The following is a 49,268-nucleotide window of genomic DNA, read 5'->3' as shown; positions in this document are numbered from 1 at the left end:
AGAGAGTGATAAACTAAGCCATTACATATAAGAATTGAAAAACCAGGAGAATGAGTCAATATATCTCATCTTCTGGTTTTTTGGTTGTGTGGTTTAAGCGAAAAACAAAGTGTTTTTCAGTGGCCTCATTCAAACCCCACTTTTCTTATTTTATTAAAATTTTTTAGAATTTAGAAGATAACTCCTAAAGCAATTAAAATTAATATTGCAATGGCAATGATCCCGACTCCAGCTCCACCATAAATAGGAGCTACGGGAGCAACCGGAGCTACAGGTGCCATAGGTCTGCAACAACATCCACCGCCGTATCTAAACATAATATTCTCCTCCTTTCAAAATTGATTTAAATTAGAAAACAATACCCAAAGCGATTAACAGAAGAATAATTACAACAACGATTGCAATACCACAACCACAACCACCGAGACCTCCTGCTGCGCCCCCAACTACTCCATCATAAGCCATTTTTTGAATGCCCCCTTTCCTCATAAAGAATAAACAGCTAGAGAATATAGCTCATAAGAATATCATAAGAACTTTATAGGCCAACTGATCTAATTTTATTTAGAGCCATTAACGTGTAAGTTAAATAAGTTATTCTCTAGTGTCCTTACACTATATGAGACACGACTGAGAAATGGTACTATATGGAAAAAAGGATAATAACTGCTAAAATGTTAGGGGCATATACGTTTGGAGTTTTACTAGGATTTTATTAAGGAACTTAAATAGGCTGAGTAACTGGTATTAGTTTCTTTATCAATAAAAAAATGAATTTTTGATCCTAGAAAACATGTGTATAGCGTGATGGGATAAAGCTTTTGTTCGAGTCTTGCTTTTCATTATGGTTTTTGTTATCCTTTTCCATTGGGGGCATTTTGTTTTTTTCAGTTAGTAATAGGCAGGAATATATAGATTAATAGAGAAAGTAACTTAGGTTTGGGCTAACCTTTGAAATTGGAGATATTGAAGAAATGTGGAAGGTGATTTGTGTTGAAGGGTTTTATGAAATCGTTGTTTGAATGGGTCGTCATCGTTGCAATTGCTTTTGTTCTCTCTTTGGTGATCCGAAATTATTTGATTGATACCCGAATCGTCCCGACCGGCTCGATGCTGCCTACGATTCAGCTTCAGGATCGTTTAATCGTGGATCGGTTCTTTTATAAATGCGGTGATATCAAGCGCGGAGATGTTATTGTTTTTGAAGCTCCCGAGTCTATGATGAAGGATGAGGACCTCGTCAAAAGAGTCATCGGCTTGCCCGGAGAAAAGCTTGAAGTCAAAAATGGAAAAGTCTATATTAATGACAAGGTTCTAGATGAGCCTTATGTCGAATATCCCGCTGATTATGAATATGGGCCTGAAAACGTGCCGGAGGATTCCTATTTCATGATGGGGGATAACCGTCCTGCCAGTTACGATAGCCATCGTTGGGGCGCCTTGCCCAAGGAGAAGATATTGGGAAGGGTCTGGATCAGGTACTGGCCTTTAGACAGTATGGGACCCCTGACCAAATTGCCTGAAGATTATTTGAAGTAGGATCAAACCGCAAAAACGATAACGCCAATAATATGGATATGCGAGGGATGCCCGATGGATCCAGTCTTCCTTTATGTCATCAGCGCAGTCATGGTCGGGATCATTCTCGGATTTGGGACAGGATTCAGTATCCGTGGAGGCCAAGCCAGAGGACTACTGGAAAAAGCCCGGACGCTTGAACAGGAGAATGAAAGGCTGCATGCGGAACTGAATCAGGAATATGAAAGAAGAATGCAAAATTCCGCTGTCATTTCTGAACTGCGTACCCGGCTTGAGATGGAGCAGACAGCGTATGAAGAGAAATTAACGCTTCTCAGTCATGCAAGGGAGGAGCTCAGTAACGGCTTCAAGGCCTTATCCGCTGAAGCGCTTAAGAATAACAATCAGTCCTTTCTCGAATTGGCAAAAGTTGTGCTTGAGAAGACCCAGGTCCAGGCTTCGGCTGATCTGGAAAAAAGGCAGACTTCTATCGATGAACTCGTAAAGCCTTTGCGGGAGTCGCTCGACAAAGTTGATCTGAAGATTAACGAACTGGAACAAAAAAGAGCAGGGGCTTATGAAGGGCTGCTTAAGCAAGTCGAAAATATGGCGTTCGGGCAGGAAAAGCTACAGCGGGAGACCTTGAAGCTGACTTCTGCTTTGAAATCGCCGACTGTCAGAGGACGCTGGGGAGAAATCCAGCTGCAGCGGGTTGTAGAACTGGCCGGCATGGTGGAGTACTGTGATTTTTACCAGCAGGAGGAAGTCAGCGGGGAGTCCGGTAGGCAGCGCCCGGATATGATTATTAGGCTTCCGGGGAATAAAACGATCGTCGTCGATTCCAAGGCTCCGCTCGCGGATTATCTCGAAGCTGTGGAAGCACTCGATGAAGACCAGAAGAGAACAAAGTTGTCGGGCCATGCCCGGCAGGTCAAAAATCATATTACCAAACTTGCCGCGAAGTCTTACTGGAACCAGTTCGATTTTACGCCGGAATTTGTTGTCATGTTTCTGCCGGGTGAAACCTTTTTCAGTGCCGCGCTGCAGTCAGATCCGGAACTCATCGAATACGGCGCCGGGCAAAGGGTCATCCTGGCGACCCCGACAACGCTGATTGCGCTGCTTAAAGCCGTGGCTTACGGCTGGAGCCAGGAACAGATCAACGAAAATGCCCGCCATATCAGCGAGCTCGGTAAACAGCTCTATGACAGGATCAGCGTTTTGACCGAGCATTTGTTGGACATCCGCAAAGGACTCGCTCAGGCCACTCAGGCTTACAATCGGGCCGTTGGCTCCTATGAAAACCGGGTACTCGTGACCGCCAGGAAATTCAAAGAGCTCGGGGTTGCCGGAGATAATGAGATCGGTGAGATGGAGATCCTCGAGACCGGGCTTCGGGAGATTGCGGCAGGAGATAATTAATATTTTAGGAAAGTCTGAATGCCGGACTTCCCAGTCGAATGCTACGTGATTTTAAAAAGATGTATGATTGCATCTTTTTTTGATTCCAAGCAAAGAAATGTCTTCATGGGTCTTAAGAAAACTAAAAATCTTTACGATAATAATAAGGAAGTCTAATATCCATGGAGGGATGAAGATGAAGGTTTTAAGTTCAGCTGTTGATCTTTATTCGGACTACAAGCTGGAACAGCAAAAGACCGTCAATGAAAGGCTGAAAGCCTGGGTTGACGGACAGGGCACGGATGCAAACGATGAAACAGAGCCAACTGCGGATTCGCTGACACTTTCGGGTGACGCTTTGGCTAAATTACAGGAGAATCCCGCAGTGAGCAGCTCAGAAACAACTGCTGAGTCGGAAGATGAATTTTTTGAACTCAGCCCTAGGGAGAAAGAAATTATCTCCCTGTTAGAAAAATTCCTTTCCAAACTGTCCGGGAAAAAGGTAACGATTGACGTACCGGACAAACTAACTCTTTCAGGTCCGGGTAACAGTGATTTTGGTCACCTAATGGCAGCAAAGAATGACGGCAACAATAATGGGAACGGCAGTCAGAAGGTTGGCTGGGGCGTTAATTATCACTATGAAGAGTCCTATACAGAAAAAGAATCCATGAACTTTTCAGCCCAGGGCACAATTCTTACCGAAGATGGCAGTGAAATAAAATTTAAGCTGAATATCGCTACAAGCCGCGAGTATACAGCCTATCAGCGTATCGATATCAAAGCTGGAGATGCTTTGATCGATCCGTTAGTGATTAATTACGGTGCAGGCGGCGCAAGCCTGTCAGGATTTAAAACGGATTTTGACCTTAATGCCGACGGAACGCAGGATACAATGTCTTTCCTGGCTGAAGGCAGTGGGTTCCTTGCTTTGGATGAGAACAGCGATGGAGTCATCAATGACGGCAGCGAGCTCTTTGGACCGACAAGCGGAGATGGTTTCGGGGAGTTAGCCGAATATGATAACGATCAAAACGGCTGGATCGATGAAAACGATTCCATCTACAAAGAACTTAGCCTTTGGATTAAGGATGCCACCGGCAACGACCAGCTACTGGCCTTAAGTCAGGTTGGAATTGGCGCAATCTATTTAGGCAATGTCGATTCGCTATTTTCACTGAAAGATACGGATAATCATTTAGACGCTCAGATCAAGGAAACTGGCATATTTCTAAAAGAGAACGGAGAAGCAGGGGCGGTCCAGCACGTAGACTTTGCGGTATAGCGAGAGGATAAGCTAATACAAAGGGACGAATTTTTTATTCCCTCAATTAAATAATGGGGATAAAGATTCGTCCCTTTCATTTCGCGGTTGTCTTAACCTAAAGAGAGTTCAGAAATTGTTCCAGCTCTTCAATATTCGCTACAGAAAATGCACCGGTACAATACTCCTGGTATTTCCCCATCAGACAGTCGCCCTTGTCCCACTGGTCCTTGCTTAGGGGATTCAGCCAGTACAAGGCTGCGGCTTTTTCTTTGATCTGGGCCAGGACGTCGCTGCCGTCCAGCCTGTTCCGGTTGTTTTTGCCATCTCCTAAAATCAGCACCGTGGTTTTCTTCGGCAGGAAAGGCAGATAGCGGTCGGCAAACTGCAGCAGCACATTACCATAATGGGAGTAGCCTGTGCGGTTATAGCCGCTAACTTTGCGCAAATTGCTAAGTGAGCCTGTCCAGTCCTGCTCCTGGAAATAATCTGTCGCTTCCACGAGCTGATCAACGAACAGAAATGAACGGACGTTGGCATAGCGCTGCTGCGTCGCGAAGACAAACATCAGCATGAAGTAAATAAATTTGCTAACGGAATTGGACATGTCACAGAGCAGCCAGAGGTCGGGTTTCGATTGTTTTCGCTGCATTTTTATCAGGTTCAGCGGGATTCCGCAGGTTTTCAGGGAATGTTTGATGCTACGGTTCAGATTGATAGTGCCGCTTGGACCTACTTTGCGGCGCCTTCCTTTGCGGACGGCCAGTTTTCGGCCTATCTTCTGGATTTCCTGCGACATTTGAGTGATCTGCGCGTCGTCGCAGTCCAGAAACGAAACCGTTCGTGGATTTCGTTTTTTCATTTCCTGGATCAAATGCTCCGAACTCATATTTCTAGCCAGCTGGCGTTCAATTTCATCTTTGAGTAAATGGTTCCATTCTTCAAGGGCTGCCCGTGCCGCCAGGTATTCCGCTTCAGATAGTTCATTCTGTTGGTAAGCCTTTTCAATATGGCTGGCTGCTTCATTCCAACCGCTCTGGGTCCGGAAAGCAGCCAGGCCTTTTTCGCGATCCTCGATGCTGAGTTCAAGATTCAGGTTCAAGCCCTGCAGGACAGCATAAATCAGATCGATTTCATTGTTCAGCACGGCCTCAATCAAGAGCTCTAGCGGGACAGTTTTGCCGGCACTTCCTCCGTGGCCTTCTTCCTGGGAAAAGCGGCCCCGGCTTTTTAGAATGCCCAGATGGTCCGACGACATTTCCAAATCAGGGCCAAAATATAACTCGATCAGCCATAAAGCATAATCAGGGCCCCAAGGAGATTTGATCAGCGTCGTATTAATGAGGTGATAAAAAGTATATTTATCCATTTTATCAAGATCGAGCATTTTCAGCAGCCGGATGCAGTCAGATATTTCGCGTGAATTTACGTTAATGCCGGATTTTCTGAGCAGTCCGGCAATTTTAAGAATGAAGTATTCCATCAAACCAATCCTTTTGGTTCACTTTTTCCAGGACATGCTGGCAGTCATCCTGGTATTTGAAAAGGATGTTCAGCGCGCTGGAAGCGACTTCCGCCGTTAGTTCTTCGACCTGCAGCTGTTCCAGGATGTTGACCCAATCGATCACTTCGCTGATGCTGGGGTGTTTTTTGAGCTTCTCGAGCCGCAATTTGCGGATGAAAGTAACCGCCTGTTTGCCAAGGCTCTCCTTTAGATTCGGGAAGTGGATCTGAAGAATCTCAAGTTCTCTCTGCTCGTTCGGGTAATCAAGATGAAGGTACAGACATCTTCTTCTTAGCGCCTGGCTTAAGTTTCGCGTGCTGTTGCTGGTCAGCAGGACGGAAGGGATGCTCACAGCGGAAATCGTTCCAATCTCCGGTATTGAAATTTGCCAGTCCGACAGAATCTCCAGCAGAAAGCTTTCAAATTCCTCGTCGCTTTTATCGATTTCATCGATCAACAAAACGGAAGGGGTTTCGCCTGTTATGGCCTTCAACAGAGGCCTTTTCAGCAAAAACTCATTTGTATAAATATTCTCACTCGTATCAGACCACGCGTTGGTTCCCGGTCCTTTGGTCTGAATATAGAGAAGCTGTTTCTGGTAGTCCCATTCATAAAGAGCTTTGCCTTCATCGATGCCTTCATAGCACTGGAGGCGGATCAATTCTCGATTGAGGTACTGGCACCAGGCCTTGGCAAGCTCAGTTTTTCCGGCTCCGGCCGGACCTTCAATTAACAAGGGTTTATTTAGCAGCAAGGAATATTGCAGGATCATGGCGGTACTGTCATCGGCTATGTAGCCGTGTTGGCGTAATCCTTGCTTGATTTCATCTGCATTCATGGTATCCAGTTCCTTTCTCACTTAATATTATCATTATAATTTGAGTGTGAATTTTAGCAATGACTTTTTTAGCAATGGCTTCGATCATAAAAACTTGTTTTGGCTTTAGAAATTGATTATGATAGGAAAAGAAGATTTACAGTGAACTTGAAGAGGGTGAATTCGTGGAAAACATTGAAAATAAAACCATTGAGGAACTTGCCGAAGCCCGTCATTCAAAAAATACCTTTGAAGTACATGAGGGAGGTCTTTCTTTTGGTGAAAGGCTGGCGGATAAGCTTGCAGACTTCGCAGGCAGCTGGACCTTTATCATTATCTTTATTTCCGTCCTTTTATCCTGGATCGTGCTAAATACCATACTTCTATTCGGTCATGCATTTGACCAGTACCCTTTTATTCTGTTAAATCTTGTGCTATCCTGTATCGCTGCAATGCAAGCGCCGGTTATTATGATGAGTCAAAACAGGCAGGAGAATAGGGACCGACTAAGAGCAGAGCATGATTATGAGGTTAACCTGAAATCGGAGATCCTGATTGAGGAAGTACTGAAACGTTTAGATGTAATTGAAAAAAGACAGGAAGACATACTTCAGACGTTACAGCGGAAGTCGGAAATCACACAAAAAAATTCTGAAAATTGTACGAAATAAATCATCAGATTTAGCTGTTCTTTTGATTCGGGAACGAATACCGCGCTGCCAAATGGCAAGGAGCGGTATTATTTTTTACTTTGGATAAGCATAGCGATATCCGCTGGCACCGGAGCCTGGATTTGAAGAGGCTGCATATTTAAGGGATGCGTGAAACCATAGCTATAACAGTGCAGGGCTTGCCTTTGCATATATTTCATACTGCCGCTATACAAATCATCTCCCAAAAGGGGATGGCCGGCGGCCTGGGCATGCACTCTGATCTGGTGCGTCCGACCGGTGACCAGGGTGAATTCCATCAGGGTATAGCCCGGGTAATGCTGCAGCGTTCGAAACAGCGTCAGCGCCGACTGTCCGTCCGGATGAACTTCCCGGACAATCTTGCTGCCCGACTTAAGCCGTATCGGGAGGGGCCATTCACCCTGTTCCAAAGGGAAATTCCCTTCCACAATACCGAGATATTTCTTTTCAACTTTGTTTCTGATAGAAAGGGCGGCCAACTGCTGGTGGGCATAGCGGGATTTGGCGATCAGCACAACGCCGGACGTATTGCGATCGATCCGCGAGACTGGCCGGAAAGGCCTGGTTTCACCTTTGCTTTCCCAGTAACCGACCACCGCATTGGCGAGCGTTCCGGTCCGATACCTCGAGTTGGGGTGGATGACCTGGCCGGGCGGCTTGTTGACCGCGAGGAAGATTTCGTCTTCAAAGAGAATCTCAATAGGCAGCGTTTCTCCGGAGACCGTTGCCGGCTCTTCTTCCAGGATATTCACGACAAGGGTCTGTCCTGTTTTGCCGCGGGCAGTCAGATAGGTGAATTTGCCGTCAATCCAGACATTTTCGCCGACTTTCAGCTTTTGCAGCACCTTACGGGAAAAATGGAAGCGCCTTAGAAGTATGTCCTGGTATTTCCTGCCGTCATCTTCGGGCGTTAAAGTGTATGTGAATAATTTATTTGCATTCATGTTCTTCTCCTAATAGAATAAGCATTATCTGATAGACATATATTATGATTTAATAGAATAGTTTAGCAAGATGTTGCGTAAAGAAATAAAAAATATATTATAATAACTATAGTAAAAATTAACCAATATGGGTCAGGCAAAACGAACAAGCAGAAAAGAGGTAACTACAGCATGAATGATCAGAGAATAGACGTATTGGCCAAAAATTTAATCCATTATTCCATTGAGTTAAAGGAAGGCGAACATATCCTGATTGAGCTATCGGGGCTGGAAATTCCTTTAGCCCGGGCGCTGGTCAGAGAGGCTTATGAAGCCGGCGCGCAGCCTTTTCTTAATATTACGCATCATACCCTGCAGCGTGAAATATTAAAAGGGCTTTCAGTCGAACAGGCTCAAAGCCAAGCAAAGTGGGAAGTCGCCAGAATGAAGGACATGCAGGCTTATATCGGAATACGCTCGGGAGAAAATATTAACGAGCTGGCCGATGTCCCTGCGGATAAAATGCAAATCTACATGAGCCATTACTCGAAACCACTCCATTCCGAGCAAAGAGTCAAGCATACCCGCTGGTGTGTACTTCGCTATCCGAATCCGTCGATGGCGCAGCTTGCTGAGATGAGCACGGAAGCTTTTGAAGATTTTTACTTTAAAGTCTGCAATCTGGATTATTCCAAAATGTCCAGAGCGATGGATCCGCTGAAAGAACGGATGGAAAAGACCAACATGGTAAGGATCGCAGGGCCTGGAACGGATCTTTCTTTTTCAATCAAGGGGCTGCCAGCGATCAAGTGCGACGGCAAGATGAATATTCCTGACGGTGAGCTTTTCACAGCGCCGGTCCGAGATTCGGTCAACGGCATCATCACCTATAACACCCCGGCTGTTTATCAGGGATTTACGTATGAATCCATCGTACTGGAATTCAAAGACGGCAAAATTATCAAGGCTTCAGCCAACGATACCGAAAGAATTAATAAAATTCTCGATACCGATGAAGGTGCGAGGTATATCGGTGAGTTTTCGTTCGGCTTTAACCCGTACATTCAGAAGGCGATGAAAGATACATTGTTTGATGAGAAGATCGACGGAAGTTTTCATTTCACCCCAGGTTCGGCCTATGACGAATGCGACAATGGCAACCAGTCCGCAGTCCATTGGGATCTGGTATGCATCCAGAGACCGGAATACGGCGGCGGAGAGGTCTATTTTGACGGGGAACTGATCAGGAAAGACGGCAGGTTTATGCCAGCGGAGCTGCAGGTCCTGAATCCTGAAAACCTCAGATAACGTATCGAGTACAACATTCTTAAATTCTTTACTCAAGTAATTTCATACAATCCTGACCCCATATTAAGTCTGGGTGCCACAAGTTCCGGCGTCAAGCGGAGCATGGATGCGGAGCGCGGCAGTTTGACGGCCACGGATGGCCTAATGTCGCGATGCCATGGATGGCAAAGAGCGACTCGCCATGGAGGGTGCTATTTGCCGAAAGCGGAATTGTGGCCCCCAGACTCCCATTACAAAATACGAACCAACCATACAACAGGAGCAAGAGGAGAGAAAAGTAATGAAGATCCTGAGCAGTATAAAAATATCGGATGATCTTTTGGAAAGATTGCTGGCAATTCGACCGGGTGCTCAGATCGTTCAGGTGAGGGACTTTACAGAGCCAGACCCGGAAGCGGATGTACTGCTTACGTATGGCTGGGATATCAAAGAGGATACCATTAATCTGTATCCGAATCTCAAATGGATTCAAACCTTAAGCGCAGGGGTCGATATGCTGCCTCTGAACAGGCTTGTTTCGAGGGGCGTCATGCTGACGAATGTCAAAGGCGCCCATAAGATCCAGATGGCCGAGCACGTCATCTGGAGTATCCTGATGCTCTTAAGACAGGGCAATACATTTGTATCACAGCAGGAACAGAAGATATTCAGCGCAAAACCGAAGATTTCCGAAATGTACGGCAAATCGGTCTGCATCGTGGGGGCAGGTACCATTGGCAAAGAGATTGCCAAGCGGTGCGGGGCTTTTGGGATGACGGTTTATGGCGTATCACTTCATGGCGGTCAGGACCAGGCTTTTGAAAAGATCGTGCCTCTGGAGGAAATGCCCGGGATTCTGGCGGTCAGTGATGTTGTCGTTGTCGTCCTGCCGCTGACACCGGAAACGAAGGAACTTGTCAATGCAGACTTTATCCATCAGATGAAGGACAGAGCATTATTCATCAATGTGGCCAGAGGACAAGTCGTTGACGAGGATGCCCTGATCGAAGCACTTAAAAGTAAAAAGATAGCCGCGGCGGCGCTTGACGTATTCAGGAAAGAGCCGCTGCCGGAAGACAGCCCATTCTGGGAACTGGATAATGTCTTCCTTACGCCGCATATCGGCGGTAGGACGGTTCAAACCTCTGAACGCATGTGGGAAGTGTTTCAGACAAATCTGGCCAAATATCCTGACTCCGGTCAAATGATCAATATTGTAGACTATAGGGCAGGGTATTAAAAAAACACGTGCTTGAATATAGAACGCTTAACTAAGTAGGAGCTTAGAATATTGAAGCGCGAGAAACGGGCATAAAAGAGATCCGGAGGAGTCCTATGAATGACTTCCAGAAAAATGTTATCGAACGATTGTCCCGCCATACCCGCATCTGGATCGTAGGAGGAGCGGTACGTAACCAAGTCCTGGGACTGGAGTCTCCGGACATGGATTTGGTGTGCGGGCTGAGCCCTGAAGAAGTCCAAGATATCCTCCGTGAGCAAGGCTTCTCCGTTCAGATCATTGGCAGGCATTTCTCGACAGCCAGCATTTTTACGGAAGGTTCCAAAGTGGATGTCGTGCAGGCCGAAGAACTAGAGAAAGATGCCCAGCGCCGGGACTTTACCATTAATGCGATTTATCAGGATCCGGTGTCGGGGGAACTTTATGACCCGATGGAAGGCAGAAAGGATCTGGAAGCCAAAATTCTTAGAGCCTGCGGTAAGCCTGATGAACGGTTCCGGGAAGATCCTGTCCGTATTTTAAGGATGGTCAAATTCGCGGTGAAGTTCTCGTTGGAAATCGATCCCGATACCTGGGAGCAGGCAACGGACCATCTTTCTTTTCTGAGCAGCACATCCCGGGAAAGAATTACGGCGGAACTTGCCGGGATTCTTGTTTTGGCCGAGGCTGAAAAGGCCGTGCGGATGTTGGACAGAATCGGCTACTGGGATATGTATTTACCTGAGTTGGCCAGGCTGAAGGGTCTTGAACAGAATCAGTACCATTCCCTGGATGTCTGGGAACATACCATGGCCGTATTTCGGAATACCCCTGAAGATCTTTATCTGCGTCTGGCAGGCCTGTTTCATGATTCCGGCAAGTGGGAAGTAGCTAGCCGGGAATGCCATGTATCCGGGACGCTAAAGTTTGCCGACCAGAACTACTTGCTTGAGGGATTTAAAATCGTTGGGACAAGAGGACCCCGGGAACTGGAATATAAGCTGAAGTCTTTAATTGGAAAAAAGATTCGGATCCTTGGAGCAAGACTGGACCAATACCCGGAAATTGTGCAGTTTAAAAAGGTCATAGACGGTGAACCGGCTAATTTTGGTCTTATCTACGTCGAAAACGGCAAACGACATTTCCTGACACATGAAGCGGCAAGCGCCAGGCTTCTGGCCGATGTCCTTAAACGCTATACATTTTCAATGTTTTTTGACGGGATCGGCAAAAAACAGGAACAGAACCTTATAAAACTTGTTGAGAATCATATGCAGGCAACACTCGTATTCATGCCGGAGTTCAGAGGAGAAATTGCCAAGCGGCCTTTCAAGAACAGAGTGGCGGAGCTCGTTTGGAAAGTCTGTTGGGACGGCAGAAACTTTGAATTAAAGAACATCCATGATTTCTTGATTTTATGGAAAGCAGATTATCAGGCCGGAAAACTTCATACCACTACTCAGAACAATATTTTTGAAAGAATTTTTGCCGAATTGATTGCGGTGGCTTTGTGGCAGAAAGAAAACCTGATGCAGCTTGACTGGAAACTATTCCGGCAGTATGCGATGCAGCAGGGATTAAGCGGCTCGAGTCTCGGAACCTTTAAGGATCTTGTCCGCAAAAGAGCCATGGAAGAGATGAAGCCGGAATTAAATCATGCTTTTCTAAAAAAAGTATATTGGGAGTTTAAAAATCTGTAAAAGCAAGTTATAATGATTATAAATAAATTATTGTTACAAAAGGGAGCGTGGAGATATGAAATGGCGCTGTGTTGTTTGCGGCTACATACATGAAGGAGATAATCCTCCGGAAGCCTGTCCGGTCTGCGGTGTCGATTCCAGCAACTTTGTCAGGGTGGAGGAGGAACCGAAGCAGGACGAAAACAGCAAGGACGATTCCGTCAAGAATGCCGAAGCTGCCATGACGAGTCCTGCTCAGACCGGATTAAGTCCCGAGGAGAAGATTGTTAAAGCGGTACAGTCCATTTCCTACGGTTTGTTTATTATTACGGCGGCCGCTAACGGCAAAGACAACGGGCAGGCAGCCAATACCTGTTTCCAGATTACTTCCGATCCCGTGCAGATTGCGATTGGTATTAATAAGAAAAACTTCACGCATGAACTGATCATGCAAAGCGGCAAGTTCGGCATATCCGTTCTGGACCAGAACGGACATGACCTCGTTAGAAGATTTGGCTACAGGTCAGGCAGGGAGTTCGATAAATTTGACGGAATCAAAGCGCACCGCGGATCGTCCGGCATTTTGCTGCTTGATGAAGTGCTGACCACCGTGGAGGCAGAAGTCGCGAATTCGATGGATACCGGCACGCATACCTTGTTTTTGGGCAGAGTCACAGCAGCCGAAGTCCGTGGCAGCGGTGAGCCGATGACATATGCTTATTTCAGAAAGACGAAGTAAGGGTGCCGTCAAGCCTTCCGCTGTGATTCTTCGGTATGAGATAATTCCCGGATTCTAAGAAACCTTACACGTGTAAGGTTTCTTTTTGCAGGGAAATAATACTCCTTTAGGGGTGGCTGTTTTTGTAAATAAAATAAATATCAAATAATTACTTTAAATGATATACAGTGAGACAAGACTATATCAGATTTTGTAAGCCTCCGTAATGGTGTAAGTGGACTGCACCCCATTTGTTTTCAGTATACCATGCTGTCTAACAAATGGGGTACCAGTGCACAACAAGGGGAGGTTAACGTAAACCATGGAGGCGGATTGTCAGAGAATTGGCAGAATAGTCTGAGTGTCACCAAAAGGATATCATTAAGGCCGTGTCTGAGGATACGATTAAAAATTGCCGTTTTTGGGATTTGACTACACTAGTGTAATTAATCTTAAAACAGCCGAATTTTTAAACAGAGGCTGAGATTGAAAAGAAACCTTACACGTGTAAGGTTTCTTCGATCAGCGAATCAAATAGGTAATGTCACTCTGGTTCAACTTATTCTTTTCTTAACAAACCGGGCCATTCTTGTTAAGGCTTCCTGCAGCTGCTGCGTTGAATACGCATAGGAACAGCGGACATGTCCTTCGCCGGCCGGGCCGAAAGCCGTACCCGGAACGACGGCGACTTTTTCTTCCTTCAGCAGCTGTTCAGCAAATTCTTCGGAGTTTAATCCGGTAGCTGTGATGTCGGGGAAGACATAGAAAGCGCCTAAGGGTTCAAAGCAGGTAAGGCCCATTTCTCTGAGACCGTGGACCATAATTCGGCGGCGGCGGTCATATTCCATCACCATTTCCTGTTTGGCCGTTTCTCCGGATTTCAGTCCTTCCAGAGCAGCAATCTGCGCCATAATCGGGGCGCACATAATTGTGTACTGATGGATTTTCAGCATGGCCTGGATCAGGTCAGGATGGCCGGCAACATAGCCGATCCGCCAGCCTGTCATCGCATAGGCCTTCGAGAAGCCGCTGACATGAAGCGTGCGGTTCCACATGTACGGTAAAGTTGCAAAGGGTGTATGTTCTCCGCCGTAGTTAAGGTCCGAATAAATCTCATCGGAAATGATGATCAGATCGTTTTCAGACGCAAACCGGGCAATCGGCAGCAGCTCTTCTCTGGTCATGACTGCGCCGGTGGGGTTATTTGGATAAGACAGAACCAAAATCTTGCAGTTTGGTGTATAAGCCATCTGAAGGTCTTCAACCTGCAGACGAAAATCGTGTTCTGCGCTTGTTGTAACATAATGAACCTCTGCGCCGCTGATTTCCGCACAGGCGGCATAAGCCACAAAGGAAGGATCCGGAATCAGCACACCGTCGCCCGGCACGATCAAAGCGCGCATCGCCAGATCAATCGCCTCGCTGGCGCCGACGGTGATAAGGATTTCCTGATCAGCATTATAATTTAAGCCTTGATGTTTGGCCATATATTTGGATAATTCTCTGCGAAGCTCGACCAGACCCGCGTTGCTGGTATACATAGTCTGACCCTGTTCAAGAGAAAAAATAGCGGCTTCTGTCATGACCCAGGGAGTCGCAAAATCCGGCTCTCCGACACCGAGGGAGATTACGCCTTCCACGGTGGCGGCCAGGTCAAAAAACTTTCGTATTCCTGATGGCTTCAGATTTAAAGCCAGTGGTGATAAGTATTGCTTCATGGCGTTATCATGAGACGCTGCGGTCTCTCTTCCTCTCCGTGAAATTCTATGCCATCCTGCTTATACCTGCGCAGAATAAAGCGAGTCGAAGTTGACTGAATCACATCCAGCGGGGATAGTTTATCGGAAACAAACTGGGCGATTTCATGCATATTATGGCCTTCGATAATTAAACACAGGTCAAAATCTCCCGACATCAGATAGACTGATTTGATCTCACTGAATTTTTGGAACCGCTGGGCAATTTTATCGTAGCCATTGCCGCGCTGGGGCAGGACTTTGACATCGATTAATGCAGTAACCCTGTCTTCTTCCAGCTGGTCGTAATTGATCAGTACACCGTATTTGGCAATGACCTTATCATCTTCCCACTGCTTGATCTTCTTTTTAATATAATCCGCTGTCAGGCCAGTCTGAACCGCTAAGTCTTCCGCAGTCAGACGACAGTCCTGGGACAGGATATGAAGGAGGCGCCGATCATCTTCGGACAACATTCTCGAAAACTCCTTTCTGCGCTTCTGAATTGATATTATTAGATTATAATAGCATAAGAAGACAGCAGATAACAACCTCATCCTAATGATTTTTCTAATTTTCTTACCTCTTTTTTGTAAGATATGTTAAAATATAGCTGTATTCCACGAGACAAATCATAGAAGTTGCACTTCGGACAATACACGAAGTTATGGAAGCAGACCAAGAGGGGAAATTTGTCCATATCTGATTTCTGTCAGAGTTACAGGAGGGACTGCCAATGCAGTGGTGTGATCTGTTTAATGTAAATCACGAACCATCTTTTGAAGATATTAAGCAATTTATTGGTAAAGGTGAACCGCTTTGGTCGGAGCTGCTTTCCTATATTGAAAAAGCCTACCAGGTGAAGCCAAAAACGACTTATAGCAAATGTTCCGCCCAGCCAGGCTGGAATGTTAAATATCAAAAGGGCAGTAAATCGTTATGTACGCTTTATCCGATGGAGGGGTATTTTATTACGCTAGTCGTAGTTGGAGCCAAAGAGGAAGAAGAGACAGAAATGGCGTTGGGTACATTTACGCCATTCGTGCAAGGCCTGTATCTCAAAACAGCTTTTTCCTGTGGCGGACGTTGGTTAATGATCAAAGTAGATGACAAGTTAGTCCTTGATGATGTAAAGAGCCTAATTGCCATAAGGGTAAAGCCCAAAAGGTGTTAGCGGAAGGGCATTAGGTCATTACCCGGGGTCAAATTGACTATATTATCCCATGTATTAATTTTTAACAGGTTTAGAGCACCTGTTATTTTTATGGAAAGTTAACTTTACATTCTATCTAGAATATGTTATATATATGGAAAGTAAACTTTCCATAAGCGTTAGGAGTGAGTCTATGAATAACAGATTAGAAGAAATACGCAGGCAGCGAGGAATAAAGCAGGAAGAGCTTGCCGCGGCTTTGGAAGTATCTCGACAAACCATAGGTTCACTTGAAAATGGACGGTATAATCCATCCATCATCTTAGCATTCAAAATTGCACGCTTCTTTGGGATGAATGTTGAAGAAATATTTATTTATGAGGGGGAAGAATAAATATGACAAAGAATATGAAAGCAATTGGCTTTTCCATTTTAGGAATATTATTAATTGTAATAGGGTTCGTTTTGATAAAGGCCATTCATGAACCACAAAGAAGTATGCAAGTCTTGCCATACGTCTGTGTTGGTATTGGATGCGGACTATTTGGTCACCATTTAGGAAAAATCATTAGCAGTATGGCGCTGAAAAATTATCCGGATGAGGTTAGGAAAATAGAAATTGAGCAAAATGATGAAAGAAATCTAACAATTACCAATAAGGCCAAAGCTAAGGCTTATGATAAAATGATCTATGTATATGGCGCGATAATCCTGGCATTTGGTTTAATGCAGATTGATTTGATGGCGATTATCATATTGGTTATTTCATATTTATTTGTAATATTCTCAGGTATCTATTACAGATCAAAATATGAAAAAGAAATGTGAAACGATCATCATTGTATGAAAAGGGAGCTCAATGAAAAAGCAAAAAAGATTACTTCTAACGATTCTTTGTCTAACCGTGCTAGTTTTACTTGGTTACAGCTCACTGAACGGCAGCTCACCGGCTTTTACGGATCAGTTGCGGCAGACAGCGACTGTGGTCGAAGATCAAAAAGGTACGCTGCCGTCAAATCCGGATTCCTCCAATACCGGCTCAGGTGCGGATATTGCTTCAGTCTCAGGCACCCTTCAAGTCCATTTCATTGATGTCGGGCAGGCGGATTGTATTCTAATCAAAACCCCTTCGGGAAAAACCATGCTGATCGATGCAGGGAATAATGAAGATGCAGAAACGGTTACCTCGTACATAGAAAAACAAAAAATAAGTAAACTGGATATTGTCGTTGGCACCCATCCTCATGAGGACCATATCGGGGGTCTTGATGCCGTAATCGATACCTTTAAAATCGGGCAAGTTATCATGCCGGGCAAAACCCATACGACTAAAACGTTCAAGGATGTACTTAGCGCGGTGAAAAATAAAGGCCTCAAAATAACATCGGCGAAAACAGGTGCTAATCTGGACTTAGGGGACGGTATGACTGCCGTTGTACTCGCTCCGAACGGTTCAGATTATGAAGATCTGAACAATTACAGCGCTGTGATCAGGATAGCATTCGGCAGCACTTCTTTTTTATTCACCGGTGATGCCGGAGAAGTGTCAGAGTCAGAAATGCTGCGGAATGTGAGCATGTATGCTCTGAAGTCGACAGTCCTAAAAGTTGGGCATCATGGCAGCGGCGATGCGACATCCGAGCCCTTTCTGGATCTGGTAGACCCCGAATATGCAATGATTTGCGTCGGGAAAGAAAATGATTATGATCATCCTGCACAGGAAACACTGGATAAGCTGAAGAATAGGGGCGTCAAGGTATTCAGGACAGACCTGGATGGGACGATTGTTGCGGTATCCGACGGATCAGAAGTGACATTTCATACGCTGGCGATTACATCAAAATAATGAGACTAATGGGTTTGATTATCCAAAAAGGTGGCATCAAAATGAACGGTGTTATTGATCGTTTCGAAGGCAGCGTCGCCGTGGTGGAGTTTGACGGCAACAACAGAAAGAATATTAACCTCACTGATCTTCCTGCGGAGATTAAGGAAGGCGATGTCGTCGTATTTAATGATGGTAAATGGCAGCTTGATCAGAATCAAACAGCCAGACTGAAAGCGGAAATTGATATACTGGCCCGTGATGTGTTTGAGTAGTTGTCTGATCGTTGTCTAATCGTTGTTGGGATAATGGTAAAAAAACAGGAAATCCTACATTCTTGACTGGACAGGATTTCGAAAAAGCGTTAAATTGATAGTTGATTATTTTGGGGTTAACCTTTAGGAGGAAGAATGAACAAAGTATTCGCCGCAATAGACATCGCAGCAAATGCCCATAAGAGTCAGTTCAGGAAAGGGACCAATACGCCCTATATTACACACCCGTATGCAGTTGGGATGATCCTGCAGAAAGAAGGATGTGCGGAAGACATTGTTGTTGCTGGCATCCTGCATGATACCGTTGAGGATACCATCATTAATCTGGAATATCTCCGCAATAAATTTGGCAACAAGGTTGCCCTGATCGTAGAAGGGTGTTCAGAACCGGATAAATCGCTGCCGTGGGAAGAACGCAAAGAACATACCATTGAATACCTGAAAACGGCGATACCGGTGATCAAGGCCGTAGCCTGCGCCGACAAGCTGCATAATGTTCTGACGATGCTGGAAGACTATCAAAAAGAAGGCGAGAAGCTTTGGACGCGGTTTAACCGGGGCAGAGAGAAGCAGGAATGGTATTACCGTAATCTCGTGCAAAGCTTTATGCATCCTCCGGTGGATGATGATTTTAAGAAGCTTTATCTTACATTTGCTAAAGCCGTCAGCGATCTTTTCGATCCCAAACCGGACAATATATCTTTTATTTGAACAAGATTAGTATTTAAACAAGAAGAGTATCAAGAAAGAGTATTGGATCCAGATAAAAACCCGAAGTTCAAGGAGTTATGATTCCTTGGCCTTCGGGCTTTCTATCGCATGTAATAAGTAATAAGATCACAGTGTCATGGCTAATTTTCCCCCTGCTTTCTCTTCCTGAGCAGCATCTTTTGGCCATTCAAGGATTCAGAGCTCCACAAGCAGGACAGCTTTTCAAAAACTTATTTGCCGGCTTCTTTGGTATAGTTCAGTAAGCCTCCGGCTAGGATGATTCCAATCTGGCGTTCAGTCAGGTTATGGCTGACCCTGATGGAAGCATTTCTTCCGCTTAACAAGATATCAAATTCTACGGAGTTTGATAGGGCTTCAGTCAGATTTGTAAAGATAAGCTTGCTGTCGTCCTTAATCAGGTCATAGTCACTCTCATTGACAAAAGTAAGCGGCAGGATGCCAAAATTAATTAAATTAGCTTTATGAATCCGGGCAAAGCTCTTGGCCAGGACAACTCTGACGCCGAGGTACATCGGAACCAATGCGGCATGTTCGCGGCTGGAGCCCTGACCGTAGTTCTGTCCGGCCACAATAATGCTTTGACCAAGCTGTCTGGCTCTAGCAGAGAATCCGGCATCAATCTTGCTATAAACATATTCGGAAAGAGCAGGAATATTGGATCTGAGCGGCAGTATTTTGGCGCCTGCAGGCATGATATCGTCTGTGGTAATATTGTCATTCAGCTTGATTACGACGGGAAGTTCCAGATCCGGCGTAAGCTTCGGAGCAATCGGCAGTGCTTTAATATTTGGGCCGCGCACGATGGCGGTGTCCGGAGAACCGGGAGGAATAATCAGTGAATCATCGACCCGGAAATTTTCCGGCATCGGGATTTCAACAGTGGGGCCCAGCGTGCGGGGATCGGTAAAGTAACCTGTCAGCGCACTGGCAGCAGCGACTTCCGGGCTGACCAGATACACGCCAGCGTCCGCAGTTCCGCTGCGTCCTTCAAAGTTGCGGTTAAAGGTCCTTAAGGAGACGGCGCCGGAAGAAGGGGACTGTCCCATGCCGATGCAGGGCCCGCAGGCGGATTCCAATATTCTGGCTCCGGAATCAAGAAGAGCGGTCAGCGCGCCGTTATTGGCCAGCATAGTCAGAACTTGACGGGAGCCCGGAGCGATCACCAGGCTGACGCTCGGATCGACCACTTTGCCTTTTAAGATGGCGGCGGCGGTCATCAGATCGCGGTAGGAAGAATTCGTACAGCTGCCGATCGCTACCTGGTTGACTTTGATATTCTTTAACGAGCTTACAGCGACGACGTTGTCAGGCATATGCGGCTGAGCTGCAAGCGGTTCCAAGGCAGAAAGGTCGATGCAGATTTCCTCATCGTATACCGCATCGGCGTCAGCTTCAAGCGGAATCCAGTCGTTTTCGCGGCCCTGGGCTTTCAGAAAGATCCGGGTCTGTTCATCGCTCGGGAAGACGGAGGTCGTTGCACCGAGCTCGGCACCCATGTTGGTGATGGTAGCTCTTTCGGGGACACTTAACGTAGAGACGCCAGAACCGGCATATTCAAAGATCTTGCCGACACCGCCTTTGACGGACAGGCGGCGCAGGACTTCCAGAATGACATCTTTGGCGGACACCCAAGGAGCTAATTTCCCGGTTAGATTGATTTTGACGACTTTCGGGTCAGGCAGATAGAATTCGCCGCCGCCCATGGCTACAGCAACATCGAGGCCGCCGGCACCCATGGCCAGCATGCCGATTCCGCCGCCGGTAGGGGTGTGACTGTCCGAACCTAACAGGGTTTTACCAGGTTTTCCGAAACGCTCCAGATGGACCTGGTGGCAGATCCCGTTGCCGGGACGCGAAAAATAAACACCAAAGCGGGAAGCGCAGCTTTGGAGAAAGGCGTGGTCGTCAGCATTTTCAAAACCGGTCTGCAGGGTGTTGTGATCGATGTAGCTGACGGATAATTCTGTTTTGACTCTTGGAATGCCAACGGCTTCAAACTGAAGATAAGCCATGGTTCCTGTGGCATCCTGAGTTAAAGTCTGATCTATCTTGATGCCGATTTCTCCTCCGGCCCCAAGTTCACCGGAGATGAGATGGGCGGATAATATTTTTTGTGTTAAATTTTGTTTCATATTTCTTACCCCTTTATTTAATTTATGATCCAACTTTATAATATAACAGAATGAGCCTGATTCATCCAGTATAACAAAAAAGTATACATAATATAGCAGATTTTTTTAAGGATATGGGTAGATTTTTTGCGGTGTGAATATTTCAACGTTCATTTTTCGTTGTTTTCGGGTTATAATATAGCTGTTGTGTTTATTTAATTGGATTTAAGAGCAGTTTTTGGAGAAAATGATGATGACGGACAGCAGGTTAAACATTGTACTAGTTGAACCCGAGATACCTCCCAATACTGGAAATATTGCCAGATTGTGCGCAGCGGTTCAGGCTGACTTGCATTTAGTGAAGCCGCTCGGCTTCAGTATTGACGATAAGCATTTAAAAAGGGCAGGACTCGATTACTGGCATCTCTTAAAGGTACATGTTTATGAAAATTTTAACGATTTCGAAACCCAGAACGCTGAAGGTCAGTTTTTTCTGGCCACGACCAAAGCGTCTAAGTTTTATACAGATGTGGAGTTTCCAGACCGCTGCTATCTGCTTTTTGGACGGGAAACGAAGGGGCTGGCACCGGAAATTCTACAGCGCTATCCGGACCGGCAGATCCGCCTGCCGATGAGAAAGGATGCGAGGTCCTTAAATCTGTCCAATTCAGTCGCGGTGATTGCGTATGAGGTTCTGCGTCAATGGGGCTTCCCAGGCCAGGTGTGACGGCCACGGATGGCCTAATGTCGCGTTGCCATGGATGGCAAGGAGCGACAAGGTTACGGATGGCCTAATGTCGCGATGCCATTTAACTCACCATATCCGGAGGTAGTATGCTTTCTTATTTATCAACATTTTTACTGGCAGTCCTATTTGCTTTGATTTTAACACCCATCTCCATTATCCTGGCCAGAGAATGGGGTGTGATGGATTATCCGGGCGAGCGGAGAATACATAAGACCCCGATTCCGCGTCTCGGCGGTGCTGCGATTTATCTGGCTTTTTGGCTGGCTGTTTTTCTGATGGTAGCCGTGAATAAAATGCTGATCGGACTTTTCCTCGGCAGCACAATTATTTTTGTGGTCGGCATCTATGATGATGTAAAAGGAATGAGGCCTCTGGTCAAACTGCTCTGGCAGATCCTAGCCGCGGTGATTCTGATCTTTTTTGGTATGGCAGTCCCGCATATTACACTGCCTCTATATGGAGTCGTCCAACTAGGCTTGATCGGCAATATCTTTGCCGTGCTATGGATTGTCGGTTTGGTCAATGCTGTGAATATATCCGACGGTATGGATGGCCTCGCTTCGGGTATTTGCTTTATTGCGGCGATCACATTATTCTGGTCCGCAACCATCCGTTCAGCCTATCCGGGGGCCGATCTTCTGATGCTGGCCCTGAGCGGCGTAACGCTGGGCTTTTTGTTCTATAACTTTAATCCTGCTAAAATCATTATGGGTGATTCCGGGAGCATGTTTCTCGGCTATATGATCGGATCAGTCTCCATTTGGGGTTTGCTGAAAACCGCTACAGTACTCGGTTTGGTTTTCCCGTTGCTGGTGCTCGGCATGCCTTTGATGGACATGCTGTTTGCGATCATCCGGAGGAAGTGGAAAGGACATTCGATCGTCCGGGCAGATAGGGGACACCTTCATCACCGGTTGCTCGATACTGGCCTGAACCAGCGCCAGGCAGTGTTTGTTCTATATGGAATCAGCCTTTGTTTCGGGCTGGCGGCAATTTTCTCCGCCTATGGACACTGGTACATCGCGGCGATTCTGGTGGTCATTGACCTCGGCATTATTTTGCGGATTATGTTCAGAAAGTTCCGCCTGCATAACTGGTACACGGTGACAAGACCGGTTTCTGCAGACATGGAAGATAAGAAGGACGTGGAGAAGGATGACGCGGGAATGCAGCAAAAAACGGAAGAGCAGAGTCAGGCAGAAACGCAGAATCCAGAAGAGCAGAATCAAGAAGAAAAGATCAAAATGAGGAATAAAGTATGAATATTATCTTTCACGGACATGCCTGTTTTGAAATCCAGTCTGACGCAGGTCGGCTGATGATAGATCCATATTTGCGGAAGAATCCGAAAGCAAAGGTCAAACCGGCTGATTTTAAAGCGCTCGATGCAATTCTGGTCACGCATGGTCATAGCGATCATTTGGGAGACGCAGTCGAACTGGCCAGGCTGACCGGGGCAGTCCTGATCTCTAATTTTGAACTATGCCGGTATGCGGAGACCTTTGGGGTGAGGATTCATCCGATGCATATCGGAGGCAAGCACGTCTTTCCATTTGGAACTGTAAAGCTGACTCAGGCCATTCATGGTTCCGGGATCGAGCAGGCTGACGGAACCTGTCTGTATGGTGGTTTGGCCTGCGGTTTTCTGCTTCAGCTCGAAGGCAAGCGGCTTTACCATGCCGGGGATACCGGTTTGTTCGGGGATATGAAGCTTATTGGCAGCCTGACAGAAATCGATCTGGCTATGCTGCCAATCGGGGATAATTTTGTGATGGGGCCGGAAGATGCGGCCGAAGCAGCTCAGATGCTCCAGGCCAAAGTCGTGGTTCCGATGCATTACAATACATTTGAGGAAGAACAGCAGGATGCCAAGGCCTTTCTCGCGCTGCTAAGCAGAAAAGCACCGGAGAGCAAGGGAATGATTCTTGAGCCGGGACAGTATATGAAGTTATAGAATCAAAAGGACATTAATGCAGTGCTAAATCATATCAAGAAAGCTGGAAGACAAAGAAAATTTATGATATAAAAACCGATATTGATCATAAGATTAGACAAATAGATGTGTTTTATAGAAAATCCTGTAACCCTTACAGGATATTTTTTGCTTTTCAGGGCAAAAATAGACTGTAAGGAGATGAAAACAGAATGAGAACCAAAGATTGCGCGAAAGAATGCATTTATGCTGTGGACGGCGTCTGCCGTCTGGAAAACAACCATGGGCTGAAAACCCCCGAATGCCCTAACCGGGACGGTTCACTGGCCGCAGTCTCCATACTCTGAACAGGAGTGTTAAAGCATGAGAGAAAACATCACCAAGAAAAACACAGGCAATACGAAAAAAAAGGATAACAGGAAGAAGAGACCAGACTTCATTGAGGAAATGAAAATGGAGATTGCTTCGGAACTTGGCATCATCCAGCAGGTCCAAAACGAGGGCTGGGATTCCCTGTCTCCGAGAATTTCCGGGAAAATAGGCGGAAAGTTGTCTCAGAGATTAAAACGGATTAATAAATAAAAACTACTATATAACAACAATTAGTTCAAAGCCTCACCATGTGATATAATTAATGAAAAAAACAGGTGAGGCGTTTTTATTTGACAAAGACAAAGCATCAGCAGATTCTTAATTTTATTGAGGATCTCGACATAGGGAGCAAGGTATCAGTCCGGTTTATTGCCAAAGAGCTTGATGTCAGCGAAGGGACTGCTTACCGCGCAATTAAAGAAGCGGAGAACAAAGGGTTTGTCCGTTCGATCCCGAAGGTTGGGACGCTGCGGATTGAAGGGGTCAAAGAAAAACAGATTGAAGATCTTACGCTTCAGGAAGTAGCCCAAATCGTGGAAGGGCTTGTTATCTGCGGAGAGAACAGGCTGACGGAATGTCCGAATAAGTTTATTATTGCGGCGATGGAACTGAAAGATTTAGCGCGTTATCTGGAAGAAGGCGCGCTTTGTATCGTCGGCAACAGGACAGATGCCCAGCTCCTTGCCTTGAAAAATAATGTTCCTTTGCTTATTTCCGGAGGCCCGGGACCTACGGAAGAGGTCGTGGCGCTGGCCAAGAGCCTGAATTCGGTGATTATCATTTCCCCGTATGACACCTTCGTAGTTACGACGATGATCAACCGGGCGCTTTTTGACAGGCTCATCGGCAAGGAACTATTGCTCATTGAAGATATCATGGTCAAGGATGCGAAGGTTCTGGAAGACAGTGCTACGATCGGAGACTGGTATAAGCTTTCGCAAAAGACCGGACACAGCCGCTTCCCGGTCATCGATAACCAGCACAACCTGCTCGGCACTGTGACCGCGGTCGATGTCGCCGGCGAAGGCGTCGAGGTCAAGATCACCAAAGTCATGAACAGGAATCCGCTGACCGTCGGAAGAGACGATCCGGTTACCCATATCTCCCGCAAAATGGTCTGGGAGGGCTGGGAGATTGCGCCCGTACTTGAAAACGGCAAGTTGATCGGAATCATAAGCTTGCAGGATGTACTCGAGGCTTTTCAGCAGATCCAAAAGCAGCCTCAGTTCGGCGAGACCGTGGATAATCTGGTTTTAAGCGGCTTTGGTTATGTGGAAGAGTCTGAATACCTGACCATTCGGGGCGAAATCACGCAGTTTATGGTAAATGAATTTGGTTCAGCCAGCTGCGGTGTTCTGGTAACCCTGATGAATACGGCGGGTTACATTGCGCTCCGAAAAAAATACCGCTTGGATGCGATCACGGAAAATTTCAGCTTTTATCAATTCCATCCGGTTCCGGCCGGAACAGTCGTCAGCATTTCGGCCAGACTGTTGCTAGTAACAAAAAAGAACTGCAATATTGAGATTGAAGTTTTCAATGATAACGGAGTCCTGGCTAAAGGGATGATGACAGCCCGGATGGGGGATAAAAGATAGGCTATGTTCACACATCTTCATGTTCATACCGAATACAGTCTTCTGGACGGCGCGGCCAGAATCAATGACCTTGTACATTCTGCTGCTGAGCTGGAAATGCCGGCGCTTGCGATCACTGATCACGGCGTGATGTACGGCGTGCTGGATTTTTATAAAGCCTGTGGCAAACAGGGAATCAAGCCTATCATCGGCTGTGAGATCTATATGGCTCCCGGAAAAAGAACGGAACGGGTCCTCGGCAAAGATGACAAGAACTATCATCTGGTTCTTCTTGCCGAAACGAACGAGGGCTATCAGAACCTGGTGAAAATTGTTTCGCAGGCCAACGTGGACGGTTTTTATTACAAACCTAGGGCCGACAAGGAGCTTTTACAGCAGCACAGTAAAGGTTTGATTGCATTGAGCGCCTGTCTGGGCGGGGAGATCCCGGAGTACCTGATGCAGGACAATCCGGCCAGAGCCAGAGCGGCCGCGATGGAGTATCTTGATATTTTCGGTCCGGAACACTTTTATCTGGAGTTGCAGGATCATGGCATCACCGATCAGAGAAAGGTCAACGCCGGCCTCTGGGACCTGCACCGGGAGACGCGGATTCCGCTGCTTGCGACCAACGATGTCCATTATATTCGGAAAGAAGATGCGTCGGTTCAGGATATCCTGCTGTGCATCCAGACCGGAAAGACGCTGGCTGACAGCTCCAGGATGAGCTTTGAGGGCAGGGAGTATTATCTGAAAAGCAAGCAGGAGATGAATTTGCTTTTTGGGGAGACGCCCGAGGTTTTACGCCAGACGAATGAGATTGCGGAGCGCTGCAACGTCAGCTTTTCGTTTGGCCAGCATTATCTGCCGGTCTACGAGGTTCCGGAAGGCTGCACCCTGGACGAGTACCTGCGGGAATTATGCTGGAAGGCGTTCCCGGTATTCTACCCGGAGGAAACGCCGGAACAGCGCGAGCGGCTGGAATATGAGCTTGGGATTATTACCCAGACTGGTTTTTCCGGGTATTTTTTGATTGTGTCCGATTTCTGCCGGTATGCCCGGGAGCATGATGTTGCAGTCGGTCCGGGGCGTGGTTCAGCAGCTGCGAGTATGGTTGCGTACTTGCTTGGCATCACCTCCGTGGAGCCACTGCGCCATGATCTTCTTTTTGAACGTTTTTTAAATCCGGAAAGGATATCCATGCCGGATATTGATATCGACTTTGACCCGGAAGGCCGGGAAAAAGTCATCAAATATGTAACAGAAAAGTATGGGGAAGAGAAGGTTTGCCAGATCATTACGTTTGGTACCATGGGTGCCAAGGGCGTGCTGAGGGATGTCGGAAGAGTCCTGAATATACCGCTCAGCAAAGTCGATAAAGTCGCCAAAGCGGTACCGTATGAATTGGGCATGACGCTGGAAAGAGCGCTGGCCGTTTCTCCTGAATTGCAGAAAATGGTTAGGGAAGAAGAGGAAATCAAAAAGTTGTATGAGATTTCCAAGTCCCTGGAGGGGATGCCGCGGCATGCTTCCACGCATGCTGCCGGCGTCGTGATTGCCAGGGACGAATTGACCAGTTACCTTCCACTTCAGAAAACCTCCGACGGGCTCTTGATGACGCAGTTTCCGATGAAAACGGTTGAGGAGATCGGACTGCTGAAGATGGATTTCCTGGGTCTGCGGAACCTGACGATCCTGACCAAAGCGCTTGCAAATATTGAACAGGCCCGCGATATCCGGCTTGACCTGAACCATTTGCCGCTCGACGACCAAGCGACGTATCAGCTGCTTTCCGAAGGGAACAGTACAGGTGTATTTCAGCTGGAAAGCGGTGGCATGCGGGCCATCTTAAAAGATTTGAAGCCCAATTGTTTTGAAGATATTATTGCGGTAAACGCGCTGTACCGGCCCGGTCCGATGGAACAGATTCCGGAGTTCGTGCGCCGGAAGCATGGCGGGCTGATCAAAGTCCTGCATTCAAAAATAGAAGAGATTTTAAGACCGACCTACGGGATTATCGTCTACCAGGAACAGGTCATGCAGATAGCTCAGAATCTTGGCGGATACTCTCTTGGACGAGCAGATCTTCTGCGCAGGGCCATGGGAAAAAAAGACAAGAAGATCATGGCCGAAGAAAAGCAGAATTTTATCTACGGCCTGCAGGACAGCGGCGGTGAATGGATTGTGCCGGGAGCGCTCCGTCTGGGTATAGGTGAAAAGGAAGCTGAAGAGATTTTTGATCTGATGGCCAAATTTGCCGAGTACGGATTCAATAAGGGGCATGCCACGGCTTATGCGATGATCTCATATCAGACAGCGTATCTGAAGGCGAATTATCCGCTCGAATACACTGCAGCGCTGCTGAGTTCCGTAATCGGCGCATCAGATAAAGTCACTTTTTACATTCAGGAAGCCAGGAGCAGCGGCATTGAGATTCTGCCGCCCGATGTCCAGTACAGTTACCGGGATTTTACCATAGAACACGGAGCGATACGTTTCGGGCTCGAGGCGATCCGCAATGTCGGGACACAGGTGGTTGACAGGATCATCGCCGAAAGAGCTAACGGCCCGTTTGCGTCGTTTTATGACTTTATTGTACGCATGGATGCTAAAGTTCTAAACAAACGAACCCTTGAAAGTCTGATTAAGGCCGGCGCGTTTCAGTCACTGTGCAGCCGCGCTCAGGCTATGAAAGTCCTGGATCAGGCCCTGGAGCTGGCCCAGAACCGGCAAAAGGACAACGAATCCGGCCAGATGTCTTTGTTTGATCTCGACCAGGACCTCGATGAAGGGTTGCGTATGCCTGAAATACCGGAATTCAGCGAGAGCGAGATCCTAAAGATGGAGAGGGAGTATATCGGTATTTATCTCACAGCCCATCCGCTTTATTCCGTGAATGACCTATTAAGGAAAATCACGAGTTCAGAAATTGCGGCCTGTCTCGAAAGTGCGGAAGAAAAAAAGGTCATTCTGGGTGGGATAATAAATTCTTATCGGCAAACAATAACGAAAAAAGGGGAAATGATGGCTACCTTCTTACTGGAGGATCTGACCGGAACGATTGAGGTTCTGGTATTCCCCAGATTGTTTCCGGAAGTTGTCAGGATGGACAACGACCATATTGTGGTTGTTCACGGTCGTTATTATGTGAATGAAGATGAAAAGAAAATATTTGCTGAAAAAGTTCTGCCGATCGAGGAATGCAGCGTCAAACCGGATAAATTGTTTCTGAAGATTCCAAGCAATCAGGATACGGAACTGACCGATAAGATCCTGGCAATCCTTGGGGCATTTCGCGGAACGCATCCTGTCTATTTCTTTTGCCAGGATAATAAGAAGACCTTTGAGATAAGTCCAAATTATTTTGTCAGGCCATCTGAAGAGCTTGACAGGGCGCTTATTGCGCTTTTGGGAAATGATCAGGTAAGATGGCAATAAAAATTTGTTGGAAGAGGCAGGATATTGTTACTTTGGGGCGAATCCCATAAATAGATTTTATGACGCTGAGATATTTTCTGAACTGAAGGAGATTTTTTGTGCGAACTGCGATATACCCGGGGACATTCGATCCAGTAACCAATGGGCACCTTGATATCCTGCATAGAGCTATTTACCTTTTTGACCGTGTCATTGTGGCGGTAGCTTCCGAAAGTAACAAACAGACGCTTTTTTCATTGGAAGAAAGGCAGGAACTGTTGAGATGCGAAACCAGCGATATGAAAAATGTTGAAGTCAAGTCTTTTGGCGGTCTGACTGTGGATTTTGCGCGTGAATGCGGAGCTGTTGCGCTGATCAGAGGCTTGCGGGCCATGACGGATTTCGAATACGAATTTCAGCTGGCTTTGATGAATAAAAAGCTGGCTCCCGACATCGAGACCGTCTTTTTAATGACAAAAAGCGAGTATTCGTTCATCAGTTCCAGCTCGATCAAATCGGCGGCAAGTCTGAAAGGAGATGTTTCAGGATTAGTTCCGCCAAATGTGGAGAAAGCAATGATTCAAAAGTATAATAAGATGGTCTAAATGCTTATTGGAGGATAGAATATGTGGACAGTCATTTATATAGCACCAAATAAAGCAGTCGCTGAAAAATATCAAAAAGCATTTGCAGACGAAGGTATTTTAGTCCAGCTAAAAGCAGTAGGTTCCCAAGAATCCGTCGACGTAAGCGTCGAAATACTCGTGCCGGAGTCGGAGGCTGAGGAAGCCAACGAGATCCTGACCGGTATTATGCGTTCATAATCCAAGTTGTCTTTATCGGAGTAAAAAATAATATGAAAATGGCCGTAAAAAAAGTGGCAATGTACTTGCGTTTTTGACGCTGATATTATAAAATAGCAAAAGTAAGGCGTGCCGAAGTGGCGGAATTGGCAGACGCGTCGGTCTCAAAAACCGATATCTGTGAGGATGTGCCGGTTCGACCCCGGCCTTCGGCACCATGAAATTTAAAGGCTTTTGGGCCTTTTTATTTTTTGCCCAAATGTATTGAAATTTATATTTGTACAGATTTTTTTAGGCAGATAACACAAGAAGAGGGCGATATTATTTCATCCTCTTCTTTGCATTATTATTTGGACTTTTGATCATCCCTATTTAGATGGAAAATCAGTGTAAAAGAAGGATTTTAGTATATGACTGTAAAATATATGCTAAATTAGCAAAAGATTCTTGTTAATGTATAAAACAAGGTATATAGGAGGAAAATCATGGATTTTATTGATGAATTGATATGAGGGGAAACGAACAAAGGCAACTGTTGATAAATTTAAGGAAATAGTAAAAAAATCATACAACCAATTTCTAAATGAGATAGTTAATGATCGGCTAAAAGCTGCGATGGGTGATTCAGAAAAGGTTGAACAAGAACCACAGGAGGCAGCAACTACTGTACAGAAGGATCAGGAATTAAAAAATAAAATAGAGACAACACAAGAAGAGTTAGAATATTATTATGCAGTAAAAAGTGTTTTGAATCCGGCAGTTAATTCATCAAGGATATTCTTTAGAGATACCGAATCATATTTTGGTATTCTATTGGATGATAATAAACTAAAGTGGATATGTAGATTAGGCTTAAATGCACAGCAGAAATATTTATACATTCCTGATGAGAATAAACACCCGATTCGAATTCAAATATCGGACGTTGATGATATCTATAACTATCAAACACAGCTGATAGAATCAGTAAAAAGATACCTATCGTAAGAGTATATATAGGAAGAGCATGATCAATCATGCTCAGATTACTGACGAACCCCATGATTAAAAATTAATGGGGTTCGTTTTTGTTTTATTTAAGCATACGAAAGAATATTCTTGTCAGAATAAAGTAAACACATTTAAAAGGCTCAGATTTTATTTCATGAGCCTTTACTATTTGTATAAATTAACATATATCATACATAATAGAATAATGTATTAAAGAAAAGTTTAATTAATTTGCTTGTATATATATGGAAAGTAGGTTAAAATAAATGTACAAGAAATATCGATTAGAACGGAGGGGAAGAGAGGTGGCGAGTGCAAAAACAGCAGTTCTTAATACGACAAAAAAATCTGGAAGATTTGATATTCTACGCGAATCACTATCTTTGTCCCTTGATAGAAAAACTGCAAGAGCTATACACAAGGCAAAGAAAGATGCGCAAAAAGAGGGGAATATGGTTTCTCTGCGTAGTTTGATAAAATAAATGTACGAAGTCGTACTTGTTAAGGATGTAGAAAAGTACCTGAAAAGTTGCCCCAGTAAAATGCGAGAGCGTTTTTTGAGGCAACTTTCTACTTTAGAGGAATCTCCAAGAACTCATGGTGACATGCTGGTTGGTGAATTTCATGGATTATACCGGATGAAACTTTTTTATAATGGGGTTCAGTATCGGGCGATTTATGATATTCAGGAAGAAAAAGTAAGAGTATTAGTGCTTTTTATTGGCAAGCGAGAACAGGTATATGAAAAAGCAAAACGAAAGAAAATTGCTAAAAAATAGTTAATGATATGGATAAAATAATAAATTTCTTGGACAGATTTCTATAGAAAAGCAAAAAAAGAGAGCCATAAACAGCCAAATGACTTTTAAAGAAATACAGCGTTATCAAGGGCAAAACAACATTGTACAACTTGGTAAAAATGCCTTGAACACACTCAAAAACCGATATCTGTGAGGATGTGCCGGTTCGACCCCGGCCTTCGGCACCAAGTAAACGCTTAAAATATAGAAGGCCTATGAACGGCGAAAGATATAACATCAAAGCCCCGAGGGAGTAAGATCCTTCGGGGCTTTCGCTGCCAAGACTGGATGATTTAGATACGACCGTTAAAGTATTCAAAGGTTTTCTTAACCATGCTACCTCCAACAGAGCCATTTTGTCTTGCGGAGGTGTCTGGACCTAAGTTAACATTAAGCTCGCTGGCAACGCTTTGTTTGTTAACCGGCAATTTATACTTAGCCATTAGATATTCCTCCTTTTTGTTTATTTATCTGTAGTATCTGCATATAGGAATAAAATACACAGGTAGTTTATTTTAATTCAGTAAATTTTTAACATTTAGACCAGGGAGTGTTCAAGGATTGTTCTCGGTCTGTTGTTTTGTTTTGGCTGCATCCCATGAGGGGGATTGTCGAAAGAAGCTTATTATTTTTTGCAAGTCGTATATATAATGAATTGTATATACCTGTATAAAATCAAGGATTTTAGCCAAATTTTGAGTTTTGGGGCAGGAAATGAAATCTTCATAGCGAAGTAATAAAACCGGAAAGGGGGGATTGAAATGGAAAATCAATTTGCTGAACTGTATCATGACTTTGAGATGTATCAACACTGCCAGCTTATCTTTTCAGAACAGGCTCCGGATGGCGTAAAAATCCAGCAAATCTCTTATGATACGTTTAAACCGATTAAAGATGATAACGGGATATTATACTTCCCAATGAACGAACTCGGTTTCGGGTATTTTATCACCAATAATTTTAATATTGTGAAAATGCCTTCCAAACAAAAAAAAGTAATGTATAGGATTGAAAAAGATGGAGAAGAATACTTTTCCATTTATTTATTTGGTCCAAAGAAGTAATTACGTGCCTTTCCGTAACCCTCACAATTACTTTAAGTTTTTTGAGTTCTATTGCCATAAAGAATTTAGAAAACTGCAAGTAAATTGGCAGGTTTTACATTGTTTCAGTGTAAAACGGTTACATACTAAAAGGTAGAACAAATTTGCAATCGACAATTTACGAATACGGGTGTTTATGATTCGGATCTGAGTCTAAACACCCGTATTTGCTGTTCATCGGACAATGATGGATTGAGGGACGATGGATGTAATCAAATGGTTCTTATGGTATTCTTAACATAGATGTCGGTATAAGGTAGTGAAGAAAGACGAAAAGGTTTCGAGCAGCGAAAGTACTGCCGGAGGTGGGAATTCAGCCGGTCAAAGCGGAAGCAGTTCTCAAATTAATTCTGAAGCGACAAAAGTGCTGCTGCGTACTGTTTACAGCCAATTAGGGACCGTCTATGCAAATGTAAAAACAGTGCAGGAAAAGCAAATTGTCGGATCCATGATGACGGTTGTCAATAATCTGATCCAAAATCCTTCCTCGCCTTATCGCGATCAAGCCGGCAGGGTCATCGCAGAATACAACAAGCTTACCGCGGAAGAAAAAAAAGTGATCTAAAGCTTGCGATGCTGACCTATATGGACACCGATATCGCTTTGAAATTAAAGGAGTTATTCGGATTATAAAAAAACAACGATGCAAGCATTAAATAAGCTGGAAATTGAGTATTAAATATGTATTGAAGTTGATATCAAACGTGAATTTGTGGTATTATTAATTTTAATTGTCTTATAATTCTTACTTTAGGAGGTCTCGTGTGCAGAGTGCAAGGGTTACCATTTTTGCCGGTCACTATGGCAGCGGCAAGACGAGTATTGCTGTAAACTACGCCTTGTGGCTGAAAAAAAGTCATCAGAAAGTCACCATTGCCGATCTGGATATTGTTAACCCTTATTTCAGAACGAAAGATAGCGCGCAGATGCTGAAAAGGTCAGGGATTAAGCTGATCTCCTCGGATTATGCGAATTCGAATGTTGATATTCCTGCTGTTCCGGGAGAAATCAATGCGATATTTGACGAACGCGATGCCTATGCGGTGATTGACGTTGGCGGAGACGACAGAGGCGCCTATGCTCTCGGCCGCTATTACGAACAGCTCCACCGTACAGATGCTGCTGCTTACATTGTTGTAAATATGTACCGGCCTTTGAGCCGCGATGCCGAAGCGACGATTAGCATTAAATACGAAATTGAAGCGGCAGCGCGAATCAAATTTTCCGGAATTATTAATAATTCCAACCTGGGTAATGCTACTACCGCCTCCGATGTCATGAATTCGCTTCCTTACGCAGAGCAAATCTCTGAAAGGACGGGACTGCCGGTTGTGATGACAACCGTGCAGAGAAGTCTGGCAGCGGAACTGGCAAGTAATATTCAAAATATATTTCCAATAGATTTGGAGGAGTATGAATGGCAAAAGTGACGAAACTAACAATCGAGGCAGACAGATGCAAAGGCTGCTCTCTTTGTGTAAACGCTTGTCCTAAGAAGTTGCTTAGACTTTCGCCCGAAACCCTTAACAGCAAAGGATTTCATTCTGCGGAAATGACCGATCAGCAAGCGTGCACTGCCTGTGGGTTCTGTGCGATTATGTGTCCCGATGTTTGTATTCAGATTGAAAAAGAGGTGAATTAAAGCAAATGGCGGAAAAAGTATTAATGAAGGGAAACGAAGCAATTGCCGAAGCAGCGATTATGGCCGGATGCCGTCATTTCTTCGGTTATCCGATAACGCCTCAGACCGAGGTTGCAGCGTATATGGCCAAACGTATGCCGAAAATGGGGGGAACCTATTTGCAGGCGGAAAGTGAAATCGCAGCCATTAACATGGTTTACGGAGCATCCTCAGCGGGAGTCCGTGCGATGACATCTTCATCAAGCCCGGGAATTTCCCTGAAAAGCGAAGGCTTATCCTATATGGCAGGAAGCGATCTGCCTGCAGTGCTGGTCAACATTCAGCGTGGCGGTCCTGGACTTGGCGGAATCCGTCCGTCCCAGTCCGACTATTTCCAGGCAACACGGTCTTCCGGTCACGGAGACTTTCATATGATTGTACTCGCACCGAATAACGTTCAGGAAATGTTCGACCTGACGGTAGAAGCTTTTGAACTGGCTGACCAGTACCGGATGACCGCGATGATTTTAGGCGACGGGATGCTCGGACAGGTGATGGAGCCTGTGGACATCAGCCGTGGCGAAGCGGCGTCAAACGTTACCAAGGATTGGGCGCTGACTGGAACAAAAGGTCAGAGAAAAAGAAATGTCATTAATTCGCTTTATCTCGAAGCCGAAGAGCTCGAGATGCTTAACTTGAAACGTTTTGAAAAATACGCGGATGTTGAGAAAATTGCCAGAACGGACAATTACCTGACCGAGGATGCGGAAGTAATTATCGTCGCTTATGGTATCTGCGCCAGAATAGCCCGAAATGCGATTAACGAAGCCCGTAAAAAAGGCATAAAAGCAGGGTTGATTCGTCCGGTTACTTTATGGCCGTTCCCGAAAAACCAGCTGAAAACCGCAGCGGAAAAAGCAAAGGCTTTTGTGGTGGTCGAAATGAGTATGGGTCAAATGATTCAGGATGTGGAGCTGAGCATCCGCTGCAGCCGCCCGGTGCATCTCTGCAGCCGTACCGGTGGGATGGTTCCGACTCCAGAAGCTGTCTTGGAAGCCATAGAAAACGCTGCGCAGGCGGAAAGGAGTTAATTATGGAAATCGTTTTTCAAAGACCGAAAGCACTTTCAGATGTATCCAGTCACTATTGCCCCGGCTGTACCCATGGGATTATTCACAGGCTGGTTGCAGAAGTTCTGGACGAACTTGATCTTACCGGAAAAACAGTCGGTGTCGCCCCTGTTGGCTGCGCTGTACTTGCTTATAACTATTTTGAATGTGATATGGCGCAGGCAGCGCACGGCCGGGCTCCGGCAGTTGCGACAGGCCTTAAGCGCGCCAATCCGGCCAATATCGTCTTTACGTACCAGGGTGATGGAGACCTTGCGGCCATTGGGACGGCTGAGACCATTCATGCAGCGGCCCGAGGTGAGAATATCACCATTATCTTTGTCAACAATGCTATTTACGGCATGACCGGCGGACAAATGGCCCCTACGACCATCCCTGGCCAGATCACCCAGACCTCTCCTTACGGAAGAGATCCAAAGTATGCAGGCTTCCCCCTGAAAGTCTGCGAAACGCTTTCCACGATTGACGGGACGGCCTACGCCGAGCGCGTATCTGTCGATAGTGTTAAAAATGTGATCAACGCCAAGAAGGCGATCAAAAAGGCTTTCGAATATCAAATCGCCGGGAAAGGCTTTACGATTGTCGAGGTTCTGTCGACCTGCTCGACCAACTGGGGGCTTGAGCCTGTTGAGGCGCTCACCTGGCTGCGCGAGAACCTGATTCCTTACTACCCGCTGGGTGTCTATAAGGATAAGGAGGTTTTCTAATGAGCACGACACTTGAACTTATGATTGCAGGGTTTGGCGGACAGGGTGTGCTGTTTGCCGGCAAAATTCTCGTCTATGCCGGGCTGCTCACGGGCAAGGAAGTCAGCTGGCTTCCGTCCTATGGGCCGGAAATGCGCGGCGGCACAGCTAATATCAACGTGATTGTTAGCGATACACCGATCGGATCACCGATTATTACCTATCCCGGGATGTTGGTTGCGATGAACCAGCCGTCCCTCGAAAAATTTGAAAGTGATGTCCAGAAAAACGGGACAATCATCATTGATTCCTCCCTGATCCCGATTCAGGTACAGCGTCCCGATGTTCAGACCTTTTATATACCGGCCACGAAGCTGGCTGAAGACGCTGGTCTGAAAGGACTCGCGAATATGGTCATGGTTGGGAAAATTGCCAAAGAAGCCGGCATTTTTGATTTGGAGATGCTGAATAAAGCAGTATCCAAGTCGATTCCGGAGAGGAAGAAAGATCTTCTGGCATCCAATATCAAAGCGATAGAAATCGGGTATAAATTTAACTAAAGTCGTAGCGTCTTAACTTAAGTAGTAGCGTTTTGACTTAAGTATTTTAAAAAAGTCTTGTAAAAGTATTGCCGTATTGTATTACAGCATAGTATTATAATACTATTGAAACATAGTGTTATAGTATAGTAGTATGATTCGGCAATTATTTTAGTATAGCAGGAAGGTTCTAAACGCTTTCTGCTATACATAAGTGCAGCTAAGGCTGTAGCCTTAGCCAAGGCTTGGCTTCAGCCAAGTTTACTTAAAACAGGAAAATTATAAGGAGGTGCCATTAACTTGACTGATCAACTAAAGGATATGGGCGCACGTTTATTGATGCTGCGCGAGTCAACGGGCTTCACGCCGGAAAGGATTGCTGAGATACTCGATGTTCCGGTTGCGGATTATCTTCAATATGAAACAGGGGAAAAAGATTTTTCGTTTAGTTTTCTGTACAATGTTGCAGGTATTTTAGGGGTTGACGTACTGGATATCATCAGCGGTGAGTCACCGAAGCTATCCACCTGTTGCGTGGTCAGAGCCGGCGGCGGGTATGAGATCAACCGCCGAAAAGCTTACGATTACAAGCACCTGGCCTTCACCTTCCGCAATAAGAAAGCTGAACCGTTTATGGTGACAGTAGAACCGAACAATGCAATACCGGAACGTCATTCCCATGACGGGCAAGAATTCAATTACCTGGTTTCAGGATCCATGGACTTTTTTATCGGTGAGATGGTTTACGAACTCGGTGAGGGTGACAGCGTTTACTTCGATTCGTCCGTTCCCCACGCGATGAAGGCCCATGGCGATGCTCCGGCAAAATTCCTGGCCATCGTCATGAAATAAAGGAGGACGCGCACATGATCATGTATGAGAAGTATATTGGCAGACACCGGGACGACTATGTCACGCTGGAAGATTTATATAAGAATTTTAAGGTGACCTGTCCGGATGATTTTAACTTTGCCTACGATGTCCTTGATAAACTGGCTGAGGAGAAACCCGATCAGCTGGCGATGCTCTGGGTAAGCAATAATGGTGAAGAAAAAAGAATTACGTTTGCTGAAATGAAACGCTGGTCTGATAAGACGGCGAATTATTTTAAGTCACTTGGCATTAAAAAAGGAGATCTTGTCCTACTGGTTTTAAAAAGAAGCTATTTGTTCTGGTATGCGATGATGGCCCTGCATAAAATTGGCGCAGTGGCCGTTCAAGCAACGAACCTGCTGACGGCTAAAGATTATATCTATCGCTGCCAGGCGGCAGGTATCAAGATGGCCGTGATTACCGCAGACGGTGATTGTACCCGGCATTTTGACGAGGCTGCTCCAGAATGTAAAACGGTTCAGATGAAAGCGGTGACCAAACATAAGGATGCAGGAGAGGGCTGGCTCGATTTTGAAGCCGGGATTGAAGCTGCGTCTGACAAATGGGAACGCCCTACCGGCGAAGAAGCGACCAAAGTCACGGATATGCTGATTATGGCCTTTTCCTCCGGAACGACCGGCTATCCCAAGATGGTCTCGCATGATCATGCTTATCCCTTAGGACATATTATGACGGGCATTTTTTGGCACAGAGTAGAGCCTGGCGGCCTTCATTTCACAATTTCCGACACTGGCTGGCTGAAATCCCTCTGGGGCAAAATGTATGGCCAGTGGTTAGGTGAATCAGCGGTTTTTACTTATGACTTTGATACATTCAACGGTGCGGATATTTTGCAGAAACTGGAGAAATACCAGATAACCACTTTCTGTGCACCGCCGACCATGTACCGCTTTATGCTGCGGGAAGATGTCAAGAGCTACAATTTGTTGGCGCTGAAACACTGCTGCACCGCAGGAGAGGCCTTAAATCCGGAAGTGTTCAATCAATGGCGGCAGGCTACCGGATTGCGTATCTTTGAAGGCTTTGGGCAGTCGGAGACAACCGTCTGCTGCTCAATCCTGTACCCATGGGTGCAGCCGCGACCCGGTTCGATGGGGATGCCTACACCCGGTTATCAGATGGTTGTTGCGGATGAAGACGGCAAAGAGGTTGACCCTGGTGTGACCGGGGAAATCTGCATCAAAGCTCCGGATTACGCGACCAAGACGAAAGGTCTTTTCATGGGCTATTACCGGGACGAAGTGAATACGCAGCGTTCCTGGCATGACGGCCTGTATCATACCGGTGATCTGGCCTACCGTGATGAGCTTGGTTTCTTGTGGTATATCGGCAGGAATGACGACATTATTAAATCATCCGGTTACCGCATCGGGCCTTTTGAAGTCGAGTCGGCGCTCGCAGAGCATCCTGCTGTTCTGGAATCAGCGGTAACGGGTGTTCCGGATCCTATCAGAGGATTTAATGTCAAGGCGACGATCGTACTGAACAAAGGTTACGAACCTTCGGAAGACATGATTAAGGAATTGCAGGATCATGTCAAAAAGGTAACCGCACCCTATAAATATCCGAGGGTAATTGAGTTTGTGACCGAGCTTCCCAAAACCATCAGCGGCAAAATCCGCAGGGTTGAAATCAGGGAAAAGGATTCGCGGTCCGAATAAACGTACAGGATAATTGACATAAGAAAGAGGATGCAGTTTTTGCTGTGTCCTCTTTCTATTTCCACTATGTGCCTGATCCTATATATTTCGGCTGATTACTCTAAGTTATTGTGGACTTATATATCACTGTTTGCAGTTATTGTATAAAAATAGGACTAATGGCCTATATAATATTTGGGTCCGTTGTCATATCCTAAATTTAAATATAATGTTTAATAATGGAAGAGTGAAAGGAAAAGAAGATGGAAGCTGTCGAATTTGGTAAAAAAACAGATAATGACGTGTACGTTGCCAAAGAATGCAAAATAACAGGAAAAATAAACTCCAGAACCAATGTGATAATTGATGGGGAGCTTGAAGGAACAATTGAAACAAAAGCAGATCTGCTTGTGGGTCCGCATGGAAAAGTAGAAGCGGAAATTTTTGCTGTAAACGCCCGGATACAGGGAGAAGTACATGGGAATATTACAGCTGAGAACTTATTGGTAATAGCTTCAACTGCCGTAGTCTATGGCGATATAAAAACAAAAGGGCTTCAGATTGAACAGGGTGCAAGGTTCATAGGGAAGAGTCAGAACCATGACCAAGCAGATGGCATAACTGTACTGGAATCCAACCCTGAGACTGAATATGTGAGCGAGCCTTCTGACGATCTTAAATCCATAGAAGAAAAAAAGAAAAAGTCAAAACTTTCCTTTAAGCCTATTGTCTATAACAGGATGCCTTAGAGAGGCGGGAACTGTCTGCCCTCGGAGGTCAATGCCAATATCCGGGAGATCTCCGATACTTTTCAGAGAAAAGCAGATGAAGGATCGAAATCAATGATGCAGCGGACAAAGAAGTATGAATGACTGAAATCAGCGGATATTAAACGGCTTGCAGTAATGCAGCCGTTTATTTTTCTGTGCTGTGTACTTGTTGTACTTGATTCTAGAAAAGGTTATGATATAGAAAGGTATATTCAAAGGAATTGTTTTGACGAATGATTCCGAGGGAGATTCTGAAGAAACGGTTCTTGAAAGGAGTATTACAATGCCCCGGATGCTGATCTTAGACGGTAACAGTCTTATAAATAGAGCTTTCTATGCGCTTCCGCCGCTTACTTCCAACGAAGGGCTTCCGACGAATGCTGTACACGGTTTTTTAACCATGCTGTTCAGGCTACAGAAAGAGCAGAAGCCAGATTATTGGGTCGTAGCTTTTGACAAGACGAAAGCAACGGTCCGCATCGAGCAGTTTGCAGGCTACAAAGCTCACCGGAAAGAGACACCGGAGACTTTGCGGCCGCAGTTTAATTATCTTAAAGAAATTTTGCGGGTGATGGCCGTTCCGATCCTGGAACTGGAAGGTTACGAAGCGGATGATATCATAGCGACAGTAAATGATCTGGCGATTGCCCAGCAAATAGAAGTTTTAATCTTTACCGGAGACAGGGACGCTCTTCAGCTGATTTCACCGCATAGCTCTGTGCTGCTGACAATGAAAGGGATTTCGGAAGTTGAATGTTACAACGAACAACGGCTGGAAGAAAGATATCTGCTGAAGCCTGCTCAGATTATCGATCTGAAAGGCCTGATGGGGGACGTTTCGGACAACATCCCCGGGATTCCCGGTGTGGGGGAAAAGACAGCACTGAAACTGCTTCACGAATATGGGTCCGTCGAAAATGTGCTGCAGAATAAGGATGAAGTCAAAGGCAATAAATTAAAGGAACTGCTGAATCAATACGCTGATCAGGCACTCTTAAGCAAAAAGCTCGCAGCAATGATTCACGATGTGCCGGTTGCGTTTTCTCTTGACGACTTAAGATGGGCGGAGCCGGACAAAGATGCCTGCAAAAAGATCCTTCATGGCTACAGCTTATATAAAGTCGCGTCGCTGTTTGAACAGAGCCTCGCTGCGGTAACGGGTCCTGAGCAAATCATCGAAAAAGGCAAGAAGCAAAAAGCATCAGGGGCAGAGATCATTGATACTATCCAGCAAGAAAAGAACATGGACGGAGAAGGCTGGCTGGAGCTGCTGAATACCTGGCTTGAGCAGAAACCGGTCCTCGCACTCAGTTATCGTTTTGAGGGCAGGAATATTCATCAGGGGCTCTGGACTGAAATGGGGATCTGCGATGAACATTATACGTATTCGCTAAACCGGTATGCTGCTGCTCCAAGTGTACTGCGTCTCTGGGAAGAAATCCTGGCTGACGACGGTGTCCGCAAAGTGGTGGCAGACAGCAAGGGGGTATATTCACTGCTTCTGAATGAGAATAAGACATTCGCCGGCGTTGATTTGGATTTAAGCCTGGCCGCTTATCTGTTAAACCCGAACCGGTCCAATTATAGCGCTTCCGAATTGCTGGGGGATTATGTGACGGATCTGTTTTCAAATACGCCGGCCCGTGAGGCTGCGTTGCTGCGGAAACTTGCCGCTTCCTATATGGAAAAACTGGCGGAAGACGATCTTGAAAAGCTCTTGCATGAGGTTGAAGAGCCTTTAAGCCTCATATTGGCTAGGATGGAAAAGACCGGAATTGCCCTGGACAAGGCGAAACTCCAGGAATATGGTCAGGAACTTGAGGTTAAGATCGGCCGATTGGAAAGTGAGATTTACAATCTGGCCGGTGAAAACTTTAATATCAATTCGCCGCAGCAGCTTGGCAGGATTCTATTTGAGAGTTTAGGGCTCCCGCCACTCAAAAAAACCAAAACGGGTTATTCAACAGATGCAGAAACGCTGGAAGAATTGCGGACAGAGCACGCTGTCGTGGAAAAACTACTGGAATACCGGCAGCTGGTCAAACTGAATTCCACCTATGTCAAGGGCCTGCTGGCCCAGTGCTGTGACGGCAAAATTCATACCACGTTTCAGCAGACGGTTACAGCTACCGGCAGACTTTCCAGTACCGAACCGAATCTGCAAAACATTCCAATCCGTCTGGAAGAAGGCCGGAGACTTAGGAAGGTTTTCCAGGCAACTCAGGAAGACTGGCTTTTGTTATCCGCGGATTATTCTCAGATCGAATTAAGAATTCTGGCGCATTATTCGAAAGATCCAATACTTTGTGAGTCCTTCCTGGTCGGGGAAGACGTGCACAGGCGTACAGCTGCCGAGGTGTTTGGCGTAGCGCTGAACGAAGTCAATTCAGATATGCGGCGCAAGGCCAAAGCGGTTAACTTTGGTTTAATGTATGGTCTGACGGACTTTGGACTGGCCCGCGATCTGACCATTTCGAGAAAAGAAGCAAAATACTATATCAGCCAGTATTTTGAAAGATACAACGGTGTTCACCGGTATCTCGAGGAGGCTGTCACTGAAGCTAAAGAAAAGGGAGAGGTTCGTACGCTGCTGAACCGGCTGCGGAAAATCCCCGAATTGTCTCATCCAAACAGAATGACGCGGCAGTTTGGCGAACGGATTGCCAAGAATACCCCGATTCAGGGAACCGCGGCTGATATTATGAAAATTGCGATGATCAAAGTAGCGGAAGCGATTGAGGGCCTGCAGGCAGAAATTTTGCTTCAGGTTCACGACGAACTGGTAGTCCAGGTCGAACCGTCAGCGCTTCCCAAGGTCGCAGCAATTGTCAAGAAAGAGATGGAGCAGGCTTTCCCGATTTCTGTTCCATTGCTGGTAGACTGCAAAGTCGGAAGCAACTGGTATGATATGGTCCCTTATCAGGTGGATGCGCTGTTGTTTTAGGAGGTCGATCCGATGCCTGAACTGCCCGAAGTAGAAAGTATCCGGCTGTCCCTGGCTGCAAGGATTCTGGGAAAGACAATTGAAGATGTCGAAGTCCGATGGCCTCCGGCAGCAGTTTCTCTGGCGGATGAGGATTTCAGCGCTTTGGCCAGGAACCGGACGATTGAAAGCCTTGACAGACGCGGCAAGTATCTGCTCATGAACCTGAGTCACGGCCTTACGATGATCATTCATTTCAGGATGACCGGACGTTTGATCTATTATCCTGAGCAGCACGAGCCAAATAAACATACGCATGTTGTGTTTAGGCTCGATCAGGGGGAGCTTCATTACTCCGATATCCGTAAATTCGGCAGAATACAACTGGTGTCTTTTCAAATGGCCTTTAAGGCTGCCTGCTTGGCTAAACTTGGTCCGGAACCGCTGGACGAGTCATTTACATTTGACCAGCTCGGGATGCGTCTCGCCAGGAAAAAGAGTACGATCAAGGCTGCGCTGCTGGATCAGACCGTCGTAGCCGGTATCGGAAATATTTATGCGGACGAGGCTCTGTTCCGCGCGGGCATTTTGCCGGATAGAAATACGGCTTCGTTAAAGGTGTCGGAGATTATTCTGCTTTACGATGCGATCTGTGAGGTTCTGCAGGAAGGAATCACGGCTGGCGGAACATCATTTCGTGATTATCGTGATGCAGACGGCAAGAAGGGTGCATTTCAGGAAAATCTGATGGTTTACGGACGCAGCGGTCAGGAGTGTAAATATTGCGGAGGTCAATTGGCTAAAATCAAAGTAGCCGGAAGGACAACGGTGTACTGTCCGAACTGCCAGAAATAGATGAAATTTGTTTTGAAGAAGGAATAACTTTTAATGCAGGAAGAAAGAATCCAGGAGGAGTATTTCACAGAAGGATGAGCATACTTTATTGCAATGGACTTGAAATTGAAGTAGCAGGGAGCACTCTGCTGGATCATATAACGCTGCGTTTGGAAAAGGGTCAAAAAGCCGGCCTGGTCGGAGCCAATGGGGCAGGTAAGACAACACTGATAAGGGCTGTCATGGGAGAGATTGCTCATGAAAGCGGAGATATCAACTGGCAGGGTACTGTCGGTTATCTGCCGCAGACGACTGCATCCTCAGCAGAACACGGTACAGTATTTGAACAAATGCTGGCGGAACGTCAGGATATTCTTGATCTGCGGGACAATCTCAGATCCCTGGAAAATAAAATGGCGGAACAGGCCGACGAGAAAACGCTCGAAAGGTACAGTCTGTTTACGGAACAGTATGAAAGGGCGGGCGGTTATGCGCTCGAAGCCAGGATCCGCAAGATCCTGACCGGACTCGGGATGGACCGGCATCAGACGACTGAAGCGAATCATTTAAGCGGTGGTCAGAAAACCCGTCTGGCGCTTGGCAAACTTCTGCTGCGTGATCCGGACGTTCTGATTCTTGACGAGCCTACGAACCATCTCGATATTGAGGCACTGGAATGGCTTGAAAATTACCTGGCCGATTATGCTGGAGCTATGCTTGTCGTTTCCCATGACAGGTATTTCCTGGACAGGGTCGTGGACAGCACCTTCCTGATTGAGGATGGGTTCCTGAAAGCTTACAATGGCAATTATTCGGAGTTTGAACTGCAGCGGAATATTGAAAAAATATCGCTGACCAGAGAAGCGGAACGGATCAATAAAAAAATTGCGGACCTGGAGGAGTATATCCGGCGTCATGGTGCCGGAATCAAAGCTAAACAAGCCCGGGGCAGGGAATCCATGCTGAAAAGAATTACGCCGGTGAATGCGCCGAAAGATTCGAAAAAACTCAGCATAAGCCTCCAGGCCAAAACCCGCTCAGGAGACCGGGTTCTCGAGATAGACGATCTGGCCGTTAAGTACGGGCAGAAAACCATATTTGAACATGTAGGTTTGGAATTGCGCCGGGGTGATAAGATTGCCCTGCTCGGCAGAAACGGGATTGGAAAGACAACGCTGTTAAGAGCTGTTACAGGACAAATCCCGTATAACGGTACGATCCGGACCGGGGCGAATGTCTCCGTCAGCTACTATTCCCAGGAGCATGAGAATATTGGCTTAAGGGAAATTGTCATGGACGAGATCCGTTATTCTTCAACGCTTGACGATCCGGAAATACGCAATGTTTTAGCCCGTTTTGGCTTCCGGGGAGAGGATGTATTCAAACCTGTTGCTGGTTTAAGTGGGGGAGAGAAAAGCAGGCTGGCACTTTGCAAGCTTTTTCTGAATCAGGGGAACCTGCTTTTGCTTGATGAGCCGACCAACCATCTCGATATGGAGACGAGAGAAGTCCTGGAGGAAGTGTTGCAGGATTACAACGGGACAATTTTGACCGTATCCCATGACAGGTACTTTCTGAACCGAATCGTGAATAAGATTGCTTTGCTTACAGTGAATGGTCTGAAGGTATTTGAGGGAGACTACACGGCCTATCGTGAAATGAGCGAGAAGAGTGAAGATGAAGAAAAAGAATCTGCTCAAGCCGCTCAAGATCAGACCTGTAAAAATGAAGAGGTTCAAAAAGCCAGAGATTACAGGGAAGAGTCCAAGAATACCAAACGGATAGAAAAAAAGATCAAGCAAATCGAGGAAAAAATTGCGGAAACAGAATTATTGCTTCAAGAAATTGAGGATAAGCTCGATGCCGCAGCCAGTGATTATGAACTGACATTGTCACTTCACCAGTCGTATGAGAAAGTGCAGATAGAGCTCGATCATCTGATGGAGGAGTGGCTGGCTTACCAGGATTAGTACGAAAAAACTGACAGACCGACGATACAGATGAGCCAGCGCGGTACACCAAAACGAGGTTACAGCCATATATTATCCCGAAGGAAATACTTAAGGGGTAAAAGAATATGGGAATGGCAATGATCCTTGCTTTGGCTTTGAGTCTTGACGGTTTAGGGGTAGGGATGGCCTACGGTCTGAAGAGGATTCGGATACCGCTCAGTTCCATGATGATCATTGGTTTTTGTACGACACTCGCCATGACGGTTTCCATGTACTGCGGCCATCTGATCACGTCTCAACTTACGGTGATCCATCCCGGTATCTTGGGGGCAGTCGTTCTTATTGCAATCGGCTCGTATCAATTGATTCAGACTTTGAAAGGCAGAGCGGAACTTCCCGAAGCTGTACCGGTGATGACAACTGCAGCCGGACAGATAGATGACAATCCATATCGTACTTTGTTCTGCATTAATTTAAATTTCTTCGGCCTGGTCATTCAGGTTTTAAAGACACCGGATGCGGCAGACATTGACGGCTCCGGCGTCATTACACTGAATGAAAGTCTGCTTCTCGGCGTGGCATTGTCTCTGGATGCGTTTGCTTCGGGCGTAGCCGCTGCGCTGACAGGAATTCTCTGGTATGTCATCGGGATGGTGACATTGATGCAGATTCTGATGATCTTTACCGGTCAGGTATTGACAGGCAGACTTCCGGCGAGCGTGCTGGCGAGAGTCAGGTATCTGCCGGGGATCGTCCTGATACTCATCGGGTCATTAAAAATAATTTGAGGTTAAACATGATCAAAATTGGACTTACAGGAGGAATAGCAAGCGGCAAGACGCGTGTTGCCAGTTGGTTTGCGCAGAAGGGCATCCCGGTTTTTGACGCGGATGACGCAGTTCATAGGTTGTATGACGGGCCGTTGATCCCTTTGATCGGCAAAGAGTTTGGATCTGAATGCGTCCGAGATGGGAAGATTGACCGGGCGGAGCTGGGAAAAATCATATTTGCCGATCCTGAGGCCAGGCAAAGGCTTGAGGAACTTGTTCATCCTTTGATCCGGCAGCAGATGCAGGATCAATGCCTGAAGGCAGAAATCCAAAGTGAAAAGCTGATTATCCTGGATATTCCGCTGCTTCTGGAGACGGGATGGGGAAAATTTGTCGACGAGGTTTGGGTCGTTTATGTCCCTGCTGAAATACAAATCACCAGGCTGATGGAACGAAGTGGCTTGACTAGGGAAGAGGCCGAGCGGCGGCTTGCTGCGCAAGTGCCGCTTGAGGACAAAAAAAAGAAAGCCCACCGGGTCATTGATAATTCCGGGGACTGGAGAGAGACTGAAAAACAACTTGAGATGATTTGGAAAGAACTGTTTTCCTGAGATATCCACTCCATAGATTTTTCAGGCAAGGTCTCAGCTTGCCTTGAAGTAGCTTTGTCGTATATAATGTTTCAGAATTAAATCATATCTCCGCTTAGATGAACATACGGATAATCAAAAGATAATAAAAAAATGATGTTATCATTTAAGGGTTAACAAGATATTAGAATATATGAAATAGGATGGGTGCGTTTTGTTTATCGCAAAGAGGAAAATTGTTAAGACCATAGCAATTATTTTTTTATTGTTTATAATTTTGGCTGTATACCAGTCAAATTTTATCGGCAGAATGATGTATCCTTTTCCATACAAGCAGACGGTTGAAAAATATGCCGCCAAGTATGGAACAGATCCTTTGCTAGTGATTGCCGTAATCAGGGAAGAGAGCAGGTTCATCACCAAATCGAAATCATCCAAAGGGGCAGTCGGATTGATGCAGCTGATGCCGGGGACAGCGGAAGAGATAGCTGTCTGGCTCAATGAAGATTACGCAAAGGTTGACTTACTTGATCCGGAAACCAATATTCGTTACGGCACCTGGTACCTTGCTTCTTTGAATAAGGAGTTTTCCGGCAATACGGTTCTTACCCTGGCAGCTTATAACGCCGGGATCGGCAGGGTACAAAGCTGGCTGGATGATTGGCCGAAGGACCCGAATGCGTACCGTATTGAGGAAATTCCAATTACAGAGACCAGGGAATATGTCGAGAAAGTTTACAGAAGTTATGAAAAATATTTGGCCCTTTATGCTACTCAGCATTCTGGAGGGCGAGAATAAATGCTTTTAATTTAGTAATTGTAAGCTGTCTGTCGTTTTTGCTTTTTTGTTTGACTGCAACACTGTGGAGAGAGTCCCAAAAAGCCGAGGTCATATTGCTTTCATTCACTTCAAATACAACAAAAGGCAGGGCCCTGTGTATAATATAGTTCCTGATCTTGGATGATGAAGGAAGAGAAACCAATGCGCAGTTCACCTTTTTTCATACGGACAGGATCCGGGAGAGCCGCAATTTCATAGTACTGATGTAGGAGAAGGTTTTTCTTAGGGGTTACCCTAAAAAATCAAAATTCGGTTAGCACAGCTCCCTCAGAATCAATATCCAGGGTCAGGGCTTCAGAAGGTAAACCATTTTCTTGGAGTACGCCCTTCATCGTCAGGGCTATCTGATCTTCTTTGCCGTGAGGGCAAAAAGCAATCAAGGTCGGTCCGGAACCGCTTAGCGCTGCGCCGTACGCGCCGGCGAGCACGGCAGATTTTAAGGCTTCGGGCATACCGGGGATCAGAGAAGCCCGCTGATTTTGATGGATCCTGTCCTGAGTGGCAATCGCCAATAAATCGTATTCCTCTTTAATAAACGCATCAACTAAAAGGCCAACGCGGGAAGCGTTAAAGATCACATCAGTTCTGGAAACAGAAGCGGGCAGTATCCCACGCGCTTTTTCAGTTTCAACGAGAATATCCGGGATCACGACGACAGCTTTGAATTTTGGAAACTTCGCCAGCGTCCTCGGAATAAGCTTGTTTTCATCCATGACTGTCAGGGTGATGCCGCCGCAAAGAGCAGGCGAGACATTATCCGGATGGCCTTCGATTTCAGAAGCGACTTCAAGCAATTGAAGCCGGTTTAAAGGGTTCCCGGCTACCGCGTTGGCGATAATTAGTCCGCCGACGACGGCAGTGGAGCTGCTTCCGAGTCCACGGGCAGGCGGAACATGGCTTTCCAGGGTGATTTTTAAGGGTCTCGGCTGAAAATCAATTTTCTGCCACAGCTTGCAGGCGGTTTTCCATAAAAGGTTTTTTTCATTTGCAGGAATGTTACTCGTATAGGTGCCTTTAAGGATAATCTCCAGTTTTTCACTTTCTTCAGCCTGGATATAGTTATATAGCCTTAAAGCCAGTCCCATACAGTCAAAACCTGGTCCGAGATTTGCTGAAGTTGCTGGTACTTTTACTTGGAACATCTTTTCCTCCATTTTTTCGGCAGGTAATCTATGAATATGCCTATTTATTCGAATAAATTCTATAACAATTACTGAGGGAAGTAAACAGTCGGTACAACATTCTTAAACCCATTGCTCAAATAATTTCATTCAAGCCTGAATACCCTATATTAGGTCTGGGTGCCACAAGTTCCAGCGTCAAGCGGAGCATGGATGCGGAGCGCGGCTGTTAGCGCCATGGACAGACCGTGTAAAAACTCATCCTTAATTTACAGTTATAAAATTGATTTACCAATAATTGCTCTTGTTGTACTACAAATATAAAAATACAAAGGTCTTTTACCCCAGTACTTCAATCAA

The 49,268-nt window shown here is 45.9% G+C and carries 51 protein-coding genes and 1 tRNA gene; 43 read left to right on the top strand and 9 right to left on the bottom strand.

Going from position 1 to position 49,268, the window contains the following annotated elements:
- Positions 1-170 precede the first annotated feature (170 nt).
- Positions 171-317 (bottom strand): hypothetical protein, encoded by a 147-nt coding sequence (locus OKX56_RS10205; protein ID WP_019226506.1) that lies wholly within the window; start codon positions 315-317, stop codon positions 171-173.
- Positions 318-1,005: 688 nt separating this feature from the next.
- Between OKX56_RS10205 and lepB the strand changes: the two genes are divergently transcribed.
- From lepB to OKX56_RS10190, 3 genes are all read left to right on the top strand, one after another.
- Complete coding sequence (lepB, locus tag OKX56_RS10200) at positions 1,006-1,539, top strand: signal peptidase I (RefSeq protein WP_423779588.1); 534 nt, start codon at positions 1,006-1,008, stop codon at positions 1,537-1,539.
- Between the two features lie 54 nt (positions 1,540-1,593).
- On the top strand, positions 1,594-2,940 hold the full coding sequence (locus OKX56_RS10195) for a DNA recombination protein RmuC (RefSeq protein ID WP_019226504.1): 1,347 nt from the start codon (positions 1,594-1,596) through the stop codon (positions 2,938-2,940).
- A gap of 175 nt (positions 2,941-3,115) precedes the next feature.
- A complete protein-coding gene (locus OKX56_RS10190; RefSeq protein WP_019226502.1) occupies positions 3,116-4,204 on the top strand; it encodes an SPM autocatalytic domain-containing protein in 1,089 nt (362 codons plus the stop codon).
- A 97-nt stretch (positions 4,205-4,301) separates the two neighbouring features.
- Here the strand turns inward: OKX56_RS10190 and OKX56_RS10185 are convergent, their stop codons facing one another.
- Together OKX56_RS10185 and OKX56_RS10180 are read right to left on the bottom strand one after the other, a co-directional pair.
- Positions 4,302-5,666: a VWA domain-containing protein gene (locus OKX56_RS10185; protein ID WP_019226501.1), complete on the bottom strand. Its 1,365-nt coding sequence runs from the start codon at positions 5,664-5,666 to the stop codon at positions 4,302-4,304.
- Positions 5,647-6,525, bottom strand: a complete 879-nt coding sequence (locus tag OKX56_RS10180; protein WP_019226500.1) for an AAA family ATPase — start codon at positions 6,523-6,525, stop codon at positions 5,647-5,649. The genes OKX56_RS10185 and OKX56_RS10180 overlap by 20 nt, the downstream gene beginning before the upstream one ends.
- Before the next feature lie 164 nt (positions 6,526-6,689).
- Between OKX56_RS10180 and OKX56_RS10175 the strand changes: the two genes are divergently transcribed.
- The gene (locus OKX56_RS10175; protein WP_019226499.1) at positions 6,690-7,175 is read left to right on the top strand and encodes a DUF1003 domain-containing protein; all 486 of its coding nucleotides are present in this window, start codon (positions 6,690-6,692) and stop codon (positions 7,173-7,175) included.
- 68 nt (positions 7,176-7,243) lie between these two features.
- On the opposite strand, the gene OKX56_RS10170 is transcribed toward OKX56_RS10175, so the two are convergent.
- Positions 7,244-8,140: an RluA family pseudouridine synthase gene (locus OKX56_RS10170; RefSeq protein ID WP_019226498.1), complete on the bottom strand. Its 897-nt coding sequence runs from the start codon at positions 8,138-8,140 to the stop codon at positions 7,244-7,246.
- Between the two features lie 171 nt (positions 8,141-8,311).
- Between OKX56_RS10170 and OKX56_RS10165 the strand changes: the two genes are divergently transcribed.
- The 4 genes from OKX56_RS10165 (at position 8,312) to OKX56_RS10150 (ending at position 13,043) form a co-directional block, all read left to right on the top strand.
- Positions 8,312-9,427, top strand: a complete 1,116-nt coding sequence (locus OKX56_RS10165) for an aminopeptidase (RefSeq protein WP_019226497.1) — start codon at positions 8,312-8,314, stop codon at positions 9,425-9,427.
- A gap of 280 nt (positions 9,428-9,707) precedes the next feature.
- The gene (locus OKX56_RS10160) at positions 9,708-10,646 is read left to right on the top strand and encodes a D-2-hydroxyacid dehydrogenase (RefSeq protein WP_025205821.1); all 939 of its coding nucleotides are present in this window, start codon (positions 9,708-9,710) and stop codon (positions 10,644-10,646) included.
- Positions 10,647-10,741: 95 nt separating this feature from the next.
- Complete coding sequence (locus OKX56_RS10155) at positions 10,742-12,325, top strand: tRNA nucleotidyltransferase/poly(A) polymerase-related protein (RefSeq protein WP_019226495.1); 1,584 nt, start codon at positions 10,742-10,744, stop codon at positions 12,323-12,325.
- A 55-nt stretch (positions 12,326-12,380) separates the two neighbouring features.
- On the top strand, positions 12,381-13,043 hold the full coding sequence (locus tag OKX56_RS10150) for a flavin reductase (RefSeq protein ID WP_019226494.1): 663 nt from the start codon (positions 12,381-12,383) through the stop codon (positions 13,041-13,043).
- A gap of 533 nt (positions 13,044-13,576) precedes the next feature.
- Here OKX56_RS10150 and OKX56_RS10145 read toward each other — a convergent pair.
- Complete coding sequence (locus OKX56_RS10145; protein WP_019226493.1) at positions 13,577-14,740, bottom strand: aminotransferase class I/II-fold pyridoxal phosphate-dependent enzyme; 1,164 nt, start codon at positions 14,738-14,740, stop codon at positions 13,577-13,579.
- A complete protein-coding gene (locus tag OKX56_RS10140) occupies positions 14,737-15,234 on the bottom strand; it encodes an Lrp/AsnC family transcriptional regulator (RefSeq protein ID WP_019226492.1) in 498 nt (165 codons plus the stop codon). Before OKX56_RS10140 ends, OKX56_RS10145 begins: the two co-directional genes overlap by 4 nt.
- Positions 15,235-15,494: 260 nt before the next feature.
- On the opposite strand from OKX56_RS10140, the gene OKX56_RS10135 reads away from it, so the two are divergent.
- The 6 genes from OKX56_RS10135 to OKX56_RS10110 all read left to right on the top strand — a co-directional run bounded on the left by OKX56_RS10135 (position 15,495) and on the right by OKX56_RS10110 (position 18,722).
- Complete coding sequence (locus OKX56_RS10135) at positions 15,495-15,932, top strand: DUF3788 domain-containing protein (RefSeq protein ID WP_019226491.1); 438 nt, start codon at positions 15,495-15,497, stop codon at positions 15,930-15,932.
- A 172-nt stretch (positions 15,933-16,104) separates the two neighbouring features.
- Positions 16,105-16,305: a helix-turn-helix transcriptional regulator gene (locus OKX56_RS10130; RefSeq protein WP_019226490.1), complete on the top strand. Its 201-nt coding sequence runs from the start codon at positions 16,105-16,107 to the stop codon at positions 16,303-16,305.
- Between the two features lie 2 nt (positions 16,306-16,307).
- A complete protein-coding gene (locus tag OKX56_RS10125) occupies positions 16,308-16,739 on the top strand; it encodes a hypothetical protein (RefSeq protein ID WP_019226489.1) in 432 nt (143 codons plus the stop codon).
- A gap of 31 nt (positions 16,740-16,770) precedes the next feature.
- On the top strand, positions 16,771-17,757 hold the full coding sequence (locus OKX56_RS10120) for a ComEC/Rec2 family competence protein (protein ID WP_019226488.1): 987 nt from the start codon (positions 16,771-16,773) through the stop codon (positions 17,755-17,757).
- Between the two features lie 41 nt (positions 17,758-17,798).
- Positions 17,799-18,011, top strand: a complete 213-nt coding sequence (locus OKX56_RS10115; protein WP_019226487.1) for a DUF3006 domain-containing protein — start codon at positions 17,799-17,801, stop codon at positions 18,009-18,011.
- A gap of 135 nt (positions 18,012-18,146) precedes the next feature.
- Entirely contained in the window at positions 18,147-18,722 is a 576-nt protein-coding gene (locus OKX56_RS10110) for an HD domain-containing protein (RefSeq protein ID WP_019226486.1), read from the top strand.
- Between the two features lie 230 nt (positions 18,723-18,952).
- Here the strand turns inward: OKX56_RS10110 and OKX56_RS10105 are convergent, their stop codons facing one another.
- Positions 18,953-20,875, bottom strand: a complete 1,923-nt coding sequence (locus tag OKX56_RS10105) for an aconitate hydratase (protein ID WP_019226485.1) — start codon at positions 20,873-20,875, stop codon at positions 18,953-18,955.
- Between the two features lie 229 nt (positions 20,876-21,104).
- On the opposite strand from OKX56_RS10105, the gene OKX56_RS10100 reads away from it, so the two are divergent.
- The 13 genes from OKX56_RS10100 (at position 21,105) to OKX56_RS10040 (ending at position 31,473) form a co-directional block, all read left to right on the top strand.
- Positions 21,105-21,581 (top strand): tRNA (cytidine(34)-2'-O)-methyltransferase, encoded by a 477-nt coding sequence (locus tag OKX56_RS10100; RefSeq protein ID WP_019226484.1) that lies wholly within the window; start codon positions 21,105-21,107, stop codon positions 21,579-21,581.
- A 107-nt stretch (positions 21,582-21,688) separates the two neighbouring features.
- A complete protein-coding gene (locus OKX56_RS10095) occupies positions 21,689-22,864 on the top strand; it encodes a glycosyltransferase family 4 protein (protein ID WP_019226483.1) in 1,176 nt (391 codons plus the stop codon).
- Positions 22,861-23,556, top strand: a complete 696-nt coding sequence (locus OKX56_RS10090; RefSeq protein WP_019226482.1) for a metal-dependent hydrolase — start codon at positions 22,861-22,863, stop codon at positions 23,554-23,556. Before OKX56_RS10095 ends, OKX56_RS10090 begins: the two co-directional genes overlap by 4 nt.
- Before the next feature lie 191 nt (positions 23,557-23,747).
- On the top strand, positions 23,748-23,882 hold the full coding sequence (locus OKX56_RS10085) for a hypothetical protein (protein WP_015042999.1): 135 nt from the start codon (positions 23,748-23,750) through the stop codon (positions 23,880-23,882).
- A gap of 16 nt (positions 23,883-23,898) precedes the next feature.
- Positions 23,899-24,117 carry an alpha/beta-type small acid-soluble spore protein gene (locus OKX56_RS10080; protein WP_019226481.1) on the top strand — a complete coding sequence of 73 codons (219 nt, stop codon included), beginning with the start codon at positions 23,899-23,901 and terminating at the stop codon, positions 24,115-24,117.
- 80 nt (positions 24,118-24,197) lie between these two features.
- Positions 24,198-25,505 carry a DRTGG domain-containing protein gene (locus OKX56_RS10075; protein WP_019226480.1) on the top strand — a complete coding sequence of 436 codons (1,308 nt, stop codon included), beginning with the start codon at positions 24,198-24,200 and terminating at the stop codon, positions 25,503-25,505.
- Between the two features lie 3 nt (positions 25,506-25,508).
- A complete protein-coding gene (locus OKX56_RS10070; protein ID WP_019226479.1) occupies positions 25,509-28,922 on the top strand; it encodes a DNA polymerase III subunit alpha in 3,414 nt (1,137 codons plus the stop codon).
- Positions 28,923-29,020: 98 nt separating this feature from the next.
- On the top strand, positions 29,021-29,506 hold the full coding sequence (coaD, locus tag OKX56_RS10065; protein WP_019226478.1) for a pantetheine-phosphate adenylyltransferase: 486 nt from the start codon (positions 29,021-29,023) through the stop codon (positions 29,504-29,506).
- A gap of 21 nt (positions 29,507-29,527) precedes the next feature.
- A complete protein-coding gene (locus tag OKX56_RS10060; RefSeq protein WP_019226477.1) occupies positions 29,528-29,725 on the top strand; it encodes a putative signal transducing protein in 198 nt (65 codons plus the stop codon).
- Between the two features lie 110 nt (positions 29,726-29,835).
- A tRNA-Leu gene (locus OKX56_RS10055) sits at positions 29,836-29,922 on the top strand.
- 397 nt (positions 29,923-30,319) lie between these two features.
- Positions 30,320-30,691 carry a hypothetical protein gene (locus tag OKX56_RS10050; RefSeq protein WP_019226476.1) on the top strand — a complete coding sequence of 124 codons (372 nt, stop codon included), beginning with the start codon at positions 30,320-30,322 and terminating at the stop codon, positions 30,689-30,691.
- A 308-nt stretch (positions 30,692-30,999) separates the two neighbouring features.
- A complete protein-coding gene (locus OKX56_RS10045; RefSeq protein WP_019226475.1) occupies positions 31,000-31,176 on the top strand; it encodes a hypothetical protein in 177 nt (58 codons plus the stop codon).
- Positions 31,177-31,473: a type II toxin-antitoxin system RelE family toxin gene (locus tag OKX56_RS10040; protein ID WP_019226474.1), complete on the top strand. Its 297-nt coding sequence runs from the start codon at positions 31,177-31,179 to the stop codon at positions 31,471-31,473.
- 314 nt (positions 31,474-31,787) lie between these two features.
- On the opposite strand, the gene OKX56_RS10035 is transcribed toward OKX56_RS10040, so the two are convergent.
- Complete coding sequence (locus tag OKX56_RS10035; protein WP_287896363.1) at positions 31,788-31,937, bottom strand: small, acid-soluble spore protein, alpha/beta type; 150 nt, start codon at positions 31,935-31,937, stop codon at positions 31,788-31,790.
- Between the two features lie 318 nt (positions 31,938-32,255).
- Here OKX56_RS10035 and OKX56_RS10030 point away from each other — a divergent pair, with 318 nt between their 5' ends.
- The 16 genes from OKX56_RS10030 (at position 32,256) to OKX56_RS09955 (ending at position 47,745) form a co-directional block, all read left to right on the top strand.
- Complete coding sequence (locus OKX56_RS10030) at positions 32,256-32,558, top strand: hypothetical protein (RefSeq protein ID WP_019226472.1); 303 nt, start codon at positions 32,256-32,258, stop codon at positions 32,556-32,558.
- 298 nt (positions 32,559-32,856) lie between these two features.
- Positions 32,857-33,162, top strand: a complete 306-nt coding sequence (locus OKX56_RS10025) for a hypothetical protein (RefSeq protein ID WP_019226471.1) — start codon at positions 32,857-32,859, stop codon at positions 33,160-33,162.
- Between the two features lie 199 nt (positions 33,163-33,361).
- Complete coding sequence (locus OKX56_RS10020; protein WP_019226470.1) at positions 33,362-34,027, top strand: hypothetical protein; 666 nt, start codon at positions 33,362-33,364, stop codon at positions 34,025-34,027.
- Positions 34,015-34,239, top strand: coding sequence for a 4Fe-4S dicluster domain-containing protein (locus OKX56_RS10015; protein WP_019226469.1), 225 nt, complete (start codon positions 34,015-34,017; stop codon positions 34,237-34,239). Before OKX56_RS10020 ends, OKX56_RS10015 begins: the two co-directional genes overlap by 13 nt.
- Before the next feature lie 5 nt (positions 34,240-34,244).
- Positions 34,245-35,309: a 3-methyl-2-oxobutanoate dehydrogenase subunit VorB gene (vorB, locus tag OKX56_RS10010; RefSeq protein WP_019226468.1), complete on the top strand. Its 1,065-nt coding sequence runs from the start codon at positions 34,245-34,247 to the stop codon at positions 35,307-35,309.
- A gap of 2 nt (positions 35,310-35,311) precedes the next feature.
- Positions 35,312-36,055, top strand: a complete 744-nt coding sequence (locus tag OKX56_RS10005; protein ID WP_019226467.1) for a thiamine pyrophosphate-dependent enzyme — start codon at positions 35,312-35,314, stop codon at positions 36,053-36,055.
- On the top strand, positions 36,055-36,594 hold the full coding sequence (locus OKX56_RS10000; protein ID WP_019226466.1) for a 2-oxoacid:ferredoxin oxidoreductase subunit gamma family protein: 540 nt from the start codon (positions 36,055-36,057) through the stop codon (positions 36,592-36,594). Before OKX56_RS10005 ends, OKX56_RS10000 begins: the two co-directional genes overlap by 1 nt.
- Before the next feature lie 279 nt (positions 36,595-36,873).
- A complete protein-coding gene (locus OKX56_RS09995; protein ID WP_019226465.1) occupies positions 36,874-37,425 on the top strand; it encodes a helix-turn-helix domain-containing protein in 552 nt (183 codons plus the stop codon).
- A gap of 14 nt (positions 37,426-37,439) precedes the next feature.
- The gene (locus OKX56_RS09990; protein ID WP_019226464.1) at positions 37,440-39,128 is read left to right on the top strand and encodes an AMP-binding protein; all 1,689 of its coding nucleotides are present in this window, start codon (positions 37,440-37,442) and stop codon (positions 39,126-39,128) included.
- A gap of 242 nt (positions 39,129-39,370) precedes the next feature.
- Complete coding sequence (locus OKX56_RS09985; RefSeq protein ID WP_019226463.1) at positions 39,371-39,856, top strand: bactofilin family protein; 486 nt, start codon at positions 39,371-39,373, stop codon at positions 39,854-39,856.
- 304 nt (positions 39,857-40,160) lie between these two features.
- Positions 40,161-42,821 (top strand): DNA polymerase I, encoded by a 2,661-nt coding sequence (gene polA / locus OKX56_RS09980; RefSeq protein WP_025205817.1) that lies wholly within the window; start codon positions 40,161-40,163, stop codon positions 42,819-42,821.
- Positions 42,822-42,833: 12 nt separating this feature from the next.
- The gene (gene mutM, locus OKX56_RS09975) at positions 42,834-43,655 is read left to right on the top strand and encodes a DNA-formamidopyrimidine glycosylase (protein ID WP_019226461.1); all 822 of its coding nucleotides are present in this window, start codon (positions 42,834-42,836) and stop codon (positions 43,653-43,655) included.
- Positions 43,656-43,729: 74 nt separating this feature from the next.
- A complete protein-coding gene (locus tag OKX56_RS09970) occupies positions 43,730-45,604 on the top strand; it encodes an ABC-F family ATP-binding cassette domain-containing protein (protein ID WP_019226460.1) in 1,875 nt (624 codons plus the stop codon).
- Positions 45,605-45,711: 107 nt separating this feature from the next.
- Positions 45,712-46,374: a sporulation membrane protein YtaF gene (gene ytaF / locus OKX56_RS09965; protein WP_019226459.1), complete on the top strand. Its 663-nt coding sequence runs from the start codon at positions 45,712-45,714 to the stop codon at positions 46,372-46,374.
- A gap of 8 nt (positions 46,375-46,382) precedes the next feature.
- A complete protein-coding gene (gene coaE, locus OKX56_RS09960) occupies positions 46,383-46,967 on the top strand; it encodes a dephospho-CoA kinase (protein WP_019226458.1) in 585 nt (194 codons plus the stop codon).
- A 193-nt stretch (positions 46,968-47,160) separates the two neighbouring features.
- Positions 47,161-47,745: a lytic transglycosylase domain-containing protein gene (locus OKX56_RS09955; protein ID WP_019226457.1), complete on the top strand. Its 585-nt coding sequence runs from the start codon at positions 47,161-47,163 to the stop codon at positions 47,743-47,745.
- Between the two features lie 284 nt (positions 47,746-48,029).
- On the opposite strand, the gene thrB is transcribed toward OKX56_RS09955, so the two are convergent.
- A complete protein-coding gene (gene thrB / locus OKX56_RS09950; protein WP_019226455.1) occupies positions 48,030-48,929 on the bottom strand; it encodes a homoserine kinase in 900 nt (299 codons plus the stop codon).
- Positions 48,930-49,268 lie beyond the last annotated feature (339 nt).

This window comes from Dehalobacter sp., assembly GCF_030063005.1.
GTDB lineage: Bacteria > Bacillota > Desulfitobacteriia > Desulfitobacteriales > Syntrophobotulaceae > Dehalobacter > Dehalobacter restrictus.
This window is presented reverse-complemented; position numbering and strand designations above follow the sequence as displayed.

Bases quoted from the DNA above. Each gene is read 5' to 3' on its own strand.
- thrB (WP_019226455.1), bottom strand. From the start codon at position 48,929: ATGTTCCAAGTAAAAGTACCAGCAACTTCAGCAAATCTCGGACCAGGT.
- OKX56_RS10165 (WP_019226497.1), top strand. From the start codon at position 8,312: ATGAATGATCAGAGAATAGACGTATTGGCCAAAAATTTAATCCATTAT.
- OKX56_RS09985 (WP_019226463.1), top strand. From the start codon at position 39,371: ATGGAAGCTGTCGAATTTGGTAAAAAAACAGATAATGACGTGTACGTT.
- OKX56_RS10105 (WP_019226485.1), bottom strand. From the start codon at position 20,875: ATGAAACAAAATTTAACACAAAAAATATTATCCGCCCATCTCATCTCC.
- OKX56_RS10085 (WP_015042999.1), top strand. From the start codon at position 23,748: ATGAGAACCAAAGATTGCGCGAAAGAATGCATTTATGCTGTGGACGGC.
- OKX56_RS10115 (WP_019226487.1), top strand. From the start codon at position 17,799: ATGAACGGTGTTATTGATCGTTTCGAAGGCAGCGTCGCCGTGGTGGAG.
- OKX56_RS10005 (WP_019226467.1), top strand. From the start codon at position 35,312: ATGGAAATCGTTTTTCAAAGACCGAAAGCACTTTCAGATGTATCCAGT.
- OKX56_RS10155 (WP_019226495.1), top strand. From the start codon at position 10,742: ATGAATGACTTCCAGAAAAATGTTATCGAACGATTGTCCCGCCATACC.
- ytaF (WP_019226459.1), top strand. From the start codon at position 45,712: ATGGGAATGGCAATGATCCTTGCTTTGGCTTTGAGTCTTGACGGTTTA.
- OKX56_RS10030 (WP_019226472.1), top strand. From the start codon at position 32,256: ATGGAAAATCAATTTGCTGAACTGTATCATGACTTTGAGATGTATCAA.
- OKX56_RS10135 (WP_019226491.1), top strand. From the start codon at position 15,495: ATGCAGTGGTGTGATCTGTTTAATGTAAATCACGAACCATCTTTTGAA.
- OKX56_RS10040 (WP_019226474.1), top strand. From the start codon at position 31,177: ATGTACGAAGTCGTACTTGTTAAGGATGTAGAAAAGTACCTGAAAAGT.
- OKX56_RS10000 (WP_019226466.1), top strand. From the start codon at position 36,055: ATGAGCACGACACTTGAACTTATGATTGCAGGGTTTGGCGGACAGGGT.
- OKX56_RS10195 (WP_019226504.1), top strand. From the start codon at position 1,594: ATGGATCCAGTCTTCCTTTATGTCATCAGCGCAGTCATGGTCGGGATC.
- OKX56_RS10100 (WP_019226484.1), top strand. From the start codon at position 21,105: ATGATGACGGACAGCAGGTTAAACATTGTACTAGTTGAACCCGAGATA.
- mutM (WP_019226461.1), top strand. From the start codon at position 42,834: ATGCCTGAACTGCCCGAAGTAGAAAGTATCCGGCTGTCCCTGGCTGCA.
- polA (WP_025205817.1), top strand. From the start codon at position 40,161: ATGCCCCGGATGCTGATCTTAGACGGTAACAGTCTTATAAATAGAGCT.
- OKX56_RS10110 (WP_019226486.1), top strand. From the start codon at position 18,147: ATGAACAAAGTATTCGCCGCAATAGACATCGCAGCAAATGCCCATAAG.
- OKX56_RS10050 (WP_019226476.1), top strand. From the start codon at position 30,320: ATGGGTGATTCAGAAAAGGTTGAACAAGAACCACAGGAGGCAGCAACT.
- OKX56_RS10180 (WP_019226500.1), bottom strand. From the start codon at position 6,525: ATGAATGCAGATGAAATCAAGCAAGGATTACGCCAACACGGCTACATA.
- OKX56_RS09970 (WP_019226460.1), top strand. From the start codon at position 43,730: ATGAGCATACTTTATTGCAATGGACTTGAAATTGAAGTAGCAGGGAGC.
- OKX56_RS10035 (WP_287896363.1), bottom strand. From the start codon at position 31,937: ATGGCTAAGTATAAATTGCCGGTTAACAAACAAAGCGTTGCCAGCGAG.
- OKX56_RS10090 (WP_019226482.1), top strand. From the start codon at position 22,861: ATGAATATTATCTTTCACGGACATGCCTGTTTTGAAATCCAGTCTGAC.
- OKX56_RS10120 (WP_019226488.1), top strand. From the start codon at position 16,771: ATGAAAAAGCAAAAAAGATTACTTCTAACGATTCTTTGTCTAACCGTG.
- OKX56_RS10130 (WP_019226490.1), top strand. From the start codon at position 16,105: ATGAATAACAGATTAGAAGAAATACGCAGGCAGCGAGGAATAAAGCAG.
- OKX56_RS09990 (WP_019226464.1), top strand. From the start codon at position 37,440: ATGATCATGTATGAGAAGTATATTGGCAGACACCGGGACGACTATGTC.
- OKX56_RS10160 (WP_025205821.1), top strand. From the start codon at position 9,708: ATGAAGATCCTGAGCAGTATAAAAATATCGGATGATCTTTTGGAAAGA.
- OKX56_RS10170 (WP_019226498.1), bottom strand. From the start codon at position 8,140: ATGAATGCAAATAAATTATTCACATACACTTTAACGCCCGAAGATGAC.
- OKX56_RS10145 (WP_019226493.1), bottom strand. From the start codon at position 14,740: ATGAAGCAATACTTATCACCACTGGCTTTAAATCTGAAGCCATCAGGA.
- OKX56_RS10185 (WP_019226501.1), bottom strand. From the start codon at position 5,666: ATGGAATACTTCATTCTTAAAATTGCCGGACTGCTCAGAAAATCCGGC.
- OKX56_RS10125 (WP_019226489.1), top strand. From the start codon at position 16,308: ATGACAAAGAATATGAAAGCAATTGGCTTTTCCATTTTAGGAATATTA.
- coaE (WP_019226458.1), top strand. From the start codon at position 46,383: ATGATCAAAATTGGACTTACAGGAGGAATAGCAAGCGGCAAGACGCGT.
- OKX56_RS10080 (WP_019226481.1), top strand. From the start codon at position 23,899: ATGAGAGAAAACATCACCAAGAAAAACACAGGCAATACGAAAAAAAAG.
- vorB (WP_019226468.1), top strand. From the start codon at position 34,245: ATGGCGGAAAAAGTATTAATGAAGGGAAACGAAGCAATTGCCGAAGCA.
- OKX56_RS10015 (WP_019226469.1), top strand. From the start codon at position 34,015: ATGGCAAAAGTGACGAAACTAACAATCGAGGCAGACAGATGCAAAGGC.
- OKX56_RS10205 (WP_019226506.1), bottom strand. From the start codon at position 317: ATGTTTAGATACGGCGGTGGATGTTGTTGCAGACCTATGGCACCTGTA.
- OKX56_RS10190 (WP_019226502.1), top strand. From the start codon at position 3,116: ATGAAGGTTTTAAGTTCAGCTGTTGATCTTTATTCGGACTACAAGCTG.
- OKX56_RS10095 (WP_019226483.1), top strand. From the start codon at position 21,689: ATGCTTTCTTATTTATCAACATTTTTACTGGCAGTCCTATTTGCTTTG.
- OKX56_RS10060 (WP_019226477.1), top strand. From the start codon at position 29,528: ATGTGGACAGTCATTTATATAGCACCAAATAAAGCAGTCGCTGAAAAA.
- OKX56_RS10140 (WP_019226492.1), bottom strand. From the start codon at position 15,234: ATGTTGTCCGAAGATGATCGGCGCCTCCTTCATATCCTGTCCCAGGAC.
- OKX56_RS10070 (WP_019226479.1), top strand. From the start codon at position 25,509: ATGTTCACACATCTTCATGTTCATACCGAATACAGTCTTCTGGACGGC.
- OKX56_RS10150 (WP_019226494.1), top strand. From the start codon at position 12,381: ATGAAATGGCGCTGTGTTGTTTGCGGCTACATACATGAAGGAGATAAT.
- lepB (WP_423779588.1), top strand. From the start codon at position 1,006: ATGAAATCGTTGTTTGAATGGGTCGTCATCGTTGCAATTGCTTTTGTT.